The organism is Shewanella sp. M16 (genome assembly GCF_018224605.1).
GTDB classification, from domain to species: Bacteria; Pseudomonadota; Gammaproteobacteria; order Enterobacterales; family Shewanellaceae; genus Shewanella; species Shewanella oncorhynchi.
The window spans coordinates 57,672-115,342 of the sequence record NZ_JAGTUL010000013.1; the positions used below are offsets into that span (position 1 = coordinate 57,672).

General features: G+C 45.7%; 50 protein-coding genes and 1 pseudogene (2 of these 51 cut by a window edge). 25 read left to right on the top strand and 26 right to left on the bottom strand.

Going from position 1 to position 57,671, the window contains the following annotated elements:
* Positions 1 to 1,463: the 5' portion of a TonB-dependent hemoglobin/transferrin/lactoferrin family receptor gene (locus KFE26_RS10715; protein WP_212600387.1), read on the bottom strand. The gene continues 628 nt to the left of window position 1, outside the view; only the first 1,463 of its 2,091 coding nucleotides appear in the window; its start codon is at positions 1,461 to 1,463; its stop codon lies off the left edge, out of view.
* A 334-nt stretch (positions 1,464 to 1,797) separates the two neighbouring features.
* Between KFE26_RS10715 and KFE26_RS10720 the strand changes: the two genes are divergently transcribed.
* From KFE26_RS10720 to KFE26_RS10750, 7 genes are all read left to right on the top strand, one after another.
* Positions 1,798 to 2,670 (top strand): energy transducer TonB, encoded by an 873-nt coding sequence (locus KFE26_RS10720; protein WP_212600388.1) that lies wholly within the window; start codon positions 1,798 to 1,800, stop codon positions 2,668 to 2,670.
* Between the two features lie 136 nt (positions 2,671 to 2,806).
* Positions 2,807 to 3,562 carry a MotA/TolQ/ExbB proton channel family protein gene (locus tag KFE26_RS10725; protein WP_212600389.1) on the top strand — a complete coding sequence of 252 codons (756 nt, stop codon included), beginning with the start codon at positions 2,807 to 2,809 and terminating at the stop codon, positions 3,560 to 3,562.
* Entirely contained in the window at positions 3,559 to 3,996 is a 438-nt protein-coding gene (locus tag KFE26_RS10730; protein WP_168824988.1) for a biopolymer transporter ExbD, read from the top strand. The genes KFE26_RS10725 and KFE26_RS10730 overlap by 4 nt, the downstream gene beginning before the upstream one ends.
* A 96-nt stretch (positions 3,997 to 4,092) precedes the next feature.
* Positions 4,093 to 5,079, top strand: a complete 987-nt coding sequence (locus tag KFE26_RS10735; RefSeq protein WP_212600390.1) for a hemin ABC transporter substrate-binding protein — start codon at positions 4,093 to 4,095, stop codon at positions 5,077 to 5,079.
* 50 nt (positions 5,080 to 5,129) lie between these two features.
* A complete protein-coding gene (locus KFE26_RS10740; RefSeq protein ID WP_028761552.1) occupies positions 5,130 to 6,146 on the top strand; it encodes a FecCD family ABC transporter permease in 1,017 nt (338 codons plus the stop codon).
* 10 nt (positions 6,147 to 6,156) lie between these two features.
* Positions 6,157 to 6,996, top strand: coding sequence for a heme ABC transporter ATP-binding protein (locus KFE26_RS10745; protein ID WP_212600391.1), 840 nt, complete (start codon positions 6,157 to 6,159; stop codon positions 6,994 to 6,996).
* Between the two features lie 114 nt (positions 6,997 to 7,110).
* Positions 7,111 to 7,464, top strand: a complete 354-nt coding sequence (locus tag KFE26_RS10750) for a DUF2956 domain-containing protein (RefSeq protein ID WP_212600392.1) — start codon at positions 7,111 to 7,113, stop codon at positions 7,462 to 7,464.
* 37 nt (positions 7,465 to 7,501) lie between these two features.
* Here the strand turns inward: KFE26_RS10750 and KFE26_RS10755 are convergent, their stop codons facing one another.
* Together KFE26_RS10755 and KFE26_RS10760 are read right to left on the bottom strand one after the other, a co-directional pair.
* The gene (locus KFE26_RS10755) at positions 7,502 to 7,885 is read right to left on the bottom strand and encodes a hypothetical protein (protein WP_249195672.1); all 384 of its coding nucleotides are present in this window, start codon (positions 7,883 to 7,885) and stop codon (positions 7,502 to 7,504) included.
* Positions 7,886 to 8,634: 749 nt separating this feature from the next.
* Positions 8,635 to 10,173, bottom strand: coding sequence for a leucyl aminopeptidase family protein (locus tag KFE26_RS10760; RefSeq protein ID WP_212600393.1), 1,539 nt, complete (start codon positions 10,171 to 10,173; stop codon positions 8,635 to 8,637).
* Between KFE26_RS10760 and KFE26_RS10765 the strand changes: the two genes are divergently transcribed.
* The 4 genes from KFE26_RS10765 (at position 10,165) to KFE26_RS10780 (ending at position 14,394) form a co-directional block, all read left to right on the top strand.
* Positions 10,165 to 10,341, top strand: a complete 177-nt coding sequence (locus KFE26_RS10765) for a hypothetical protein (protein ID WP_158682986.1) — start codon at positions 10,165 to 10,167, stop codon at positions 10,339 to 10,341. The two genes, KFE26_RS10760 and KFE26_RS10765, sit on opposite strands and share 9 nt — an antisense overlap.
* Positions 10,342 to 10,392: 51 nt before the next feature.
* The gene (locus KFE26_RS10770; protein ID WP_131523865.1) at positions 10,393 to 11,853 is read left to right on the top strand and encodes an aminoacyl-histidine dipeptidase; all 1,461 of its coding nucleotides are present in this window, start codon (positions 10,393 to 10,395) and stop codon (positions 11,851 to 11,853) included.
* Between the two features lie 244 nt (positions 11,854 to 12,097).
* Positions 12,098 to 12,652, top strand: coding sequence for a cache domain-containing protein (locus tag KFE26_RS10775; RefSeq protein WP_028761558.1), 555 nt, complete (start codon positions 12,098 to 12,100; stop codon positions 12,650 to 12,652).
* Between the two features lie 95 nt (positions 12,653 to 12,747).
* Complete coding sequence (locus tag KFE26_RS10780; protein ID WP_212600394.1) at positions 12,748 to 14,394, top strand: methyl-accepting chemotaxis protein; 1,647 nt, start codon at positions 12,748 to 12,750, stop codon at positions 14,392 to 14,394.
* Positions 14,395 to 14,547: 153 nt separating this feature from the next.
* Here the strand turns inward: KFE26_RS10780 and KFE26_RS10785 are convergent, their stop codons facing one another.
* Positions 14,548 to 15,480: a DMT family transporter gene (locus KFE26_RS10785; protein ID WP_212600395.1), complete on the bottom strand. Its 933-nt coding sequence runs from the start codon at positions 15,478 to 15,480 to the stop codon at positions 14,548 to 14,550.
* Between the two features lie 92 nt (positions 15,481 to 15,572).
* Between KFE26_RS10785 and KFE26_RS10790 the strand changes: the two are divergent.
* A pseudogene (locus tag KFE26_RS10790) lies at positions 15,573 to 16,429 on the top strand (LysR family transcriptional regulator).
* Between the two features lie 44 nt (positions 16,430 to 16,473).
* Here the strand turns inward: KFE26_RS10790 and dinB are convergent.
* From dinB to KFE26_RS10870, 16 genes are all read right to left on the bottom strand, one after another.
* On the bottom strand, positions 16,474 to 17,550 hold the full coding sequence (gene dinB / locus KFE26_RS10795; protein ID WP_198572969.1) for a DNA polymerase IV: 1,077 nt from the start codon (positions 17,548 to 17,550) through the stop codon (positions 16,474 to 16,476).
* Between the two features lie 202 nt (positions 17,551 to 17,752).
* Entirely contained in the window at positions 17,753 to 18,220 is a 468-nt protein-coding gene (gene bfr / locus KFE26_RS10800; RefSeq protein ID WP_212600396.1) for a bacterioferritin, read from the bottom strand.
* A 9-nt stretch (positions 18,221 to 18,229) separates the two neighbouring features.
* Positions 18,230 to 18,703 carry a bacterioferritin gene (gene bfr / locus KFE26_RS10805; RefSeq protein ID WP_006080475.1) on the bottom strand — a complete coding sequence of 158 codons (474 nt, stop codon included), beginning with the start codon at positions 18,701 to 18,703 and terminating at the stop codon, positions 18,230 to 18,232.
* A gap of 252 nt (positions 18,704 to 18,955) precedes the next feature.
* Positions 18,956 to 19,180 carry a (Na+)-NQR maturation NqrM gene (gene nqrM, locus KFE26_RS10810; RefSeq protein ID WP_105250019.1) on the bottom strand — a complete coding sequence of 75 codons (225 nt, stop codon included), beginning with the start codon at positions 19,178 to 19,180 and terminating at the stop codon, positions 18,956 to 18,958.
* Positions 19,181 to 19,195: 15 nt separating this feature from the next.
* Positions 19,196 to 20,242: an FAD:protein FMN transferase gene (locus tag KFE26_RS10815; protein ID WP_105250020.1), complete on the bottom strand. Its 1,047-nt coding sequence runs from the start codon at positions 20,240 to 20,242 to the stop codon at positions 19,196 to 19,198.
* Between the two features lie 98 nt (positions 20,243 to 20,340).
* On the bottom strand, positions 20,341 to 21,597 hold the full coding sequence (gene nqrF, locus KFE26_RS10820) for an NADH:ubiquinone reductase (Na(+)-transporting) subunit F (RefSeq protein WP_028761565.1): 1,257 nt from the start codon (positions 21,595 to 21,597) through the stop codon (positions 20,341 to 20,343).
* A gap of 46 nt (positions 21,598 to 21,643) precedes the next feature.
* Complete coding sequence (nqrE, locus tag KFE26_RS10825) at positions 21,644 to 22,252, bottom strand: NADH:ubiquinone reductase (Na(+)-transporting) subunit E (RefSeq protein WP_006080469.1); 609 nt, start codon at positions 22,250 to 22,252, stop codon at positions 21,644 to 21,646.
* Positions 22,253 to 22,257: 5 nt separating this feature from the next.
* The gene (locus KFE26_RS10830; RefSeq protein ID WP_006080467.1) at positions 22,258 to 22,890 is read right to left on the bottom strand and encodes an NADH:ubiquinone reductase (Na(+)-transporting) subunit D; all 633 of its coding nucleotides are present in this window, start codon (positions 22,888 to 22,890) and stop codon (positions 22,258 to 22,260) included.
* Entirely contained in the window at positions 22,890 to 23,678 is a 789-nt protein-coding gene (locus tag KFE26_RS10835) for a Na(+)-translocating NADH-quinone reductase subunit C (RefSeq protein ID WP_028761566.1), read from the bottom strand. Before KFE26_RS10835 ends, KFE26_RS10830 begins: the two co-directional genes overlap by 1 nt.
* Positions 23,671 to 24,870 carry an NADH:ubiquinone reductase (Na(+)-transporting) subunit B gene (locus tag KFE26_RS10840; protein WP_105250021.1) on the bottom strand — a complete coding sequence of 400 codons (1,200 nt, stop codon included), beginning with the start codon at positions 24,868 to 24,870 and terminating at the stop codon, positions 23,671 to 23,673. The genes KFE26_RS10835 and KFE26_RS10840 overlap by 8 nt, the downstream gene beginning before the upstream one ends.
* Positions 24,870 to 26,204: a Na(+)-translocating NADH-quinone reductase subunit A gene (locus tag KFE26_RS10845; protein WP_028761568.1), complete on the bottom strand. Its 1,335-nt coding sequence runs from the start codon at positions 26,202 to 26,204 to the stop codon at positions 24,870 to 24,872. Before KFE26_RS10845 ends, KFE26_RS10840 begins: the two co-directional genes overlap by 1 nt.
* A gap of 401 nt (positions 26,205 to 26,605) precedes the next feature.
* Positions 26,606 to 28,660 carry a TonB-dependent receptor domain-containing protein gene (locus KFE26_RS10850; RefSeq protein WP_212600397.1) on the bottom strand — a complete coding sequence of 685 codons (2,055 nt, stop codon included), beginning with the start codon at positions 28,658 to 28,660 and terminating at the stop codon, positions 26,606 to 26,608.
* Between the two features lie 164 nt (positions 28,661 to 28,824).
* On the bottom strand, positions 28,825 to 29,334 hold the full coding sequence (gene luxS, locus KFE26_RS10855) for an S-ribosylhomocysteine lyase (RefSeq protein WP_212600398.1): 510 nt from the start codon (positions 29,332 to 29,334) through the stop codon (positions 28,825 to 28,827).
* A gap of 166 nt (positions 29,335 to 29,500) precedes the next feature.
* Complete coding sequence (locus KFE26_RS10860) at positions 29,501 to 30,619, bottom strand: TRAP transporter substrate-binding protein (RefSeq protein WP_212600399.1); 1,119 nt, start codon at positions 30,617 to 30,619, stop codon at positions 29,501 to 29,503.
* Positions 30,620 to 30,872: 253 nt separating this feature from the next.
* Entirely contained in the window at positions 30,873 to 31,193 is a 321-nt protein-coding gene (locus KFE26_RS10865; RefSeq protein WP_028761572.1) for a BolA family transcriptional regulator, read from the bottom strand.
* Between the two features lie 152 nt (positions 31,194 to 31,345).
* The gene (locus tag KFE26_RS10870; protein ID WP_212600400.1) at positions 31,346 to 31,960 is read right to left on the bottom strand and encodes an alpha-ketoglutarate-dependent dioxygenase AlkB; all 615 of its coding nucleotides are present in this window, start codon (positions 31,958 to 31,960) and stop codon (positions 31,346 to 31,348) included.
* An 83-nt stretch (positions 31,961 to 32,043) separates the two neighbouring features.
* Between KFE26_RS10870 and KFE26_RS10875 the strand changes: the two genes are divergently transcribed.
* The 3 genes from KFE26_RS10875 (at position 32,044) to KFE26_RS10880 (ending at position 36,550) form a co-directional block, all read left to right on the top strand.
* Positions 32,044 to 33,180: a methyltransferase gene (locus KFE26_RS10875; protein WP_173496932.1), complete on the top strand. Its 1,137-nt coding sequence runs from the start codon at positions 32,044 to 32,046 to the stop codon at positions 33,178 to 33,180.
* A 212-nt stretch (positions 33,181 to 33,392) separates the two neighbouring features.
* Complete coding sequence (locus KFE26_RS24395; RefSeq protein ID WP_409437985.1) at positions 33,393 to 33,749, top strand: hypothetical protein; 357 nt, start codon at positions 33,393 to 33,395, stop codon at positions 33,747 to 33,749.
* 14 nt (positions 33,750 to 33,763) lie between these two features.
* Positions 33,764 to 36,550 (top strand): DUF2339 domain-containing protein, encoded by a 2,787-nt coding sequence (locus KFE26_RS10880; RefSeq protein ID WP_409437986.1) that lies wholly within the window; start codon positions 33,764 to 33,766, stop codon positions 36,548 to 36,550.
* Positions 36,551 to 36,683: 133 nt separating this feature from the next.
* Here the strand turns inward: KFE26_RS10880 and KFE26_RS10885 are convergent, their stop codons facing one another.
* A complete protein-coding gene (locus tag KFE26_RS10885; protein WP_131523875.1) occupies positions 36,684 to 37,982 on the bottom strand; it encodes an O-acetylhomoserine aminocarboxypropyltransferase/cysteine synthase family protein in 1,299 nt (432 codons plus the stop codon).
* Positions 37,983 to 38,105: 123 nt separating this feature from the next.
* Complete coding sequence (locus KFE26_RS10890) at positions 38,106 to 39,545, bottom strand: PLP-dependent aminotransferase family protein (protein WP_212600401.1); 1,440 nt, start codon at positions 39,543 to 39,545, stop codon at positions 38,106 to 38,108.
* A 158-nt stretch (positions 39,546 to 39,703) separates the two neighbouring features.
* Here KFE26_RS10890 and KFE26_RS10895 point away from each other — a divergent pair, with 158 nt between their 5' ends.
* From KFE26_RS10895 to KFE26_RS10910, 4 genes are all read left to right on the top strand, one after another.
* Positions 39,704 to 41,038: a cytochrome ubiquinol oxidase subunit I gene (locus tag KFE26_RS10895; RefSeq protein WP_011790509.1), complete on the top strand. Its 1,335-nt coding sequence runs from the start codon at positions 39,704 to 39,706 to the stop codon at positions 41,036 to 41,038.
* Positions 41,039 to 41,098: 60 nt separating this feature from the next.
* Positions 41,099 to 42,106 (top strand): cytochrome d ubiquinol oxidase subunit II, encoded by a 1,008-nt coding sequence (gene cydB, locus KFE26_RS10900; protein ID WP_168824951.1) that lies wholly within the window; start codon positions 41,099 to 41,101, stop codon positions 42,104 to 42,106.
* A 98-nt stretch (positions 42,107 to 42,204) separates the two neighbouring features.
* Positions 42,205 to 42,339: a DUF2474 domain-containing protein gene (locus KFE26_RS10905; protein ID WP_105250029.1), complete on the top strand. Its 135-nt coding sequence runs from the start codon at positions 42,205 to 42,207 to the stop codon at positions 42,337 to 42,339.
* A 605-nt stretch (positions 42,340 to 42,944) separates the two neighbouring features.
* Entirely contained in the window at positions 42,945 to 43,349 is a 405-nt protein-coding gene (locus KFE26_RS10910) for a GreA/GreB family elongation factor (protein WP_212600402.1), read from the top strand.
* Between the two features lie 772 nt (positions 43,350 to 44,121).
* Here the strand turns inward: KFE26_RS10910 and KFE26_RS10915 are convergent.
* On the bottom strand, positions 44,122 to 44,898 hold the full coding sequence (locus KFE26_RS10915; RefSeq protein ID WP_212600403.1) for a helix-turn-helix transcriptional regulator: 777 nt from the start codon (positions 44,896 to 44,898) through the stop codon (positions 44,122 to 44,124).
* A 213-nt stretch (positions 44,899 to 45,111) separates the two neighbouring features.
* Here KFE26_RS10915 and KFE26_RS10920 point away from each other — a divergent pair, with 213 nt between their 5' ends.
* The gene (locus KFE26_RS10920) at positions 45,112 to 46,002 is read left to right on the top strand and encodes a DMT family transporter (protein WP_212600404.1); all 891 of its coding nucleotides are present in this window, start codon (positions 45,112 to 45,114) and stop codon (positions 46,000 to 46,002) included.
* 153 nt (positions 46,003 to 46,155) lie between these two features.
* Complete coding sequence (locus KFE26_RS10925) at positions 46,156 to 47,787, top strand: methyl-accepting chemotaxis protein (RefSeq protein WP_212600405.1); 1,632 nt, start codon at positions 46,156 to 46,158, stop codon at positions 47,785 to 47,787.
* A 281-nt stretch (positions 47,788 to 48,068) separates the two neighbouring features.
* On the opposite strand, the gene KFE26_RS10930 is transcribed toward KFE26_RS10925, so the two are convergent.
* Positions 48,069 to 48,914 (bottom strand): FAD:protein FMN transferase, encoded by an 846-nt coding sequence (locus KFE26_RS10930; protein ID WP_212600406.1) that lies wholly within the window; start codon positions 48,912 to 48,914, stop codon positions 48,069 to 48,071.
* A gap of 724 nt (positions 48,915 to 49,638) precedes the next feature.
* Here KFE26_RS10930 and KFE26_RS10935 point away from each other — a divergent pair.
* From KFE26_RS10935 to KFE26_RS10950, 4 genes are all read left to right on the top strand, one after another.
* Positions 49,639 to 50,970 (top strand): Na+/H+ antiporter NhaC family protein, encoded by a 1,332-nt coding sequence (locus KFE26_RS10935; protein WP_105250033.1) that lies wholly within the window; start codon positions 49,639 to 49,641, stop codon positions 50,968 to 50,970.
* Positions 50,971 to 51,858: 888 nt separating this feature from the next.
* Positions 51,859 to 52,587: a 23S rRNA pseudouridine(2604) synthase RluF gene (locus KFE26_RS10940; protein ID WP_212600407.1), complete on the top strand. Its 729-nt coding sequence runs from the start codon at positions 51,859 to 51,861 to the stop codon at positions 52,585 to 52,587.
* Between the two features lie 548 nt (positions 52,588 to 53,135).
* Positions 53,136 to 53,528 carry a hypothetical protein gene (locus KFE26_RS10945; RefSeq protein WP_212600408.1) on the top strand — a complete coding sequence of 131 codons (393 nt, stop codon included), beginning with the start codon at positions 53,136 to 53,138 and terminating at the stop codon, positions 53,526 to 53,528.
* 84 nt (positions 53,529 to 53,612) lie between these two features.
* Positions 53,613 to 54,320, top strand: coding sequence for a hypothetical protein (locus KFE26_RS10950; RefSeq protein ID WP_212600409.1), 708 nt, complete (start codon positions 53,613 to 53,615; stop codon positions 54,318 to 54,320).
* 507 nt (positions 54,321 to 54,827) lie between these two features.
* On the opposite strand, the gene KFE26_RS10960 is transcribed toward KFE26_RS10950, so the two are convergent.
* Both KFE26_RS10960 and KFE26_RS10965 read right to left on the bottom strand, forming a co-directional pair.
* Positions 54,828 to 56,984 (bottom strand): S46 family peptidase, encoded by a 2,157-nt coding sequence (locus tag KFE26_RS10960; protein WP_212600410.1) that lies wholly within the window; start codon positions 56,982 to 56,984, stop codon positions 54,828 to 54,830.
* Between the two features lie 268 nt (positions 56,985 to 57,252).
* Positions 57,253 to 57,671: the 3' end of an aromatic amino acid transport family protein gene (locus KFE26_RS10965; RefSeq protein WP_173248682.1), read on the bottom strand. It continues 757 nt past the right edge of the window; only the last 419 of its 1,176 coding nucleotides appear in the window; its start codon lies off the right edge, out of view — the gene reads right to left on this strand; it ends in the stop codon at positions 57,253 to 57,255.

Genomic DNA, 57,671 nt, shown 5'->3' on the forward strand with positions numbered 1-57,671 from the left:
TTCACCGCGAAGGTGTTACATAAACCTTGGGGTAAAAATCCGGGGATTGGCGGGATACAATAATGGGTGCCGCTGGAGAACATTTCCTCTACCGTAGGTGCGCGGAAGGCTTGATCGTAACGTGCGCTTAAGGTCAGCCAAGGCTGAGTCTGCCACACCAAGCCAAGCGATGGTGATAACTCATTGTCATCTGAGGATAAGTTGAGATTATGGCTGTCATTTTTAAAGCTGTCATAACGCAGACCCGCATCAAGATTTAACGTCTGAGTCAGCTCGATATCCGCACGTGTAAAAGCGCCCCATACTGTGGTTTCGCCATCGATATTCTCTGGACGCTGGCCCACTTGGCCCGAATCATCACGCGTCGTTTCTATAGTATCGCGAAAACCATCGACCCCGTAGGTCAACAGAGTATTGCCTAAACGCGAACTGTTATTAAGGTTAATCCCCACAGTGCGGAACTCAGTACTGTCTTGCTGACCTTTCGTAATACGGTCTTCATCGTAGTCGGTACTGTTCCAATACACTTGCATCTTAGTATCCAGATACGGGTTATTAGCAGGATTGAGACTGTAGTTTAGGGTGAGGTTTTGATCGTCACTCTTGCGGCGCACCAAAGGCACTGAACTACTCACAGCAGCAGAAGGATTGCTCGGTACTAATTCATTGTTTTTGCTGGCTCTTGCAGATAACTCTAACCGTGATGCCTCGTCGGCTTGCCAACCGAATTTAGCTAAACCACTGCTGCCTTGGGATGCACTGTTGTTTAGAGTTTCGTCATTACCAGTTTTTATATTGTTTGAATCGTAATAGGAACCATTGAGTAACCAATCGATGCTGTCTTGTTGCCCATAAATAGCGCCACTGGTTTTAGTGCGGGAGCCATTGGTCTCATAACCTTGTTTGAAATAGCCACCAAAGGTCTCGTCTGGTGCTAAAAAATCTTGTGCCGACTTAGTATTCTGCGCTACGACGCCACCGAGGGCACCACTGCCCCACAAGCTACTTGCAGGGCCGCGCAGCACTTCGATGGATTTGAGCAACTCTGGGTCCATAAAGTAGGTACCTCTGTGACCAGAGCTGGTATTTTGTCTTGCACCGTCAATTGTTTGCAACACACGATCGCCACTTAAACCACGGATTTCAACCCCTTGAGATGAAGCTCTTGGGCCATTAGTCAACGTAATATTCGCCTCATTTTTAAGGGCATTGGCAACTGATGATGCTTGGGCGACCGTAAGTTGCTCTTCATCCACCACTGCCACGCTACGGCTGGTTTCGGAGGCTTTTTCACTGATGCGTGTTGCACTCACCAATACTTCATCAAATTCAGTCGTGACCAGTTTTTTATTCGCATCCTGTTGAACAACGGGCTTAACACTTTCCTCTGCCGCTAACGTAAAACTTAGGGCCGTACCACTCAGTGCTATCGCCATGGCGATCACTAACGGCTTTTTTTTCATCTCTTCATCCTCAAGTGATATTCAGCTGTTTCCGTACAATTTATTACTGAGCCTAGACTCTCTTCCAGACGCCAATCCTTTCGAGATTGAGTCTGTTCCAGATTTGGCTCTTTCGAGATTGAACCCCTTCCAGATCGAGCCCAAGGCAATCAGTACCCATAAAGTAGGATAAATTGTCGGTTTAGCTGCTTTTTTAAGCGCTCATTCGAGCTATTGCAGGCACTCTACCTGAGATAATAAAATAGATCAAATGCAAATCATTATCATTTGCGATCTTGTTTATATTGAGATATCTTAATTAGGAAAATGGCTTTCATTGGAAAAAGAGGTTGCTGTGACACCAAAACGATATCTTGCCTTTGGCGCGTTAACGGTTGCCATCCAGACGGGTGTTATCGCCTCCCAACCCGCTATGACTATGCAGCCAAGCGCCCAATCATCGAGCGTAAACCAAGCATCACTCACTCCCAGCGCGAATACTGTCACCCTTAATTTTTCTACCGCGACTAGCGCTACAAGCAACACGAGTGCAGAGCCCATCAAGCAAACAGACGCCAAAGTAGCAACAGTGAACAGTACAGTGCAAAAAAACAGTACAGCGCAAAAAGTATCAACAGCAGAATCTGTCGATAAGGCGGTTATCCCGAAAACTAAAGCTGATCAACGAATTGATAGCCAACTCGCCAAAAAATCTTCAGCAACAAAACCCACGGCTAACAATCATCCGAATAAGGACCCTTTAGTGACGAACGCTTTAGAACCAAGTGCTTTAAATCCAAGCGTTTTAGCACATAAGCGACTCGAACAAGTTGAACAACAAACAGAACCCCAAACTGCACAAATGGATTTAATCGCTAACGCAGCCGAAGTTGATGCAAAAGCGACCCCAAATGTGGCAAGTGTAACAACTGACAGTGCCCAAACTAACATAGTGGAATTAGCCAAACCGCTGTTCGCTGCAGCACCACCGCAACCGACTTATCCAAAGATAGCGCGTAAAAAAGGGCTAGAAGGCACCGCAACCATAGAAGTGATGTTTAACGAACTTGGTGAGCAACTGGCACTGACGTTAGTAAAAAGCTCAGGGTTCAGTCTGTTAGATCAAGCCGCGTTAGATGCAGTTGAAAACTGGCAATTTGCGGCGCCAGCGCAAAGGCTAGCGAGTCATTATAAGGTCAGAGTGCCTATTCGCTTCGCGCTCAACTAACAGGCCCAATGTTGCCACTGAAAAGTTAGCTCGTGGAGAGTTAGCTCGTAGGGAATTAGCCACCGCACAACTAGCCTGATTTTTGTTTTACTAACTTACATATAAAACTACTTTTTCAATAGATTGGAGAGGCTTAATGCCCGTAACTGATTTTTCAACCCTACAGACTCAGCTTGGCGTGCTGACTTGGCCCTTGTTGTTATGTGCTTTTTTAGCTTTGATGATCTGCCTTGAACGTAGCGCCTTGTTTTTGCATCAAACTTTGCTATCAATCTGGCCCAAAAAACAGGCCTGGGTAAAAGCATTGCGTCAATCAAGCTCAGCGGCGACCACTGAAAACGTCAGCGCGCTGCTAGCGCAAACCAGCGCACAGCAAGATTTACTCGCCCGTGGCGCGACCTTGTTACTCAAACAAGTCCACCAGCCAAAAGTGCTAAGGGAAGAATTACTCAGTCTGTGGCTGAATAAGCAACAACGCGACTTGCAAGCCGGACTCAAGGTTTTACAAGTGATTGGCATCATTAGTCCACTACTCGGTTTGCTCGGCACAGTATTAGGACTTATCGAAATGTTTGCCCAACTCGGGCAATCACAAGGCCCTGTCACGCCAGCACAACTCAGTGCTGGACTGGGCCTTGCGATGAACACCACAGCTGCCGGACTCATGATCGCCGTGCCCGCCATTACCGCCGCCCATCTTTTTGGGATCTGGGCTCAAGGCCAATGCCTGCGCGCTGGGCATGTGCTCAATCAACTCAATCTCTGGTTAGCGGGTATCGAAGATATTTCAATTGATGCCAATCATTACCAAGCATTCACCCGAGTCAGTAAAACCAGCGTCGAGCAAAAATTGGCATCCAAGCCCCATTCTCAAATTGAGCCACAGACATGATAAGTGCAGATAAATCATTCTTATCGCAGGCTGGCATTGCTTCGCCTGAGCAACTTCCGAGCCTAGATTTAACCGCGTTAATCGACATTATTTTTATCGTGCTGGTGTTTTTACTGCTGACGGCAAATAGCCAATTATTGAGTTTGCCGGTAGATGTGCCACAAAGCCCAAGCTCAGCCATCACGGCAATTGACAACAAACAAACAATTGCCATCAATATCATGGCAACAGCGCCTTATTGGGCTATTGATGGCAAAGAGTTTGATGACTTAGCCACTTTTACCACTGAATTTACTGCACATTTTCAGACTATGCCGAAGGCGACGGTTGTCATTGCCGCCGACAAAGCCGCGCCAGTGGAACCTTTGATGCAACTGCTGGCACTGTTGCAGACGCAGTCCATCAGTCAGACACAAATTTTGATGGAGCATTAGCGTATCCGACCAGCCATTTAAACGAGAAAGCAAAAGTCTGACATCAAAAAACGGCATCTAAGCCTGTCGCGAACAAGTTGTATTAGGAGTTTAACCATGTTGTTTCAAGCAACTAAAATACCAGTAAACAAAGGTTCCAGTGCTCAACGTTATCAACATAAGCGCACATATAAAGCATTGAAAAAATTTATTTTTTTCACATCAGCACTTACGGCCTTACTATCCTCAAGCGTTTTTAGCGCTGAACTGAGCGCCGAGCCAGAGATAAGGCTCGTGAGTGCGGGTACAGGGGTCACAGAACTCGTGCTCGCCCTCGACGCAGGCAATGAGCTAGTCGCCATCGATTCCACCAGCTATGTGCCTGAAAGTTTGAGCCATGTGGCTAAGCTTGGTTATCACAGAATGCTCTCCGCCGAAGGCATTATTGCCCTCTCCCCAACGCTGGTTGTCGGTTCAGATGTGATGGGACCAGAAACCACACTTAAGGTTTTAAAACAGGCGAATATCCAAGTCGTGCAATTACCCGCAACAAATGATGAACCACAACTGATGAACAATGTGGATACCTTAGGTCACTTACTCAATCGCCAAGAACATGCGGTTAAATTAAAACAAGATTTACATCAACAACTGCAAAGCTTAGCGGGTAAAAAACAACAAGTGCGCGATGCGGGCTCTCAGCCAAAAATTCTCTTCATGCTGTTACAAGAAGGCCGCGGTGCACGGGTTGGCGGTAAAGGCACAGCCGCAGATACTATTATCGAGCTGTCTGGGGCACAAAATATCGCCGAGTTTGATGGCTACAAAAGCATGTCTCAAGAAGGGATTCTGTCCTTGCAGCCCGACATTATTTTGCTGTCAAAGCGTAGCGATAAACCCACAGATCAAACTAATGCACAAATTGCTCAAGAACTGTTGAAAGAGATGCCACTACTCGCCCATACCCCAGCAGGTGAAAACGGCCATATTCAAACACTAGCACCGCAAGCCCTTCTCGGTGGTTTAGGCATCAGTGCCATAAGCGCCGCGGATACGCTCGCCAGCACATTGCTCAAGCAAAACCATTCACAAACGCAGCGATGAGTACAGTTAGCACTAATTAACCCCAGATAAAAATAGAAAGGATATTTGAGATGTTTCTCAACCGCTGGCTCTGGCCGAGTCTAGTCACACTGTTAGCCCTCAGCGGCTTACTCTCGGTCAGCACTGGCCCCGTTAGCATCAGCTTTGTCGACGCCCTAAATGCAGTGTTCAATTGGGCTACCCAGCAAAATATCGGCAATATTGCGCCCCACGAGCAACTGGTAATCAACAATGTGCGCTTACCACGGACATTACTGGCGTTAGCAGTAGGCGCTACGCTCGCACAGTGCGGCGCGGTAATGCAGGGGCTTTTTCGCAATCCCTTAGCGGATCCCGGTATTATCGGAGTGTCATCCGGCGCTGCACTTGGCGCAGCCATCTGTATCGTGCTGCTACCCAACGCGAATCCGTTGATGATCCCCATCAGTGCGTTTGCATCGGGATTAGTGACCACCCTTATCGTCTACCGACTCGCCAGCAGCCCAACAGGTACATCGGTCGTATTATTACTTTTGTCGGGTGTTGCCATAGCTGCGCTGGCAGGCGCAGGAATAGGTGTTCTCACGTATCTTGCCAACGACATGGCGCTACGTGACTTAACCCTATGGCAAATGGGATCGATTGCAGGTGCGCAGTGGCTATATGTCAGTCTGTGTCTTGTGACCTTAGCGCTACTGAGTTGGCGATTTCACCAAGATGCGGCGGCACTCAATGCCTTGCTGCTTGGCGAATCCGAAGCACGCCACTTAGGGATAGATGTCGATAGGCTCAAACTTAGGCTTATTTTGCTTTGCGCCTTAGGGGTTGGCGTAAGTGTAGCTGCAACAGGAATTATCGGCTTTATCGGCCTCGTCGTGCCGCATTTAGTGCGCATGATGTTAGGCCCAGATCATCGCCAACTGCTGCCCATCAGCGCACTTTTAGGTGCAGCCCTATTGGCATTGGCCGATATCGGCGCGCGCGCTTTTTTACCGCCTGCCGAGTTACCCGTTGGACTCGTCACCGCGCTCATCGGTGCGCCTTTCTTCATCTTTTTACTACTGCAACAACGCAGTAAGCTAATCTAAGCGAGTTTTTATGGCTGCAACATCCTTTGCAAATCAACCATCACAATCGACAACTTATTCAGCCAAGGCGCAATTTGATCGCACCGAGCTCAGCATTTGTCAGCTCGATGTCAGCATCGGCCCAAAAACCGTGCTCAGTGATATTAATGTACAGTTTCAATCGGGTGCGGTAACCGCCCTACTCGGCCCAAATGGTGCGGGTAAATCCACCCTGCTTAAAGCCCTTTGCCAAGAAATCAGCACACCAAGGCAAAGTATACGGCTAGGCCATAGCCAACTGGCGGATTGGCCTAGGAGAGAGCTTGCAAAATCCTTAGCTGTACTGCCGCAACACGCCAGCCTCACCTTTCCTTTCACTGTGTCAGAAGTCGTAGCAATGGGCTTATATCCCTTAATCATCAGTAAGATAGAAGGAGATGCGTTAGTTACCGAGCAACTGGCGCAAGTGGGCTTAACCCATCTGGCTAAGCGCAGCTATCCAACCCTCTCTGGTGGCGAGAAACAGCGAGTCCAACTCGCCAGAGTCTTGACTCAACTCAGGCAATCGCCGTTTCCGCCCGTACTATTACTGGATGAACCAACATCGGCGTTAGATCTTGCCCAGCAGCACAGAGTACTTGAATTAGCCCAAAACTTAGCTCACCAACAAGGCTACACTGTAATAGTGGTACTGCATGACTTAAACCAAGCCGCGCGCTATAGCGATCAATTAATTGTGTTAAAACAAGGGCGAATCGTCAGTGAAGGCACGCCATCCGATGCACTGTCGGTTGATACCATTAGGGAAGTATGGGACTACGAGCCCGTATATATCCCCGCCCCACAGGGTGGACATCCACTGATTTTTTAATGGAAAGAAGGTATTCATCTTACATTTTTGAGGTCTAATGTGGGTATAATCGCTGCGTTTACACTTTAGCTATCACCTTTTAGCCACAGCCGCATTAATTTAGGCAGAGCCCAGATGAAACCCACTATCTCGACAGAAACTCAACAAGAAGCACTGGTCGCAGCCAAAGCCACCCAAAAACCGGGACAAACCAAAGAGCAAACTAAACTCATTGCCCAAGGGATTGAAAAAGGTATTGCTGAATATAAAAAGCTGCAAAAAGCCAAAGCTCGCGAACGGGATAAAGCACGTAAACAACAATTGAGAGCAAAATCTCGCACAGTTAATGACACTGATGAACTAGAGGATTCAGACGAATTATTCGAATCTCAACGTCAGTTCACCACCGCGACTTGGATTGCCATAACGCTTTTACTATTAAGTTGGGTAGGGTTTGCCGCATATATCCTTGCAGATTTAAAGCTATGATTTATAAATAAAAATCAAGATTCCCATATATCACTTGTTAGGCAATATCCTCTAATACCTTACACACATCATTAATTGAAAAAATATTACCGTTAAGGCTTGCTCGGTCTTTTGATATATTCAGAACGAGCCTAAATACGTTGTTCGCATCAGGATAACGGGCAAGCTTTAAAATGATGTCATCACCATTTTCTTCTGCTGACCGAAAATCCCAGCCCTTCCCTGATAAATCAAAAAGCACTTCCGCCGTTTCAGTATTGATTAACACAGGCGCATAAACCCAATGCGACATTCGCATCTCACTGGGGTTGATATCCAGTGTTAACTTACCATTTTGAAAAAACAGCTTAGTGTCCATAAACAGTCCCTGAGTAACAAGTTTCACAAGCGATAGGCCGATAGCTTGTATATTGAACCCCATATCCATTTATTGTCCATACCGCATCACTTCTAACACGAACCGTTTACGCTCATTACATCAGGCAAAACCGTTAAATACTTAAGCGAAAAAAAGACAAAAAAAAGCCTGCTCAATGAGCAGGCAAAGACATATTTCAAGCGTCCCTTTCGGGGAAGTACATTACCGCGCTAGCGGGAAAAACCTGGCATATTCATGCAAAAACATCAATATGCTACTTGAGTCTAAACACGCCAAAAAAGGCGATACAAAGGTTGATGGATGATGGAAACTCAAACTTTAAGGAGGGTTAGGCCTTAAAGCTCATGGCGAATAAACCGCCACGCAAAACATCAGTGTTAAACCAAGTGTTTTGCCAATAAATATGGTTGTTGCCTGTATAAGACATAGTCAATACTCCTAAATTAGTTGTGATTAAGTACTCTAGTGAAGCTTGGCTCGGTTCCTTGGAACTAGAGATTCTCATATCCGTTGAGACGACTTGTCACTCAGGTCCTTGGAGAAAAATATCCATCCTGGATAGACTAGAGAGGAAAGGCGTAGTGCCTAATCCACGAAAGCAATTATATGGATTTGTAGTTTTATTACAACCTTTATTTGTATTTTTTTTGATTAAGGCTTTTTAATGTAATTAAATTACACAATTATAGTGAGGTTAATGGCGATCTGCTTCACAGAAAAACAGAAATAACCCTGTAAATATCTAATAAATAAGATATTACAGAATTATTTCTATTTGTTACCACAAATCGTTAGCGATTGATCAGATATTGATACAAACCCACCAGCGGACTCGCTGTAGGTTTGCCGTAGAGCGGATCACCTTCTGTTGCACTGCCTGCGATATCTAAGTGCGTGTAAGCCAAGGGAATAGGGGCATTAACACCATGATCAAATAGTCCAGAGGCTTTCAGTAAAAACGCCGCGGGATACTGATGTCCACGGGCGGTAATCGATGATGGCGCATTATTGGAAGATAATATTTCAGCAGCGCCTGACACATCGCGGATCTTAGCGAAGTCTTCAGGGCGTAATGTAGACACTTCAAAGGGTTCACCCCATTGAGTCGCTTGCTGCTGTAAAGTGACAGCGCATTGCTGTGAACTCGCCACTGAGTTTTCAACCGCCGCAGGATAACTGCCATAACAACGTACGACATGACCTGTGAGTGTTGCTACCGAAAACATCTCAGGCTTCACCGCCGACACGGCTTTGATGCGTAAATGGCTCAGTAAATCCGCCAGCACTAAGCGCCCTTCGGCATCCGTATTACCAATCCGCACTCGCACACCCGCATGGCTCGTAATAATTTCATCGGTCACGAAGGCTTCGCTGCCTATGCTGTTACGCACTAAACCTAACTCGGCAATCACTCGAATACCTTTAGGCTTGAGCATTGACAGAGTTTTAAATAAACCCGCCACGGCAGAAGCGCCGCCTTTATCACGGCTCATGCCCGCCATAGAACCACCGACTTTCAGATCGGCGCCGCCGGTATCGTAAATCACGCCCTTACCCGCGAACAGGAAAGTGCGAGTCACTTCACCCTCTGGCAGATATTCTAATTTCACCACCCGAGGTTGATGACGACCGACGGCAAAAGAGGAACGCGCTACTGCACTGAGCAGCGGATAGTCACGCTCTAAAATATCTCTGTCTTCTACCACTGCGGTTTTGATCACGCTGCCCGCTAAGGATTGCAGACAATAGTCCGCAAAGGCTTTAGCCGACATGCGCTCAGGTTCAGTACCACACAAATCCCGCGCTAATACGCGGCCCGCTTCTAAGGCATTGAGCAAATTGCTGTTATGGGTTGATGAAGATAATAACCCTATGGCCTCAAATGCAGGCGTTAAGCCAGTCGCTTCACGCAGCTCTAAGGTTTGCCACAGTTCTTGACCGCAAGCTAATGCTGCGACTTCAGAGGCAAAACTAAAACGTGAGTCCTTCGATGGCACTACATATAACAACGGACGTTTTGCGCCTGCGTCTTTTGCAATGGCAATCGCCGCCCTTGCAGCATTGGCATAGACTCGCACGTCCACATACTCGTCATTCACTTGGGTGACAGGGGCAATGATCAAACGCCCTCCCGCAAGCCCTGGGGCAAACAGTAATGTTGGGCTCTTACCCACGCGCTTATCCACGTGGGCACCGTGCTGAGCCAATAAACCTATCTCATCAAAACCGATAGAATCCAGATCGGGCGTCACCACCACAACCGCATCCCAGCCTTCACCATCAAAAATGGCATTTTCTGCTTTTACATCAACGAAGTTAACTTGAAACATGACCCATCCTTTTTCATTATTGTGCCTGCATTATTCCCGCTCTATCGCTTAATTACCAATCTAAAAGTGGTACCGACACTCCCAGAAAAAATCGAACTGGAAACTTTGGCTGCCAGCTCACCAAAAGCCTGTGACGCTGAGATTATTTGGCTGCACAGAATGTGGTAGAATGGCCGCAAATTTGCCCTATACCCACAAGACCTTATGAGGGACACTCAAGTGACAGCCTTAAGTCAGTTATACCCGCAGCCATTATGGCAATGGTTCGAACAAATTTGCGCGATTCCCCATCCATCTAAGCATGAGCAAGCATTAAGCCAGCACATTCAAGCGTGGGCTAAAAGCAAACAACTTGCCGTCGTTGAGGATGCCGTTGGCAACGTGATCATCCGTAAACCTGCGACGCCGGGTATGGAAGATCGTAAAATCGTGGTTATTCAAGCCCATATCGATATGGTGCCACAAAAAAATGCCGATAAAGTGCATGATTTTACTAAAGATCCTATCGAAGCTTATGTCGATGGCGATTGGGTTAAAGCCAAGGGCACAACCTTAGGTTCAGATAACGGTATTGGCATGGCATCGGCTTTAGCCATTTTAGGCTCTGATGATATCAAGCACGGCCCATTAGAAGTGCTGCTGACGATAGATGAAGAAGCAGGCATGACAGGCGCCTTCGGTTTACAGGCGGGCATGTTAGACGCTGACATTCTGATCAATACCGACTCAGAGCAAGAAGGTGAAATCTACATGGGCTGCGCCGGCGGTGTCGATGCTCAAATCACCCTGCCTATGGTGTGGCAAGCCTCTGAGCAAAGTTACTCAGCCTTTAGCCTGCACTTATCTGGCTTAAAAGGGGGTCACTCTGGGGTGAACATTCACTTAGGTCGTGGCAATGCCAACAAGCTATTGGCGCGTTTCCTCTTTGAAAACGCAGATGATTTAGCGTTGGAGTTGACCCAATTTAGCGGCGGTTCACTGCGTAATGCGATTCCACGGGAAGCCAACATCAGCTTTATGTTGCCAGAAGAAAACGTCAGCGCCTTAAACGAAAAAGTCGCTGAGTTTGAAGCGCTTATCCGCACCGAACTCGCCATTGCCGATCCCGATATGCGTTTAGTGTTAAACACTATCCCAACGCCAAAACGTGTGATGAGCGAAAACAGCCAAAATACCCTGATCGATTTGCTGCATGTGTGCCCGAACGGCGTGATCCGCATGAGTGATGAAGTCGAAGGTGTGACTGAAACCTCGCTCAACGTTGGCGTTATCAGCACTAACGATGAAGAAGTCACTATCCTGTGCCTTATCCGCTCGCTGATCGATTCTGGCCGTACTCAAGTCGAAGGCATGTTAACTGCGCTGACCAACTTAGCCGGAGCCGATATCGATTTAAGCGGTGCTTACCCAGGCTGGAAGCCAGATAACAGCTCACCTGTAATGGCGATAGTGCGCGAAACCTATCAAGACATTTACCACAAAGAGCCAGTGATCATGGTGATCCATGCGGGTCTTGAGTGCGGCCTATTCAAGAAACCCTATCCAGACATGGACATGGTCTCGATTGGCCCCACCATTCGCTATCCACACGGTCCAGACGAAATGGTAAACATCACCACAGTCGGCCAATATTGGACATTATTATTAGCCGTACTCGAGCGCATTCCAGTCAAGGCTTAATGTTCTAACCTTACCCAAGCTCACTCAATTCAAGGCCACATCTGCTCAAGTCAGATGTGGCCTTATTTTTTACCGCGGATTCTATTTGTGTAGAAATGCCATCGATAAAATTTTTATGAAAGAACTGAATAACTTGAATTTTCTACTATAGTTGTTCTGTCTGACCCTAACGTATTTTTGCTTATCGCGCTTTTAGAGATAACCGCTTTCCCCTTCAATACTGTGACCTTAAGGAATAGAGATCATGAAATTTGGTAAAATCTTGTCAGCCGCTGCACTACTGCTCAGCAGTAACCTCAGTTTCGCCGAAGAAGTCCCCAAAGCCGTTATAGACCTAGCCGATTCACTGATGCCATTAGGCAGAGAAGTGGTACTGGTGAATGCCGTTAAAGCGCAAAATGCCCAAGGCAAAAGCTTAGATTCAATCAAAACATTAGATGAAAAATGGATTGCCACCGCAGGTATTGATGACTTTATGTCATCCCTGATGAACAACGAAGCGGCCAAGTTTCTCACGACCTTCGAAGCCAGCAAACCTTACTACCAAGAAATTTTCCTCATGGACAATCAAGGCGCGAACGTCGCCATGATCAGTAAAACTTCAGATTATTGGCAGGGTGATGAGGATAAATGGCAAAAATCATTCGCCAATGGCAAAGGCGATAAACACATAGGTCCGGTCAAATTTGACGAGAGCTCCCAAGCCTATCTAGTACAAATTTCTATTCCAGTGATGGATGGCGATGCTGCAATTGGTGCTATCACGATTGGGATCAACCTAGATCAATTTGGACTCTAATTACCAGAGAACGCCAGTGATGGGCTGCATCCTCTTACCACAGAGGTTATTGCGGCTCTCACCTTTTCAGTGCATCAATCAAGGAGGGCGTGACTATGGAATGGTATAAAGATCTATCCGTTAATCAGAAACTGACTTATCCGAGTCTGCTACTCGCTGGCGTAGTCATCTTCGCCTCTTCAACTGGTATTTTAGGACTCAAAGCCTTAAATCACAGCGCGAATACACTCGCGCTTGAATACTTACCTAGCCAATCTGAACTCCTACAGGCCGATAAAGAGCTTTATCAAGCTCAAGTGGCCGAGCGCAGCCTGATGTTTGTTAACGTGGGCACAGACTCTTACAACGACCTTTTAAAGCAGCACACTAATAGTATCTCTCTCGTTAAAGAACATATTGATAAGTTTGCCGATGTGACCACAAGTCCCCTCGCTAAAGATAAGCTCAATGAATTGAATCACAGTTTCGATATTTGGCGAGCGACAACCACAGAAATCAGTAATCAACGCACCCAAAATGGCCGTAACGGTAGAACAACGGCGATTGATCTTAGTTTCGGTCAAGCAGCAACGCAATTCGAGCAACTACACCAGAACATTAATCATTTAATCAATGATTTAAATAGTAATACTACCGCAGCGATAGCCCAAGTAGATGATGATGCCAATCATGGACAACAGATGCAGTTAATTGCCTTAGCCATCAGTCTCTTGATCTGTATACTCTTTATCGTTGCACTGCCTAAACTCATCAGCAAACCGCTGGCGGTATTACTCGCAAAAATCCACGACATTACCGATGGTGATGGCGATTTGACCGAACGAGTCCACTTAACCTCTAAAGACGAGCTTGGTGATCTCGCCAAGGCATTCAATCATTTTCTCGATAACTTACACGGTATTATCTCGCAATTTAAACAGTCTACATCAGAGCTCAACACCGCTGCCGAAGGTCTAGCCAAAACCAGCGCATCAGCAAAACATACCTTGATGGATCAACAAGCTGCAACCCACAGAATCGCCGATGCCAGCGATCATATTGCCGCATCAGTGCAAGAAGTATCAGTCAGTGCCAGTCATGCCGCCGATGCCGCTAAACAAGCCGACGTATTTACCGCCGACGGTCAGGCAAGAGTGAAAAAAACCATCAATGTGATTCGTGAACTTGCGGGAGATGTAGGCACGGCAGAAATGCAGATCAATAAACTCGAACAGGAAGGCCAACATATCGGCCGCGTGCTTGAGGTGATTCAAGCCATTGCCGAACAGACGAATCTATTAGCCCTTAACGCCGCAATTGAAGCGGCGCGCGCGGGCGAACAAGGACGCGGGTTTGCAGTGGTTGCCGATGAAGTGCGATCCCTTGCCTCTAAGACTCACCAATCAACCGAAGAAATTAAATTGATGATCGCCAATGTGCAAAATGGCACTCAAAGCGCTGTGGCAGCGATTAATATCGGTAATGAAAAGGCTATCTCAAGCGTAGAAGCCGCCAGTAATGCCGGTGAAGCCTTAGCGCATATTGCAGAAATGGTCAGCCAAATTAGTGAGATGAACAATCAAATCGCCCTCGCGGCTAAAGCGCAAACCACTATGGCCAACGAGAGTCATCAAAATATTCAACACATTGCCGAACAGTCGGAGGAAAGTCTACGAACCACTGATGAAATCTACGCAGCAAGCGTACAACTCTCGTCAATGGCGAGTAATCTCACTGCGCTGGTCAGCCGCTTTAAACTGTAATTTGTTGAGGGTGAAAGCTTTTATATAAGTTACCTTTTGTAAATCAGTGATGCTTGAAAGGTCCCCTCAAACAAATAAGGGAGCATAAACCTGTCGCAGTGATTATCTGAATTCAGGTGCTCCCTTATATTTAAACAGCAAAGCTAGCACTGATTAGCAGCGCTTAACCACTAAGCCTCTTGCCGCGCGTAGGTTGACTAACATAGGTAACATCAACGCAAGGATCACTATCAGCATCCCTACCAATTGAATTTCCGTCACCGCCTGCCCCATGGCTAACGCCGTTAATGCTGCAAAAACGGGCACGAGATTAAAAAAAATCGATGCCTTAGCGGGGCCAAGCGCCTTAACACCGTTAATCCAAAACAGATAACCGAGCACAGTGGCGAACAAACCTATGTAGAGCACGCTAGAAAAAGCCGTTGCCGACAGTTCCATCAACTCCAGCCAAGGGTGAAACTCACCTCGGCCAAGCCCAACCACGGACATAGACACACTGGCAGCTATCATACTCAGCAAGGTAAAGGGCAACACAGGCAACCAATGGCCGACCCGTTGCGAACAAATGGTATAACCACTCCACGCCAACATGCCGGCGGCAATCATCACATCACCTTGGTTAAAACTAAAGTTGAGCAACTGCTGCACACTACCGTTGGTGATCACTAGCAGTACGCCCGCCAATCCACCCACTAAGCTAAACACTTGTTGTCTGCTGAGCCATTCACGCTGTAATAGCGCATTGACGATTGAAGTCACCAGCGGGCTGAGCGCCATAATCAAGGCACCATTGGCAGCAGAGGTATGCTGCAGGCCATTAAATAACGCCAGATTTAAGCCGCCCACACCAATCACACCCACTAACGCTATGACAATATATTGCACCAAACTCAATTTGGGCCAAGCCTGACGAGTAAAAACGATATATAACGCTAAAGTCACAGCCGCAATGGTAAAACGCCAGAAGACGAGGGACTCTCCTGACATCTCCTCCAGCACTCGCTTAGCAATCGGAAACACACTGCCCCAGCTAAAAACGCAAATCAGTAGACAAACGAATGTCATGTAAGGTGTATGGGATTTCATATCGGCCTCTAGGGAGGTAATTGGGATTGAGCTTAGTTTATAAGTTTCATATATTATTAAAACCAACAAGATTGAGAGCTTAAATTCCAAATATGAAACTTAATTATTCCTTAGACGATATGCGCTTATTTTGGGTGGTGGCACAGCAAGGGAGTTTTAAGCTCGCGGCGCAGCATTTAGGCATTCCACCTTCAACCTTAAGCCGTCGAATCAATCTGTTAGAACAATCCTTAGGTCTGCGTTTACTGCACAGAGACGCCCATAGAGTCAACCTTACCGCCACAGGTCAGCGGTATCTGGTGAGTTGCATGCGGATAAACATCAAGCGGTTGGCAAATTGCGGATCTCGGCGCCCATCAATACAACCTATCGCTGGCTAGGTGAATCACTCAACGCCTTCCAACGGCATTATCCCAATATTGATATCGATTTAAGTCTGTCGAACATGAATATCGATGTCAGTGAAAACGCCATCGATATCGCCTTTCGAGTGGGCGAACCTAAAGATCCCGATTGGATTGCAAGGCCACTTACCACGATTAGCTTTGTACTTTGCACCAGCACATCGGCAACGCAGTGGCATGCGCTGCAATCCATTGAAGAGCTGGATCAGCATCCGGTTATCATCGCCAAGCCCACAAAAACGTGGCGTTTACAGCACAATAGCACAGGGCAAAATGTCGAGTTTGAACCAAGGGGGAATATCAAATTAGCCGTCGATGATATGGCGATTGCCTGTCAGGCCGTGGTGGCGGGGCTTGGGATTGGACTCATACCCATCAGCATGGCGAGTGAACAGATACGAAGTGGCAAACTCATTCAAATACTGCCCGAGTGGCAAGGTATTCCGCGCACCGCCTACTTGATGTATCGCGATCGGGACAACCTGCCCTTACGGGTCAGACTGTTAATTGATTTTATGTTGGCGAATCCACCCGAGGCTTATTGAGCCAATGCAGGCATGAGTCTGCGGCTTATCAACTCAATAAACGGCTAGAGTGCTAAATCCAGCTGAGTCTGGCCGTTTAAGCTTGTGGCGACAACAAGAGTAGAATCGGTAAGGCCAACTGAAATCCCCAATAGACGAATGCCGCGGCCTTCTTGCCTTTCCATAGCCTGTGCGAGTAGCTCATAGAACATTACAATCGAGACTTCATCGCTGCGGTGCTCAATTGTAGTCTGCTTGAAATCGTTAAACTTAAGTTTGACCACCTGTTTATGTATTTTGCGTTCCTTAGCACTGCGACTTAAACGCAACGACAGTTCTTGGATCAAACTCGGCATCACCTGCTGGCACTGCTCTAAACTATAAATATCCTTTGCTAACGTGGTTTCAACACCCACTGATTTGCGCTCTCTGTCGGCAGAAATCCCCCGCTCATCTATGCCTTGGGAACGCTCAATCAACACACCACCAAACTTACCGAATCGCGCTAAGAGCTCAGGTTTAGAATAAGCTTGCACATCACCACAGGTATTGAGCCCGAGCGAAGAGAGCTTTTCGGCGGTGACTTTACCAACACCGGGAATTTTACGCAGCGATAAGGTCTTAACAAACTCAGAAAGCGTCTCTGGCGTAATGACATATTGGCCGTTTGGCTTGTTCAGATCCGAGGCGACCTTAGCTAAAAATTTTACTGGCGCGATACCCGCCGATGCGGTTAAACCCGTTTCGGTTAAGATATCGCGACGAATCGCTTGGGCAATCAAGGTCGCAGAGCCCTTATATTGTTGGCACTCACTCACATCCAAATAAGCTTCATCTAAGGAAAGCGGCTCAATTAATTGGGTATAGCGGGAAAATATTTCACGAATTTGTAGCGACACTTCTTTGTAAACCTGCATCCGACCCGGAACTAAAATCAGCTCAGGGCACAACTTAAAGGCATAAGCCGTTGCCATTGCTGAACGTACACCGAATTTACGTGCCTCATAACTGCAAGTACTGATAACACCGCGACGGTCGCTACTGCCGCCTACGGCTAAAGGCTTGCCACGGTACTCAGGAAAGTCGCGCATTTCCACTGCAGCAAAATAGCAGTCCATATCGATATGAATAATTTTTCGCACGTTGAATTCCTCCAACGCCAAAATACTGTATATAAAAACAGTAATCAAGTATTCCTGATAGATTTGGGCCAATAAGATGTGGCCTAGCGCTGGAAAAGAGAACAAGACAAGTGTGAGGAACAACAGACATGCTTAATAACTGAGTTTCCTAGGCCATTACACTCAGTGGCCTAGGTATTTACTCAACCTAACAATCTAAGGCTCACATCTTAGTTTGCAGGTAGTTTTGCAATCCAACACGGTCAATAAGCCCAAGTTGTTTTTCGAGCCAATACATATGGTCAGACTCTGTATCGTCGAGTAATACTTCGAGGATTTCGCGGGTCTGGTAATCTTGCTTCTGCTCACACAGTGAAATCACTTTGCGCAAATCGTCCGCGACCTTGTATTCATAGGCAAGATCATTACGTAGCATCTCTTCTACATCTTTACCTATGTTCAATGCCTCACGGGCGGCAACATTGGGTGTACCTTCGAGGAATAAAATGCGCTGCACTAATTTGGCTGCATGGGCTTTCTCATCATCTGACTCATGGGCGATACGCTCATAGAGTTCATTCAGGCCCCAATCTTTATACATATGGGCATGGACAAAATACTGATCCATTGCCGAGAGTTCTCCCGTTAGGAGTCGATTTAACGCATCGATGACGTCTTTATCGCCTTTCATATCTTGCTCCTATTGGTCGCTAATTTGCGATTGTAGATAATTTTGAATACCGGTTAGCGTAATGAGCTCTTGCTGCGACTCGAGCCAATCTAAGTGCTCTTCTTCGTCTTCGAGAATATCTTCCAGCAGATCGCGGCTCACATAGTCCTGTTCGGCTTCACACAAGCTAATCGCATCACGCAGCAATGTAAGCTGCTCTTGCACCATGGCCAGATCGCAGTCGAGCATCTCTTGGCTATGTTCACCAATGCGAAGTTTTTCGAGTTGTTGCAGATTAGGCAGACCTTCCAAAAACAGCACCCGCTCGATGAGCTTATCGGCGTGCTTCATATCTTGGATGGATTTTTTGTATTCGACGTGGTTTAACTTCTCTAAGCCCCAATGTTTAAACATGCGGGCATGGAGGAAATATTGATTGATGGCGGTCAACTCACAGGTAAGCACCCGATTCAGTTGCCCAACCACTTTAGGATGACCTTTCATAAGTTACTATCCTTGGTAAGCGTGAAAAGATTGATCTAAATCAAGCTTCTAGCCTAGTACAATTTATCTACCAACTCAAATTATCTTTATATTTCACTCACTTAATGATGAAAAGCATTCTCATTCCTGCTTAGGTTAACTTGCTATCCCACTCTAATCCCAAGGATAAATCTCAAATGATTAACCCGTGTAAGAAAATACGAGGCAAAAAATAGCCCCCTAAATTGGAGGCTATGATCGAATCAAGACTATTTAGATAATGCGGTCTTTCGTTAACTTCTCACGACGCGCTTCTTCAGCGGCCATACGACGTTTACGTTTGTCACAAGGGTCATCACAATCACACGCTTTCTCAATCCCTAGAACACCTAAACCGCCACAACTTCCTTCAACGGCTTTGCGCTTGATGAGATAACCAATCGACATGAGCAAAAAGAAGACTAACAAGATCACAAATGCCGCAATAAAAGAGGTCATGGTTTACTCCAAAAACTAAATAAGGAAAGGCTTGAAGGCGTCGCTGTAATAGACCTTAAATCCGTCGCCTTGCTTTTCGATTAGCATTATCGCCAAGTGTTCCTTCTTGGCAAGCTCCAATGATGCTTCTGTGCCCAAAACCATCATGGCCGTCGCAAAACCGTCGGCCGTCATACAATTTTGATGCAATACAGTCACGGATGCTAACTTATGATTTATCGGCAAACCAGTACGCGGATCGATTATATGCGTAAAACGTTGGCCGTCTTCTTCATAATAATTACGATAGTCACCAGAGGTCGCCATCGCCATAGTACCAGGTGCAATAACCTGCTGTACGGCTTCAGAGCCATCATTGGTCGGTTGCTCTATCGCAACACGCCAAGAGCTTCCATCACCTTTGGCACCTTTGATACTCAGTTCGCCACCGATTTCAACTAAATACCCTGTCGCGTGGTATTTATCAAGAATGGAAGCGATCTTATCAACCCCAAATCCCTTCGCGATTGATGATAAATCTACATATAAATGGGTGTTGTGCTTACTTAGACGGTTGCCTTCAATGGAAAGTTCACTAATCCCTGTTTTGGCTTTAGCCGCATCAATATCAGCCTGTGTCGGAACTTTCGTTGGACGCTTATCAGGTCCAAAACCCCACAGATTAACTAAAGGACCTAAGGTAATATCAAGTGCCTTATCCGTCACTTGATATAAACGTATTCCCTCTTGCACCACTTTTATGGTATCCGGTGAGACTTCAACGCTTTGCTCCAATGGCAATTGGTTGAAACGGGATAATTCTGAATTAGGCCGATAGGTCGACATCTGGTCATTGACTAGCTCAAGGGCTAAATCAATTTCCGCTTGAAGTAACTGCGCCGTCGGCATCTGCTCATTCGGGACGACTTTAATGTGATAAGTCGTGCCCATAGTGCTGCCGGCCAACGAAATGACTTCGTTTTGCTTTGAACAGGCTGAAACAAAAAAGGCCAGTCCCACGAGGACTAGCCAGTTAAATGAATACTTTAACGCTGAGGTATTGATCTTTAAGGTCTGAAACATAGTGACCTACTACTCTTATTTGGGCCCTTAAATGCAAAAGTTGCAGATGAGAGATTATCCTCAACATCTGCAACTTTTCTATCTAGGACTAATGAACATTAGCCGCCGAAGTCATCCAACAGGATGTTTTCGTCTTCGACACCAAGATTTTTCAACATACCAATTACGGCAGCGTTCATCATTGGAGGTCCACACATGTAGAACTCACAATCTTCTGGAGCATCATGGTTTTTCAGATAGTTTTCATACAATACGTTATGAATAAAACCTGTGTAACCATCCCAGTTATCCTCTGGTTGAGGATCTGAAAGTGCCACATGCCATACGAAGTTATCATTCTCAGCCGCTAGGCCGTCGAAATCTTCTACGTAGAACATTTCACGCTTAGAACGTGCACCGTACCAGAAGCTCATCTTACGTTTAGACTGAAGACGCTTCAGCTGGTCGAAGATATGTGAACGCATTGGCGCCATACCCGCACCACCGCCGATAAACACCATTTCTGCATCGGTATCTTTCGCGAAGAATTCACCGAATGGACCAGATATAGTGACTTTATCACCCGCTTTTAAGCTCCAAATGTAAGATGACATCTTACCGCAAGGCAGTGTCAAGTTACGTGGTGGAGGCGTAGCAATACGCACGTTCAGCATAATAATGCCGAACTCTTCTGGGTAGTTAGCCATTGAGTATGCACGGATAGTTTCTTCATCAACCTTAGATTCAAGATTGAAGAAACCGAAGTGTTCCCAGTCGCCACGGTATTGTGCAGGTACATCAAAATCTGCATATTTAATATGATGAGCTGGTGCTTCGATTTGAATATAACCGCCAGCACGGAATGGTACAGACTCGCCATCAGGAATTTGCAGCTTCAGTTCTTTAATGAAAGTGGCTTTGTTATCGTTAGAGATAACTTCACATTCCCATTTCTTGATACCGAAGATTTCTTCGTCAAGCTCGATTTCCATATCGTTCTTAACGTTAACCTGACAAGAAAGACGACAACCTTTACGGGCATCACCTTTGCTGATGTGGTCAAGTTCCGTTGGCAGAATATCGCCGCCGCCAGACTTAATCACCACGCGACATTGGCCACATGAGCCACCGCCACCACACGCACTCGATACGAAGATACCGCTGTTAGCCAAAACGCCTAACAACTTACCGCCCGCACCGGTTGTAATCGCTTTTTCAGGATCGTCATTAATGCCGATCGTGATGTCACCACTAGCCACTAACTTAGACTTAGCGAATAAAATCACTAATACCAAGATGAGGACGATAGCAGTAAACATACTCACACCGAGGTAAACCTCGAGCGGAGTAGATTTAAAAATACCAAGAATATCCATTAACTTATCCTTAGAAGGTCCAATTCAAGAAGCCGTTATGTGTCTCTTACAGAGACACACCTGAAAACGACATGAAACCTAAGGCCATCAAACCAGCGGTGATAAAGGTAATCCCTAAACCACGTAGGCCGTTAGGCACGTCGGCATACTTCAGCTTCTCACGGATACCGGCCATCAATACGATAGCTAATGCCCAACCCACTCCTGAGCCGAAACCAAACACCACACTCTCGCCTAGCTTGTAGTCACGCTCAACCATGAATGATACCGCACCGAAAATCGCGCAGTTCACTGTGATCAAAGGTAAGAAAATACCTAATGCGTTGTACAAAGGTGGAAAGTACTTGTCCAGTGCCATTTCCAGAATTTGAACCAAAGCCGCAATCACACCGATAAAGGTAATGAATTTCAAGAAGCTTAAGTCAGCTTCAGGTGCGCCAGCCCAAGCAAGTGCACCAGGAGCTAGCAGCCCTTGATAGATAACTTGGTTTGCTGGGACGGAGATAGTTAACACTACAACTACCGCAATCCCTAGGCCCATGGCTGTAGTGACTTTCTTAGACACAGCCAAGAAAGTACACATACCTAGGAAGAAGGCCAGTGCCATGTTTTCAATGAAAACAGAGCGAATTAACAGGCTAATATAATGTTCCATCGCACTTACCCTTTTGCTTCAACTTGCTCTGGCTTATAGGTACGAATAATCCAAATCAAAACACCGATCAGGAAGAACGCACTCGGAGGCAGTAGTAGCAGACCGTTTGGTTGGTACCAGCCGCCATCAGAGATCTTGTGCAGGATTTCAACACCGAACAGAGAACCGTTACCAAACAGTTCACGTACGAAGCCAACAGCTAACAGAATAGCACCGTAACCTAAACCGTTACCGATACCATCCATAAAGCTCATCATTGGCGGTGTTTTCATCGCGTAAGCTTCGGCACGACCCATTACGATACAATTCGTAATAATCAGACCGACGAATACCGACAGCTGCTTAGAGATCTGATAAGCATAAGCCTGCAACAATTGGTCAACCACGATTACCAAAGAGGCAATAATGGTCATCTGTACGATAATACGCACACTGCTTGGAATATGATTACGGATCATTGAGATAAACAGGTTCGAAAACGCAGTTACCGCAGTTAACGCCAACGCCATTACCAGTGCAGTTTCGAGCTTACTCGTTACCGCTAATGCACTACATACACCAAGTACTTGTAAAGCAATCGGGTTGTTGTTGACTATAGGTCCGGTCAGAACCTGTTTCAGTTCTTTAGCGTCAGACATTAGTTGAGACCTCCATTGCGTGCTTTTTCAATGAAACTCGCAAAACCTTCTTTACCCAACCAGAATGTCAGTGAATGTTGTACACCGTTACTCGTTAAGGTTGCGCCAGATAATGCATCTACACCGTACTCAGTGCTAGCAACAGTTGGGTTTTTCGTTACGCTGATAGCGAGTTTACCTTGCTCATCAAATAACTTTTTGCCATGCCATTTCGCTTTCCACTGAGCATTTTGCACTTCGCCACCTAAGCCCGGCGTTTCGCCGTGCTCGTAGTAGACTAAACTTTGCACTGTGTTTAGGTCAGCATCCATAGCAAGGAAGGCATACATAGTAGACCATAGGCCATAACCATGGATTGGCAGAATGACACTGGTTAATTTACCTTGGCCGTCACGAACAAGATAAACCACAGCCTTATCAGCGACACGTTTCACTGAAGCGATGTCATTCTCAGGTACAAATGAGGTTTTCACATCACGAGAAGCTTTACGTTGATCATAAGTGTCAGCATCAACACCCTCAACCCAAGCACCCGTTTTCAAATCGACCAGTTTAGCTTCGATGTGTTTGCCGTATGTATCCAGAATTTGCGCTTTGGTCACTTTGCCAGCTTTAGTATCGATAAGACCAGCGGCTTCCAGAATGTACTTTTGCTTATCAAGCAGTTTATTTTCTGCTTGAGTCGGTCTCAGTAACACTGCTGCAGTAGACACAAATATCGCACAAATTAGACACAGGCCAACGACGATAAATAAGGTTCTGCCGAACGAATCTTTATTACTAGCCACGGGCAATCCTCCGCTTGATATTTGCCTGAACCACGAAGTGGTCGAACAATGGCGCGAACAAGTTAGCAAACAAAATTGCCAACATCATGCCTTCAGGGAATGCAGGGTTAATCACGCGGATAAACACAGCCATTGCACCGATCAAGATACCGTATGCCCATTTAGCTTGGTTAGTAAATGACGCTGACACTGGGTCTGTCGCCATAAACATCATGCCAAACGCAAAACCACCTAACACTAAGTGCCAGTACCAAGGCATTGCAAACATTGGATTAGTGTCACTACCGACAACGTTAAGCAGCGTAGAAATGGCAATCATGCCCACCATTACACCGCCAACGATACGCCATGAAGCGATACGCGTGTAGATGATGACCAAACCACCTAACAGAATCGCTAATGTAGACACTTCACCCACTGAACCTGGAATGAAACCGAAGAACGCATCCCACCAGTTTTGGTTAATTGCGTAATCTAAAGTGCCAGACGCCGCTTGGCTCAGTGCAGTTGCACCTGAGTAACCGTCAGCCACAACCCATGAGGTATCACCTGACATATTCAACGGATAAGCGAAGAACAAGAAGGCACGACCCGCTAGTGCTGGGTTTAAGAAGTTACGCCCTGTACCACCGAACACTTCTTTCGCCACGACCACACCGAAGGTGATACCCAGCGCCACCATCCATAATGGGATAGTTGCTGGCAGCGTTAAAGCAAACAGGATAGAGGTAACGAAGAAACCTTCGTTGACTTCATGACCACGTATAGAGGCAAACAGCACTTCCCAGATACCACCGACGGCAAAGGTCACCGCGTAGATAGGTAGGAAGAAACAGGCGCCATACCACATCAGCGCAGGCCAGCCAGAGTTTGCCGTCAGTTCGGTACCGAACATGCTGAACAAGCTCACTTGCCATACGTCAGGGGTAGCAAAACCAGCCACTAAAGCTAATTGAGCTTGTAAACCTACGTTGTACATACCCACGAACATCGCGGGGAAAGCACAAGCCCAAACCGTAATCATCATACGTTTTAGGTCGAGGTTATCGCGAACATGGGTTTTGCCCTTGTTCACTTTACCTGGGGTATAAAAAATCGTGTATGCCGCTTCGAATAGGGCATAAAACTTTTCGTATTTACCGCCTTTTTCAAAGTCGGGTTCAATACGTTCGAAAAAATCTTTCAAGCTCATTAGCCTTCCCTCTCGATCGTATCTAGACAGTCACGCAGATATGAACCGTAGTCATACTTGCCTGGACATACGAACGTACACAGTGCGAGATCTTCTTCATCTAACTCTAACGCGCCTAACGTAGCAGCACCGTCAAAGTCACCTGAAATCAAGTCACGCAACAACATAGTAGGAAGAATGTCCAATGGCATTACACGCTCATAGTTACCAATTGGCACCATAGCGCGGTCTGAACCACCTGTACTGGTCGTCATGCTGAACAGACGAGAAGGAGCAAGATGTCCTAAGAATGCACGAGTGATAGAATATTTGTCTGAGCCTGGTAATACCCAGCCTAAAAATTCTTTCTCTGTACCTTCTTCTAACAGACTTACTTGAACATGGTAACGACCTAAATACCCTTGTGGGCCAACGGCTGTACGACCATTCAGAACAGAGCCTGAAATCAGACGAACATTGCCATCTAAGGCTTCACCTGCGGTTAATTCAGTCATGCTCGCGCCCACAACAGTGCGTACGAGTCTTGGCTTAGCCGCTTTAGGGCCTGCGATCGCAATAACACGTTCGGTATTAAGTTCACCCGTCGTAAATAGCTGACCAATTGCTATTACATCTTGGTAACCAATATGCCAAACGGTACGTTTTGCAGAGGCAGACAATAAGAAGTGAATGTGAGTACCGACTAATCCTGCAGGGTGCACACCGGCAAATTCTTCAACTTGGGCATTTGCGGCAGGAATATCAGCGCCAGGCGCTTTACAAAGGTAAACTTTACCGTCAGTAAGTCTTGCTAAGACCTTAAGACCATTAGCAAAATCTTCTTTATGCTCACGGATCACCACAACGGGATCAGCGGCAAGAGGTTGAGTATCTATTGCGGTTACAAAAATACCAGCAGCAGAAGAGTCTACAGCAGGAACTTTGCTAAAAGGACGAGTACGCAAAGCAGTCCATAAACCTGATTCAATCAGATTGTCACGGACTAACTGCGAGTCGAGCGTATCGAGTGCAGTGGCATCATATTTAGCAAAGGCAACGCTGTCGTTTCCTTCCACTTCAATGACAACAGACTGCAGAACACGCTGGGCGCCCCGGTTAATGTCTAATATAGTACCACTGGCTAAAGCCGTATATTTAACGCCTAAATTCTTCTTATCTTCAAAAAGAACTTGGCCTTTTTGTACTTTATCGCCCACTTTGATCTTCATCGTTGGACGTAAGCCAATATACTCTTCACCCAAAGTAGCTACATGTTTAATGGCTGGGCCATTATGGATAACTTGCTCTGGTCCGCCTGCTATAGGCAGTTCCAATCCTTTCTTAATTGTAATCATATCCACAAGCACTACGTTTGAAGGAAAGACAATGCGCCGCGTTCCTGCTAAATACTTAGGTTTTAAACAAAACCTACTGCATTGAGCTAGCGCAGATTTATCACAGAAATGCGATCGCAATCACGCTGGTCGCGCGCATTTTACCCCAATTGACTTGGCATCGCCACGAAAATTATAGGTGATTTCAAACCTAAAATACGGATTGAAAAGAATCATGCGCTACGGCGTTCACCTTCCGACCTAGTGACTGATCAGAAAGAGAGAATATTACGGCCACTGGGTACTATAGCATTAATAATTAAAGATTTAATTTAGCAAAAAGTCGAAACGTCCACTAAAGGCAGCCGAAATCGATCTTATTTGTTTCAATTGATTTAAATTCAAACAAAATAAAACTCAATTTAAAAGCGCCATTGATAACCTAAATAGCTAATACGTCCATTTTCCGATCGAATTCCGCTATTTGATGCTGTTGTGACTAATGTCTCATCTAAGAGGTTTTCTACCCTAAAATAAATCTCATGGTGACGGTTAAAATGATAATTCGCCGCCAAATCTACTCGCCATTGTACTGCGATAGGCTGTAATTCAGCGCCAAATTGGCCCATTTCCCGTTCCGATTGATAAAAGATATTTGCATTCAATTCATATTCGGCATATTTCATTCCAGCACTAAAATGCAATTGCTGCTCAGGTAACCAAGCCACTCTATCACCAGCCACAACGCAACCTTGGATTTCGTTACAGCTATTGGTTTGATACTCCGAATTCGAATATTGATAATTTAAGACTAATGGTAACTGTACACTACCGATATCCCACTGGTAGCCAAGACTCAGCTCAACTCCTTTGGTCAGTACATCCACGACATTGCCTTGAACCCACAAACGACTGTCGGCACATTGCGTATACGCATCACAATTCACATGAAGATTATCAAAATCTTGGACATAAGTTTTGATGCCTCCAGTAAAACGCTCGCTGGCATATTGGGCGCTGACTTGATATTGCAATGACACTTGAGCCTCTTGCTCAAGATTACCTGCACTCGCGGCGGTCCATGAGCGGCGAATATCCGTACTAAAGCGCCAATCTCCAGCATCATATAAAACACCGAGTTGTGGCATCCAATCGCTGTCGGAGAAATCAGCCGCATCCAGTCCTACATAAGCCAAATCGACCTTGCGATTGACGCTCACTTGTTCATAGGCAAGCGCGAGCTTTATCTGTAATTCGTCCCAATTAAACAAAGAATCGATTGCCGAAGTAAATGCTGTTGCATCGTCGGTATAGGCCAATAATGCATTTTGTGCATCACTAACTAAACTCAAGTCCTGCTGCCATAGACTCTGTTGATCGCCAAGGTGCATCTCGGCTTTATCCGTATGATAACGGGCGCTATAGATAATTTGATGGGCACCATACTGATTCACTGATTCAGTTTGTGCCCCAAAGGAGCTGAAATCATTGTCTTGTTGTAAAGAAGCCAGTGAGACGCCATCGACTGTCGGCTGACGTTCAAATGCGGCCAACGCAGCAAGACTCTGGGCATTGAGCATTTGCCCATCAAATTGATTGAGTTGGTTTAATTGCTGCGAATAGGACTGGTAGTAAAAGTCTGTGGTGACCTTATGCCCACTATTGAGCGTAACTTGGTGAGACAGTTGGTACTTATGATGTCGCCCCTGATGTTTATCCGCCGCAGTGGCCGAATACAAACTCATAGGATCTTGTTGCCAATCGGCCTGTGTTAATCCAAGTTGAGAGCGATAGCTATCATCATCGAGAAACTGGTAAGTAAACTCAGTCACCTGTGGACTTCTGGCACCGAGTAAACTCGCAGCATTGATTTTAAATAAGATGTCTGTCGTTTGATGGTCTGTGTCTTGACCATTGAGCAAGTGATCGGCGCCGCTATTATCTGCATAATTAACCGCGAGTATCATGCCATACTCTTTTTGCTTAACTCCCCAATTCATATCGACACTGTAGTCTGAATCGGTATTGCCCTCGAGAGTCGCCTTACTATTCTCGGTCTGCTCAGCAACAGGTAAGGTTTGATAACTCACCACCCCAAACGCACCTTGCCCACCGACAGCCATATTTGCCATCGGGGCGGCAGTAACACTCTGTTGTTGCAGTAGATTAGGTAAGAGTTGTAATTGCGGTGCCGAATACGGCGCAGGGGAGAAATACACTCTATCTTGCAATACGGCCACGCCTTGAGTCGCGCTGCGCATGCTGATGCTCGCGGGATTTCCACTAAGATCCGCAGGCAAAACCGTCAAAGCCGTCAATTGACCTAATGCTAAACGATTAGACGTTGAATGAAATGTGTCATTGAGCTTGTTCAATTCAAGCATTTGACTGTGAAGATCATCGGCGAACGTTGTGCTAGAACAGGCAAGAGATACAGAAATTGCACAAAGTGATACAGTGAAGTAACGACTAGGCATACCAAGCTCCCAAAAACTTTGTTAGCGTACGGTGTTTTTGTTATTAACTTGTAAAATAGCTGAGTTTACTTGAAAAAAAAAGCGACTCTCGTCGCTTTCTCTTATTTACTTCAGGAAACTGAATTTACTAAAGAAGCACTCTCATACTATAAGAGTGCGAACAATTACAGATTACCTAGAATTTCATCGCTTAATTTTAGATCGTCATTACGATTAACACTTACGCCTGCAGCAATAATATTACGGGCGATATCTTGTGCTTGCTCTAATGAATGCATCTCATACGTACCACATTGATATTCGTTCAGCTCAGGGATTTCAGACTGCTCAACCACTTTAAGCACATCTTCCATCGCGGCTAACCACGCATCGGCCACTTGGCGCTCTGTGGGTTCACCAATCAAACTCATATAAAAACCGGTACGACATCCCATTGGCGAAATATCAATGATCTCAACATCGCTGCCATTTAAATGGTCACGCATAAAACCCGCGAATAAATGCTCTAGAGTATGAATACCACGCTCACTGAGGATCTCTTTATTCGGTGAGCAAAAACGTAAATCAAATACAGTAATGGCATCGCCCTTTGGCGTGCTCATATGCTTAGCGATACGAACCGCAGGGGCATTCATCCGAGTATGGTCGACGGTAAAGCTATCAAGTAATGGCATAGGGATCTCCAAATTCTCAGGGCGACATCAACGCCACTGTAACTGTCTATTTATGGCTTGCAAGCATAACACCAAATGAATTACGCCGATAACAAGATAATCTAAGATGAAATCATCTCATATAAATCAGATGCTAATGTGACAGTTTGCAGTAAAAAACCATCATTTAGTGTTGACGCTGTTGACTGTAAGCATCCTCAGATATTTTATGGTACTGGCGCACACCTTGCTCATACGCGTGATAAGCATCGTACACCTTTCGCATTAAGGGATCTTGATTCGCTTGGTCTTCAATCACTTGTTTGGAGATTTTCTCAAGCTCCAACAACACGTTCGGTGGAAACGCTTTAAGCTCCACACCTTCGTCCTTCACTAACGTTTCAAGGGCGGTCACGTTACGGGTCGTGTATTCATCGAGCATATCTTGGTTAATGGCTCTCGCAGCAACTTTGACTATGGCCTGTAAATCCTCAGGTAAACTCTCGAATGCAGCGGTATTAATCAAGAATTCCATATTTGAACCTGGCTCATGCCAACCAGGGTAATAGTAGTACTTAGCCACTTTATGTAAACCGAAGGCAAGATCATTCACTGGCCCTACCCACTCTGCGGCATCAATCGCCCCCGTTTGCAGTGCACCATAAAGTTCACGCCCCGCCATGTTTACAGGTACAGCACCAACACGTTTCAACACTTCACCACCTAAGCCCGGCATGCGGACCTTCAATCCCTTAAAATCAGCAATGGTATTGATGGGTTTATTAAACCAGCCGCCCATCTGCATCCCAGTATTGCCTCCCGCGAGGGGAATAATACCAAAAGGTTGATACACTTCAGTCCACAGCTCCATACCACCGCCATAGTGAAGCCAGCCATTTATTTCCTGCGCGGTCATACCAAATGGGATCGATGAAAAAAACTGCGCTGCGGGCGCTTTTCCTCTCCAGTAGAAAGAAGCGGAGTGGGCCATTTGAATTTTACCCTGACTCACACCATCAAATACGGCAAAAGCAGGCATCAACTCACCCGCACCATAAACGCTAATCTTTAACCGACCGTTAGACATTTCATCGACTAAATGCGCAAAACGCTCAGGAGCCATGCCTAAACCGGGGAAGTTTTTCGGCCAAGAGGTCGCAAGACGCCATTCAATGGCAGGTAAAGCATGGGGAACATCAGTTGCGGCATGGGAAGCGGCTACGCTTTGCGCATCACTGGAGACGGGGTTACAACCGCTCAGTCCCATCAGCAGCACTGAGATAAACAAGCTCCCTAACTTACGCATTTTTAATACTCTCTCTGATGTCAAACGAGCACATGGATCCAACTAACATGGAAATGCACTCAGGATGGGTATCGACAATCACATCGCCCAACCTCTTAAAATAAAACATATTTTTAACACAGAAACTAAGGTAGGGAAACTAGAAACTAAGGTCGGCAAACTCAAAAATAGTCTTAAGTTGGTCTAAAACAAAAAGCCACTCTATGAAGAGTGGCCTTGAAATCTAAGCTAAACAGTATTGCTGAGCGATTAATTAACCACGACAATTTGGCGTATTAGGTACTTGTGCATTCGCATCCCACTCATTTTGAGTGAAAGTGTGAATAGACAAAGCATGCACGCCATTGGCTAACTCATGGGCTAAGTGAGTGTTGACCAATCGATGACGGGCTAATAAACGTAAGCCATCAAACTGCTCGCTCACCAGCACAACTTTAAAGTGGGTTTCTGAATTCGGTGGTACATGGTGACGATTACTTTCGTTAATCACTTCTAAATGGGTCGGCGAGAAGCATTCGGTTAATTTCTGCGAAATAGTGTTAGCCACAGTGCCCTGCACATGAGTATTAGACATATTCGAGTCTCAGAATGGGAAAATCCAGTTGCCGCAGAGTACTGCTTCAAATTGAAAAGATCAAATTCACGCTTTCAATTTGTTGATGCCCTACCACTTTATATCCAGCCATATTTCGCAGTGCTTCACCATAGGCAGTTAGCGGGAGGCAATTAACCATGGAAATTAACGATGAGTTGTCTAAAGGTATAGTTCCAACGCGGCTCTTTTACTTTCAACCGTTTAGGGAGGCTATGCAGCCAAGCACTTTGCATGGGCCAATGCATGATCAGTAGATCGCCACTGTTCAAACTTATGCTGTACTTGGTTTGGCTGTGCTTATGCTTAAGCACAAAATCCCGCGTGGCGCCTAAGGTAATAGAAGCAATATGACTCCCCTGAGCAATTTCAGGTTCATCATCACTGTGGGCGCCCATACAATCTTTACCATCGGCGTAGCGATTCACTAATACCCCATTGCTCTCCAAACCATAATCCCGCGCTAACTTATTCCTCAACTTGTGAGCATATTTAGGCCAAGGTAAGGCGCGGATAAACAGTCCTGAATATAAATAGTCGCAGCCCAAATCGCCAAACCACACTTGCTGGCGAGGAATAGCGTGAAACTGACCAAAGACTTGGATTTCAGGGCGATTTAAGGGATAGGTCAGCGCTTCTTTCATTAGCGCCGCTTGCTGCTCAGCATTAAGATAACCCCGCACTAAGGTGATGGGCGGTTTAATTTGAGCCTCACCCTCTGTATCAAACCCTAACTTACCTTGCTGCATTGACGTCCTCCATGTGAGCCGTCGCACTGCGCCATGAAATCTGCGATAATCTGCGCCTTAAATTTATTGGCGCAGTGTGGCACATGACAACACAATTTTCAGTAGCGGGTGTTGAACTCGAACTCTTACGGTATCCAGCTCAGCAGGAATCTAATCTTCAAGCTTGGGATGCCGCCGATGAACACTTACTCAAAAGCCTTATTGAGTCAGAGCAAGCCGCCGTGCCAACCGCCATTATCAACGACAGTTTCGGCGCTTTAAGCTGCGGTTTATCTAAATTGAATCCAAGTTGGCCACTGTGTGTTGAAACCGATGCCAGAACCAGCTTTTTAGGCACCGAACAAAACCATGGCCGCAATCAGTTGCCAATGGATAATCTGCAATGGTTTACCAGCCGCGATACCTTGCCAGAAAACTTAGCCTTAGTATTGATGAAGTTGCCTAAGAACTTAAGCTACTTTGCTCACCAGCTAACGCGCTTGTCGCAAGTGTTACCCGCAGGCACTCGTGTATTAGTGGCCGCCAAAGCCAAATCGATTAATGGCGCCTTACTCGACATTTTTGCTAAGCATTTAGGCCCCGCAAGCGCCAGTTTAGCGTGGAAAAACACCCGAGTGATCACCTGTGTCAGTGATGGCAAACCAAGACCATTAGCCAAAGAAGTGACTTGGGCCATACCCGAATATCAACTTGAGATCAGCAATTTAAGTAATGTGTTTGCCGCCAACAAACTCGATATTGGCGCACGCATCATGCTAGAGAATCTGCCCAAAGGGGATTTTAAGTCGATTGTTGATCTCGGCTGTGGCAATGGCGTGCTGGGGTTACGCACCGCCCAGTTATTCCCAGAGGCTGACATTCACTTTATCGACGATTCTGAAATGGCAGTCGCATCAGCCAAGGCAAACTGGGCACGCAACCAATTGCCCGCAGACAAAGGCCACTTCTATTGGGACGATTGCATGACGCATCTGCCAGAAGAAGTGCAACCGGATCTGGTGCTGTGTAATCCGCCGTTTCATCAAGGTGAAGCCATAACCGATCATATCGCTTGGCAGATGTTTTTAGATGCTCGCCGCCGCTTGAAAGAGGGGGGGATCTTACATATCGTCGGTAACCGTCATCTGGCTTACCATGTAAAATTACAGCGCTTATTTAAGAACTGCACCACAGTCGCCTCCAACGGTAAATTTGTGATCCTGCAGGCACAGAAAAAATAACCTCATCGAAATTGACACGTTAAATGAGAGCCAGCAATGTTTGGCTCTTTTTTATACAGGGCTCTTTTTATGCTGAGCAATGACATGTTGGAAAAGCAGCAGTCGGAGATTTCCTAAAAATCAACAACAACTAGCCGAAAAATACACATACAAGTACACTTCTTGCCGACAAAGGTTTATGAGTTAAGCACTTAAACACTTAGGAATGAGATATGCCGTTAAAGGATGACGTTGCCCAACTAAAAGCTGAGCTGGCACAATTACAATCGCTGCATTTATCGCAGCAATCTTCGCTCGGTCGTCAATTAGCAGAATTCTCCACTAAGCTCGAGACCTTAAGTCAGCAAATTGCGACTGAAGACACGCTCCCATTAACCTATGCGGCACAAACACCAACCCTTGAGCCAGCTTCCGTAGAACCAGCCTCAGCAGAACCCAACCCATGGCAGCAAGGCCCTATACCAAGTGAAACTTGGCAAGAAGACCCTTGGCAAAGAAAAACGAAAAATACCTCGACGGAACAAGCCGCTAAACCGAACACCTTTCTCAAGCGCAAAATCAACAGCTGAGTGATGAAGTCAAATTGCAGGCAAGCGTGCAAGCGGCGAGTCAATTTGATGAGTTGCTATCCCAAGGACTCGCGGCCGTCATGGCACCCTTTGCGGCAGTCAACGAGCAAGTCAAATCTTTCTACCATCATTATCAGGCTAAGGGATTAGGACCTGTCTTTTTAATGACTGTCGTAGGCATTATCACCCTGACCTTAGGCTTTGGTTATTTACTGCAATATTCAATCAACCATTGGTTTTCAGAACTTGGCAAAGCGCTACTCGGGTTTGCCAGCGCGAACGCTATCATAGTGGGCGGGATTTTTATTCGCCAAAAACGCGCGGGTATGGCGGATTTTGGCTCAGGTATTGTCGGACTCGGACTCATACTTAATTATCTCTGCGCGTACTTTATTGGGCCGTATTTTGAGTTAATTCCCAATAGCGCGAGTTTTATCTTACTGTTATTGATCACTTTGGCAGGTTATGGCCTGTCGATGCGCTTAGATGCCAAAGTGATCGCCGTGATCGCCTTAGTCGGTGGTTCGACCGCGCCTATGATGCTGTTATCCCAAAGCTATGCGCCGCTATTGTATCTGCCTTATTTACTGCTTATTGGTGCCGGCGCCCTTGCCCAGAGTCGCAAACTTAAGTGGCCGCTGCTACTGGAAATCACCGCCCTGTTGCACATAGGCTGCATCGAAGCTTTTAGCCATTTCATTGAATTGCCACTCAGCGACGTTGGCGGCGTCAGTCTGCTCGCGCTTATCAGTATTAATGTGTTCTTTTATCTCTACGGCATCACAGGCCTACTATTTACCAAGCAGTTTACCCATCAGGATGAAAAACATAATGCACTAAGCCATCGCATACTCGCCCTACCGATAGCATTGCTCGCCTTTGTGTTATTAGAGTTGACGCAATTTACTGAGTTCGCAGGGGAAATCTTTGCGGCCAACGCACTGATTTGCGCAGCCCTCTATTGGAAGCGCACAGGCAACCTAGAAAAAGCCTGCAACGGCTTATTGTTAGTCTTTGCAGGGAGTTTTGCGGGATTTGCCGCACTGTATTTACTCAGCCACGATTTCCTTGGATTAGTATTACTGCTCGAAGCCTTATTACTGTTGTGGATTGGTACCAAAGAAGAACTAATTTCCGTTCGCGCCGAAGCCTATGTATTGCTGCTGATGGGATTAGGGCTCAATGCGTCTAGTGTACTGACGGGCATGAGCCTTTTAGAATCAAGCTTTATCGATGGGGCGCCAATTTCTCCCTTGTCAGCTTTTGGCTTTCCACTGTTAGCACAGGCCTTAAGTTGCGCCGCCTTAGTCTTAGTGATTCGGCTATTAACACTCCATCATGCATTGCTTTCGACCCTAGAAAGTCAGCTAAACAGAGTGTTAAAAGAGCTATTAAGCGGTTTTTATGTGGCGACAATTATCCTCGCGGCTTACCTTTTGAGCAGCGATTACTACCTCGCCATCTTGCCACTCGTCAGCCTATTACTGCTGTATTTGAGCGCAAAGGACAGACTCGTTATCAGCGAGTTTGCTGCTTGGCTCTTACTATTGCCGCTGCTGTTTAAGGTTGTTGAAGGCATAACGCTCGCGGACAGTTTTAGCTTTAGTGCCCAGCCGCTTATGGCAAAACTGGCACGGTTTGAGTTATTTATCGCCCTACTCTTGGCCCATTATTGGTATCGTCACCACTATAAAGATGCCTTATTTGCCAAAGCCGCTTATACGATGCAAATCTTCTGCTATTTGCTGCTGCCGCTTATTCTGCTGCCCAAAGTCATCCGCAACCATTGGGAATATACCGCTATTGCACTCTGGCTGAGCACCTTTATGAGCCTAGGTTTAGCCTACTTTGTTAAACATAAGAGTTTGAACATAGAAGCCAAAATCCTCACTTGGCTAGCGGTTCTGATGACAGCCTCGCTATGCCTTATTCACGCTTGGCAAGGACTCGCGGCGCTGGCCGTTGGCGCCCTGTTTATGGGCTTCACCCTGCTCCGCTACCGCCAATTACCCGAGCATTGGCGCCCCTTGCTGCAACGACAATGGCAATTGAGCCCTTATTACTTTGCACTGGTAACGGCCGTGATCGTTTATGGTTTTAATCATTCTGAGCTAGTAGGAATAGCCATGACAGCATTAGCCTTAAGTGGTTATTTTGCATTGCTAATCCAAAGAGGTTTAAGCCTGAGAGGTGTAAGTCAGAGATCTGTAGGCCAAGCCTCATATAGCGCAAAATTCCCCCTCGCCGCCGAAATCCAAGCCGCAATAAAGGAAAGCTACCATCTCGCCTATGGCCTCACTTTAGGCTTAGCCCTGTTGCCCATCATGTTGCATTTTGAGCTAACACTCGGGCTTAATCGTGATAATGCCTCGTTTATGTTAATCGAGTTTTTATCACTGGCGCTCCTAGCAAGGCTTATCTTGCAGCACGGTGCAGCAATACGCTTGCATAGACGCATCTTACCTTTACAAGGACTTAAGTGGGGTTGGCATCTGTTACTCGCCTTGAGTTACTTCATGTGGAGTTATAGCTTCGATAACATGATTGCCGCCCCACTCAGCGCGATTTTATTGGTTATCCATGGCAGTGTGTTGATGTTTATCAGCTTAAAACCACAAAATGCCGATATGATCCGCCTCGCTGCTGGGCTATTTACCTTATCGACGCTTAAAGTGCTATTACTGGATATGGCGTCCTTCGAGCTAGTACAAAAGGTGATTGCCTTTATGCTGATCGGAGTCATTTTGCTGACTGTTTCTTACTTCTATCAAAAGGCGAGAAATCGACTGCAGCAAGATTAACATCGTTTTTAAAGCACTAAAAAAGCCGCTATCGAATTGAATCGATGGCGGCTTTTTACTGTTAACGATTTAATAAAGCGATGAGGTATCGGCTATATTAATATGGACTATTCGATACGAGCTTCGATACGAGCTATTTGCTCGCCAGTGCCTTATCGAGTGCCTGTGCAACATCGTTAATGATGTCGTCGATATGCTCAATCCCAACCGAGATACGGATAAGATCCTCAGACACGCCCGCCCTTGCCAGTTCATCGGCATCGAGCTGTCTGTGCGTAGTGCTCGCAGGGTGGCAGGCCAAGGATTTCGCATCCCCAATGTTCACTAAACGCAGGATCATCTGCAGTGCATCGATAAAACGTCCGCCAGCAAGCTTACCTTCTTCTGCTGTGGCCGCTTTAATCCCAAAGCTGATGATCCCAGAAGCTTTTCCGCCAGTGATCTTGTGGCAATTATCCTGATAAGGGCTGCTCGGCAAGGCGCCGTAGTTCACCCAACTGACCGCCGGATGCAGCACCAGATATTCAGCTAATGCCAAGGCATTTGAGCAATGGCGCTCCATTCTAAGGCTTAAGGTTTCAAGGCCTTGCAACAGTAAAAATGCACTGTGCGGTGACAGTGCGGCGCCGGTATTACGCAGCGGTACTACACGGCAACGACCAATAAATGCAGCAGGACCAAAGGCTTCTGTGTAGACCACGCCGTGATAAGAAGGATCGGCTTGGTTGAGTAAGGCAAATCTTTCCTTATTTGCCACCCAATCGAACTTGCCTGAATCAATAATCACTCCACCGATTGTCGTGCCATGGCCACCAATGTATTTAGTTAAAGAATGAATAACGATATCGGCGCCATGCTCAAAGGGGCGACATAACACTGGAGTCGCGACCGTATTATCAACAATTAAAGGCACGCCATGCTTATGGGCAATCTCGGCTAAACGTTGTAAATCGACAATATTGCCGGCTGGATTACCAATCGATTCGCAGAATAAGGCCTTAGTTTTGTCATCGATCAGCTCATCGAGGCCTTCAAAATCATCGAAGGCCGCCATGCGCACTTCAACGCCTTGGCGCGGCAGCGTATGGGCAAACAGATTATAGGTGCCGCCATAGAGCTGACTGGTACTGACGATGTTATCGCCAACTTGAGTCAAGGCTTGAATCGCATAGGTAATCGCCGCCATACCCGATGCCACGGCCAGCGCACCTATGCCGCCTTCAATGGCCGCCAGACGTTGCTCTAGCACGCTAGTAGTAGGATTCATTATCCGAGTATAAATATTGCCAGCGACTTTTAAGTCAAATAAATCAGCACCATGCTGGGTATCATCGAAAGTATAAGAGGTCGTTTGATAGATAGGTACTGCGGCCGCCTTCGTGGTCGCTTCTGACTCATAACCATGGTGTAATGCCAGTGACTCTAATTTCATTTTCCCTTCCTTATCCGTAGCAGCCCAGTATTCAATCGACATTGAGAATTGCACAAGATTTGTGCATGTTCAACAAGCTAACAGATAGACATCTAGAAGTCTAAAAATTTTTAGCCACAGCCTTTAACTTCGGCGCAAATTGTTGCGGATAAGTTCGGCCAGCACCACGACCGCAGAGACTATCTCTGGCGAGCACTCGTATGAGGCATTCAAACGCATAAAATGGCGGAATTCGACCTGATTACTAAAGAGATTTCCGGGTGCAATACTGATCCCACGCTCAATCGCCTGATAATAAATTTGTGTAGCGTCCATGTGTGATGGCAGCGCTAACCAGAGAAAATAGCCGCCCTGCGCGAAGTTGACCCCCACAGATTCGGGCAGATGCGCGCACAATAATTGATACATGGCCAATTTACGGCTGGCTAACTTTTTGCGTAACTGTTTCAAATGCCGTTCATATTGCGCCGACTGAATAAAATCGGCGATGGCGAGCTGCATCGGCGCACTAGTCGATAACGTCGACATGACTTGTAAGCGTTGTAACTGCGGTGCATGGCATCCTGCCGCAACCCAGCCGACACGATAACCAGCAATCAAAGACTTAGAAAATGAGCCGCAGTGCAACACCCGTCCTTCTGTATCGAAGGCTTTTACTGGCCTTGGCGCGCTGGAATCAACATAGAGTTCTTGATAAACATCATCCTCAATCAGACTGACCTTATGCTCGTTTAGTAACTGATAAAGCGCCTGTTTTTTAGCATCCGATAAGCTGCAACCTAAGGGATTTTGATGTTGGCTCATCAACCAGCAGGCTTTCACTGGATAGGTATTTAACACTTCAGCCAGCGCCTCAAGATCAATCCCCTGTTGTGGATCGGTAGCAACCGCAATCGCTCTGAGTTTAAGCCGTTCAATGGCTTGCATCGCGCCATAAAAGGTCGGTGATTCAATGACAACCCAATCACCCGCTTGAGTCAGCGTCGCTAAGCTCAAGTTGAGCGCCTCCATGGCACCCGAGGTAATGATGATTTCGTCGGGCGAAATGCTAATGCCCAATTTGGCATAACGTTGGGAGATAGCCTTACGCAATCCCGCATTTCCTGGCGGTAAATTATCGGCGGCAAAAGAAGGTGACATGTGCCGAGTCACCTTAACCAAAGATCGCGCCAGTGCTTGTTGCGGGAATAAACTAGGATCGGGAAATCCTGAGCCAAAGGGCACTATGTCCGCCTGCTTTGAAGCCTGCAGCACATTGAATACAAACTCATTAATATCCACGCTATCGGAAAGATAAATCGGCTTTTGTCGCTCGGGATAACGAAAGGCTTCTCCCTGCCGCGCGATTAATTCCGGCTTTGGCGCCACTAAATAGCCAGACTTAGCCTGCGCCGAGATCACGCCTTGGCTTTCCAATAACTGATAGGCATTGAGCACTGTCATCAGACTCAAACCCGAATCGGCCACAGTTTGGCGCAGCGACGGCAACTTGTCCCCCGCCTGCCAGACACCTTGGGCTATTCGTGTCTTTAATTCCTGCGCTAACTGCTCGTACTTCGTCATCTGTTATAGCCAAGTCAAGATATTCTGTGTCTGTTATAGCCAGCATATCCCATGGTCTAATAGCACACAAGCTTTCACCGTCAAGCCAATTTAGGGTTCAGTGAACGCGACTAGAACAATGCCTTTGTAACGAGAAATGCCTATCGCTCGAGGAAATTATGTTTGATTTTGATGCCACAGTACTCGCTAGGATCCAATTTGCTTTTACCATCTCTTTTCACATTATTTTCCCTGCCATCACTATCGGCCTCGCCACCTATCTAGCAGTATTAGAAGGCTTATGGCTGAAAACAGCGAATGAGGTTTACCAACAACTCTATCAATTTTGGTCGAAGATTTTTGCCATAAACTTTGGCATGGGCGTGGTCTCAGGCATAGTGATGGCCTATCAATTTGGTACCCATTGGAGTGCTTTTTCCGCCTTCGCGGGCAGCGTAACTGGGCCACTACTCACCTATGAAGTGCTTACCGCTTTCTTCCTCGAAGCGGGGTTTCTGGGAGTCATGCTATTTGGTCAGCAGAAGGTAGGTAAAAACCTGCATTTCTTCGCCACTTGTATGGTCGCCACGGGCACGATTATCTCGACCTTCTGGATCTTAGCTTCAAACAGCTGGATGCAGACGCCCCAAGGTTTTGAAATCGTGAACAATCGCGTTATTCCAGTGGATTGGTTTCAGATAGTGTTTAACCCTTCATTTCCCTATCGTTTAGCCCATATGACAGTGGCGGCCTTTATTTCATCGGCTTTCTTTGTGGGCGCATCGGCGGCTTGGCACTTACTCAAAGGTAACGATACACCCGCGATCCGTAAGATGTTGTCTATGGCGATGTGGATGGCGTTAATTGTCGCGCCGCTGCAAGCTGTAATTGGTGATTTTCACGGCTTAAATACCCTTGAATATCAACCTGTAAAAGTCGCGGCGATGGAAGGCCATTGGCGTAATGAGGGTGACAAACCCACACCGCTTATCTTGTTTGCGATTCCCGATATGGACGCAGAGAAAAACCACTTCAGCCTCGAAATCCCAGGGCTCGCGAGCCTGATCTTAAAGCATGATTTAAGCAAACAAGTGCCAGCCTTGACTGAGTATCCCGCCGAGGACAGACCCAATGTGTTGTTAGTGTTCTGGAGTTTTAGGCTCATGGTCGGCTTAGGCTTATTGATGATTTTTGCTGGACTGTGGAGTGCTTATCTCAGGCGCAAAGGCAGCCTCTACAGCAACAAACACTTTCTGCGATTTGTATTGGTGCTCGGCCCCGCCGGATTACTCGCCACACTAGCGGGCTGGTTCACTACCGAACTTGGCCGTCAACCTTGGGTGATCCAAGGATTGATGCGCACGCAGGATGCCGTGTCTTCCCACAGCGTTACCCACCTGAGTATCAGCCTAGGGATTTTCATCGTCAGTTACTGCGGCATCTTTGGCGTTGGTTATCGCTATATGATGCGACTCATCCGCAAAGGGCCAGATATCGCGGCAACAAGCCATTAATTTTACAGTAAATGAATCTAATTTTACCTATTCAATCTTAAACATATTTAAGGGCTCACCATGGAATTCGATCTACCCTTGATTTGGTTCGGGATCATCATTTTTGCCACCTTAATGTATATCGTGATGGATGGCTTCGATCTCGGCATCGGCATACTGTTTCCCTTCATTCACGACGAGGACGACAGGGATATTATGGTCAATACCGTCGCCCCCGTTTGGGATGGAAACGAAACTTGGTTAGTGCTCGGCGGCGCTAGTCTGCTCGGTGCATTTCCCCTCGCCTATGCCATAGTGCTCGAAGCGCTAACCATACCGCTGCTCATCATGCTGCTGGCATTGATTTTTCGCGGCGTGGCATTTGAGTTTAGATTTAAGTCGGGCGCAGAAGCTAAACCATTCTGGGATAAAGCGTTTATGTTTGGCTCTATCACGGCCACCTTTTCACAGGGTGTAGTGCTGGGGGCGTTTATCTCCGGCATTTCGGTGAGTAACCAACAATTTAGCGGCGGTAGTTTCGATTGGTTAACGCCCTTCTCACTTTTCTGTGGATTTGGCCTTATGCTGGCCTATGCTCTGCTCGGCGCGACTTGGTTGGTGAAAAAATGCCAAGGCGAGCTTAAAACGACCATGCAACAACTCGGCAGAGCACTGACCTTATGCCTGTTGATGACCATAGGTTTAGTCAGTTTATGGACCCCCTTCGTGCAACCCAATATTGCCCTGCGCTGGTTTAGCTTGCCGAATTTGTTTTACTTTGCCCCAGTGCCAATACTGGTATTAGCCTGCAGTTGGGCCTTGATAAAATCCCTAAATCGTGATGATAACTATCAGCCATTCCTACTCACTCTAGGGCTGATTTTCTTAGGATTTAGTGGCTTAGGGATCAGCATCTGGCCGCACATTATTCCACCCAACATCAGCCTTTGGCAGGCAGCAGCCCCCGACAGCAGCCTGAGCTTTATGCTCGTCGGCGCCCTGATGATCATCCCGCTGATTTTGGTTTATACCTTTTGGAGCTACTACGTGTTCCGCGGCAAAGTAACCAAGGATGCCGGCTATCACTAGCCATGACTTTAGATGAGAGTTCCCAAAACGCGACTGAAGCTAACTTGGCTTAGGTCGCTGATTCACTTTAGATGACTTTACATATGCAGGAGATCAACATGACGACCCAAACGAAATCCCTCGCCTATCGACTCGGCTGGTTAGTGCTGATTTGGTGTACAAGCGTAAGCTGTCTGTTCCTCGTCTCTATGTGTATCAAAATACTTTTAAAAGGTGCGGGCTTAACAACCTAAGTAAATATTGACTTTAGAAGCTTATATTAAGGCTTAATTCAGTTAGTACCCATAGCATCTAGCGACATTGCACTAGAACATTCAATGGTTGAATTAATTTGGCTTTCAGTTAAGCCAAATTAACAAGTGCTCAGTTTACTTTACGAGTGCTAGCATTAAATTGACGAAGACTAGCCCCAATATGACAAAGTTAAAACAATGTTAAATCCAGTTTTACTGTTATCAGTATATTCAGCAAGATTAGCTTAGTTAGGCTTGCTTTATATTTTTACTTGACCTATGGTATCAGCCAAGCAATTACTTATTTAGTTAATGGCAAGACCGATATACTAAATCGATATACAAAAATAAATAATCAATTGAATATCAACTTTTGACTGGAGATGTAACACTATGTTTAGCACTGCATTTTCATCACTATTCTCCCATGTGTTAGCTAACACATCTAGTTCAGTAAGCTCAATCCGCCTCTCGCTCAAATTCCCAGTCTAAGCCGAGCGTCACTCGCGCTCGGCAGAATTATAACTTCTTGTGAAATAAGCACAGAGTAATACACATTTTAATTTCTATGCTTATATTTTAACTTTGTTATTTCAGAGGCGGCAATGGCATATTCTTTTTTTAGTAGTCTTTTCCAGAATTTTATTCTAAAAACTGAAACCTATTATTTACAAAACAGTTTTAATGCCTCTCTACGCCCAACGGCTTTGGCAGGCGTGATTAGTAAGCTTGAGCAGCTAAAGCATGATACGACGAGTGATAAAGTGACTGTGGGACGGGAAATTCACTTAGTTAATCTGCAGGATCAGCAAGAGTACCAAATTGAACTCGTGTATCCACCAAGGCATAAACCCAGTGCAGGACGTTTCTCTGTCATATCAGATTTAGGCGTCAGCTTACTTGGGTTGTCAAAGGGCGAACTGGCAGAGGTGAGCATTTTAGGCAAACCAGTTCTGTTTATGATTAAAGATGTCAGTTTAACGAAAAAACAACCTAAAAAGTCTGTATAGAAAAATCATTTGGGCATACTTTTTGTAAATGGCTATTGAATATTGCTACTTGACAACATTTCATAAAATTTTAAAGATATGATTATTAGGCTGTAAGCATTTTAAAATAAAGCATGTTCAATTCAGTGGCAACATGCTTTGAACTCGCTATTAGCGGCGGCTTATAGCGGCATTTTCAACATAATATCATAAGAGGGAATGTTATTTTGAAGTCATTAACTGGCCGCGATATTTATTAAAGAGACACTTTAGATAAGTTTAACACTGCAATTAACGACTCTTTGCAACTATTTACGTATAAGTCATGGCAGCGCTTTAGAGTAAACAGCAAAGGGGTTAAGAGGTTTAGCACGGCGCCTCAATCGTTAAATTTATTTTTATACTCTTTATAAATAAACCGTCTCAATTAAAGCCTGAAATAAAAATTGAGCCCAACTATCGAAACCGATTTGCGGCGCGGGTTCGGATAGTAACCTTCACTTTGGAGTTTATATCTATGAGTAAAGAAAAAAACAAAAAACCGCCAATGAAAACCTTAAAAGAGAAGCGTCAAGATAAACGGAACCGCCAAAAGGCTTCCGACTAACTTATCTAACTCTGTAAAAAACCTTAAATCCTCTCTTTAAATAGGCCGAAAATAGGGTGTTAACACTTTAGCACCCTATCTTATTTCACAGTTTCCCCCAATATTTTTAGTGCATCATCTAACGCGACTTTCGCATAAGATCTCATCATCTCGCCTTTATTAAGCCTTGCTCCATCAGCCACTCAATCACAATCGGCGGCGATACTGCTCAGGTGAGCACTGAGCATATTTTTTAAACATCACGATATAAGGCGAAGTTTGGTTATAGCCGAGCGTCAATGCCACTTCTTTGATCGCAAGTCCCTGACGTAATAGATGTAATGAATAGATAAACTTATGCCTTTGTCTTAGCTCAGTAAAACTCATCCCCAGAACCTCTTGGCAGCGACGAGCTAAGGTACGCTCTGTGGTATGTAATTCACTGGCCCAAGATTTAAAGGTTTTCGAACTCGCAGGGTCGGCTTCAAGTGCCAGCAACAACGGCTGTAACAGTTTATCTGAAACGGTGGGCAGAAATTGCGGTAGAGCTTTACCCAAGGTCAGCTGATCGAGCAAAACCTCAACCAGTCGCTTATCCGCCGCAGTTTCTGCCACAGTGACTTGCCGTTCCCGCAGATCGTTAACGATCGATTGGGCAATGGATGTCACGGCTAAAAGACAGGTCTCTATGGGAAAAGCCGCAGCCCGCTCGGCAACTATATTCATCGAGCAATAATGAATACTGCGCCGAGTGTAACTTTCATGTTCTATCCCCGCAGGAACCCAAATCGCATATTGTGACGGCGATAAAAACCGTTGCCCTGCAGCATGTAACTCCATAATTCCACCGCTGATTAACTGCAGTTGCCCCCAAACATGTTGATGTTTTGGCGTTACCGTATTTGGCAGGAAAGCTTCATAGTTGAAGAAGATATCTGCAGCAGGCTCTTGTTCTGCCGTGAGCGGATGGTAAACCGTGCGCATTTTGATGCCCTCGAAGCTATGGTGGTCCAAAAAACTCAAACGAAATCGCTAACCCAGATTACGCTTGTCCGTAGAGGAATTGACCTTGTCTGATAAGCGATATTTATATCATAACCGACCATGGATAATAGCCACTAATCTATTATCTGGATGCTTAAGTGATAAGCCATAAGCTATGGCCAGTCACTTTAGCCAGTACCTAAAGGCAAGACCATGCTGTATTTGTTTCCCCTGTTGGCCGTATTAATTTGGGCAGGCAATTCGATAGTCAACAAGCTCTCATTTGGGATTATCGATCCTGAAGCCATAGCATTTTACCGTTGGTTTTTCGCTATGTTATTGTTAACACCCTTTGTCGCAAGTCGCGTCTGGCAAAAACGCCAAGTGATACTACCTTTGTTACCTAAGTTCGCTACTTTGGCTTTCTTAGGTATGGTGCTAAACCAAAGTCTGGCCTATTTTGCGGCGGCAACCACCACGGCAACAAATATGGCATTAATCACCTCTCTCGTGCCTATGATCAGTCTGTTTTTAGCCGTGCCATTACTCAAGCAAAAATTATCACCGTTAGCCTTTGGTGGCACCTTAATCTCGCTATTTGGATTGATTTTTATGCTCAGTCACGGCGATATGATGAACCTTGCCATCGGCGTGACCCAAGGTGATTTACTGTTGCTCTTTAGCGCCTTTGTGTATGCGCTCTATGGCGTATTACTGAAACGCTGGCAACTGCCACTACCGACTTGGGAATCGGTTTATATTCAAGGACTCATAGCCGTATTCATGCTAACGCCACTGCTGTTTACGAGTCCCAGCATAGCGATCAGTGCCCAATCAGCACCACTGATACTTTACGCTGCTATCGCTGCCTCACTTTTAGCGCCGTGGGCTTGGATCAATGGCATAAGCAAACTCGGCGCCGATCGCACCAGCGTATTCTTTAATTTAATGCCTATTATTGCGGCGATACTGGCGGCCATCATCCTAGATGAAACCTTAGCCATTTATCATTATATTGGCGGTTCTATGGTGATTATTGGTGTCATGCTAGTGCAGATAAAACCTAAGCCTAAAGTCATCCCTACCCTAGCTTGTCCTGAATAATCCAAAGTAATGCGTCAACGCCTTGGTAATAGTGACCAAGGCGGTTTCGCTTATTTCAATGCGTACAAAATCCCATCGCAATCTGCTGCACGCAAAGGCAATTCTATAAATAACGGCTAAGCTATTTATTAAGTTATTAATGGAGATCGTCCTATGTTTAACAGTATTCGCGTTAAGTTTTCACTGATGTTTGCCATTATGGCGACAGCCCTCATTGTCATGGCGGTCACCGATGCTATGCAAAGCCGTGCTACTGTGAAACAGATGCAGGAATTTAGTCAGTTATTTAATCCCGCAATTTCGGCAATTCTCAATGCAGATCGCGACCTTTATCAAGCGCAGCTAAGTGAAGAAGTGTTACTCAGGGAAGAATTATCTGCCGATAATCGCAAAAATGAGATTGATAACTGGCAAGAGAATGTCGATCAAGCCCGTGACAGAATGGGAGAATTTAAAAAAATCCTTACAGATCACCTGCAAGTACTGCAATCAACCAATGGCTTTGAGGCGCAGTTTTCGCTCTGGTATCAAGCCTCATCAGAGGTCATTAATGCCGTTAAAAGTAATGATTTTGAACGCGCGAAACAACTCCACGAAACCAAATCCAAGCAAGAATTTAAGGCATTAAGAGATATCTACAATGCCGCGGGCGAAGCCGCCGATAACAGAGTAAAAGAGCTAGATTTACAAGCAACGGAACAGGCAACCACCCAAACCCAAATATCCTTAACGATAGCGAGCTTAGTCGCCATTGTGGCGCTGTTGATTGCCTACTTCGGCCCTAAAATCATAGTCAATGCAATTGAAGATATCACTAGCAGGATCAACGACATTGTCGATGGTGACGGTAACTTAACCCAAAGGATCCCTATCACACGTCAGGATGAAATCGGCGAGCTCGCCCATGCATTTAACTTATTTGTAGAGCAGCTACAGCAAATGGTCATCTCGATTATTGGTCAAACTAAGGATGTGAGCCAAACCGTTGAAAGTCTTGCAACTAAGTCAGCCACCACAATCAACATCAGCCATGAGCAAGAGCAGTTTGTCGATACCATTGTCACAGCAGTAAATGAAATGAGTGCCGCCGTAAGGGAAGTCGCCAGCAATGCCCTGCACACGGCAACCGAAATCACTAAGGTGAACGACCAAACGGTGGAAGGTAAAAATATCCTCGCCCAGTCCGTTAATCATATTCAGCAACTGTCTGAATCAGTTAAAAATGCCGTAACGGTTATCGAAAAACTCTCAGTTAATTCAGCCAATATTGCCTCAGTGCTCGATGTAATCCGCTCTATTGCAGAGCAAACTAACCTGCTCGCCCTTAACGCAGCGATTGAAGCGGCGCGCGCTGGCGAACAGGGCCGCGGCTTTGCCGTGGTCGCCGACGAAGTGCGTACACTGGCGAGTCGCACCGAAACCTCGACCCAAGATATTCAACGTATGATTGAAGAATTACAACGCGGCGTAAATGATGCGGTTAAGAGTATTGAATCAGGCGCCAGCCTGACTACATCAACCGTCACCCTCGCCAGCCAGACCCAAGATGCATTAGATGAAATTCTAAACTCTACCTCTAAGGTCAGTGAGATGTCCACTCAAACGGCGACTGCGACCGAAGAGCAAACCCATGTGACCGAAGAAATTAATCGTAACTTGACCGAATTATCCGATAAAACAAGATACTGCAACTTAGTGATCCAAGAAACGCAGCAAATAGTCGTCAACACTAAAGCCATTTGCAGCAACCTACAAAAAGAAGTTGCGCGATTTAAAGTCGCTTAAGATAAATGACTAACGACACATGGTTAGCGATAAGCTATTGAAACGAAAAGAGTGCCCAATGTAGGCACTCTTTTTAATGGAAATAATACCAAGAAAAGCTTGAAGACAATAAAAGCCCACAACCGTATGCAAGTTGCAAATAACGGTAACGAAACCCAAGTTGTATCGATTCACCCGTTAAAGTGCGAATAACAGTACTAACTGCTTAATGTTAACTCACAGTAATGATTGAATTTCTAATTCCATCATCTGCAAAAGCTGTAAAACAGGCAAAAGATACATCAATCAAAACTGACTAATTGACCACCCAAGTGAGCAATTTTTTCAGCGGCCAAGTCGGGATTAAGATAGCCTGCGACTTTCGTTAACGCATCGGCGCGCCAAGCAAAAGAGGCTCTCACACTAACAATACGCTCGCTTTCAGCATCGACGTTCGTATCGGCAACATTGCCAGTTGGCAGTAATAGTGCAGGGTAATCATGACTTAAGGTTTGTGAGACCCTTGAGCTGGCGAGCGCCATATTGCTAACGCAGAGCTTTTGGCTCGCTCCTAATGGACCGCGGCACACTACATTTAAAGATGCACTGCCAAAAACTTTTAAATCGCCACCCGCATTGACCCAACCTCCGCTCACGCCAGCGCGACGCAGCTCACTCACTGCCATATCAACCGCATAACCTTTAGCTATACCATCTAAGGTTAAAATTAGCGGTCTAGCTAATCGCGCTTGATTACCTTTTATTTCAATATCTTGCCACTCGCCTTGCAACAGTAAAGGCATACCAAGATAGGCAGGCAATGCACCGCGAGACATCATTTCGCCGCCAACGGTACAATTGAATAAGTTGTTGCTCGCCTTACCCAGTCCCTTAGCCAACTTGAGCACTCGTAAACTATCTTGGCTTAACGTTACCCAAATTCCCGGCTGCCGATTTAACTGATTTAACTCGCTGTCCTGTTGATGGAAGCTCAGCAACCGCCCAATATGGGTCACACGCGAAAAAGCCGCGCTAATAGCCGCTTCCAATGCTTTATCTTTAAGTTGTACCTCACCGCTTTGATTTGGCAGTGACTCGGCAGCGATTTCCACCAGCGTTCCGAGTAATGGCTTAGCGCGACGTATCATGATAATACCCACTGTGGTAGGAAGATCTGAGGGATCAGCAATAAACGCTTCATCCAGTTAAATTTAAACAAAGCACTAAGAGTAATTAACATAATTTGTGCGGATTCTATTAAAGTCTCTACTTCAATACAAATTGTTGCCATTAGTTTTTATGGGGATTTTAGATGCTTGAAACTGTTTTACATTTAAAAACAATAGATTGCTTATTAAGGTTTTATTAAAGTTATTTGACTTATCATTGCTATCACAACGCTGCACAAGCGAACTAAGTCAATACGTCCCCAAATGAGCCCTATTGATTAATGCCACTCATCATTTACGCTATTTATGGCTGTCTTACCCACCAACAACTCAAACTAAATGGAGCAATAAATAGCCGGCTTACTCCATCACACCAGTCATCCGCTTAAATTTTACGCTATTCCATTCAGTTGAAATACACGCTAAATCAGATATAAACCCTCTAACTCAATCTAAATGAAAACAGGTAAATTATTGATTAGTAATTAAAATAAAGACTAATTTTCATCTTATACAACCTATTAATAACCTAGCGATCACAACGGAAGTAAAAACATCTAGACGTCTAAATTGACAGGTTATCAGGGATCAAATATGCTTTGCCTCAAGTTGCTAGGATACGATGCCGAGGCAACACTGAATTTAAGCGAGTTTGACTGCCAAGGATCCTGCGGAAAAACCCTAAGCGAAAGAGAGATAACATTTGAGCAATCCAACAGCAGCACAGCACAGCCCGGCATCTTTTATTGCCCTGTTGCCATTATTTGTTTTCCTTGGTCTTTTCATTGGCGCGGGTGTGTATTTCCAAAGCCAAGGTGTCGACTTTGCCTTCTATCAATTACCCAGCGTTATCGCTATTTTACCTGCAATCATTCTGGCGTTGATTTTATCAAAACAGAAATTAAATCAATCGATTGATACCTTTATTGGCGGTATTGGTCACAGCAATATTATTGCTATGTGTTTAATTTACTTACTTGCAGGCGCCTTCGCTGCAGTCGCTAAAGCCACTGGCGGCGTCGATGCTACTGTTGCTCTTGGTTTATCGTTAATACCATCGAACCTGTTACTACCTGGTTTCTTCGTGATTGCCGCTTTTATCGCAACGGCCATGGGAACCTCTATGGGGACAATCGCGGCTGTCGCTCCCATCGCCCTAGGCGTAGCCGACCAAGCGCAAATCGACTATGCACTGATGGCGGGAGCCGTGATGTCTGGCGCCCTATTTGGTGACAACTTGTCGATTATTTCCGATACCACAATTGCAGCTACGCGCACCCAAGGCTGTGATATGAAAGATAAATTTCGTGAAAATTTGATTTTCGCTATCCCCGCATCACTGCTAACCTTAATCGCCTTTGTATTTGCCGGACAAGGCCAAGCAGAGTTAGCAACGCAGAATATCGATCTTATTAAGGTCATTCCTTATCTGACCATTTTGATCTTAGCCGTGGCGGGTTTGAACGTATTTGTGGTCTTGACCTTAGGTATCTTATTAGCGGGCGCAACCGGCCTGTTTACTATGGATTACGGCGTGATCCAATTCGGTAAAGATATTTATGCTGGCTTTAGCAATATGCAGGAGATTTTCATTCTGTCTATGCTAGTGGGTGGTTTAGCCGCACTCATGCAGCAGCAAGGTGGTCTTGCCTTTGTGAGTAAACAGATTGAAAAGCTGATCACTCGTTTCTCTAAGGCGCAAGGTGAAGCTTCATGCCGTGCAGCTGAGCTAGGTATGGCAGGTATAGTCGCAGTGACTAACTCTTGTGTGGCTAACAACACGGTTTCTATCGTGGTGACGGGTGATATTGCAAAAGACTTAGCAGAGAAGCATGGCGTGAGTCCAAAACGTGCCGCCAGCATACTCGATATTTTCGCCTGTATTATCCAAGGTTTGATCCCGTATGGTGCACAGGCACTCTTGATTGCTTCGACCTTTAGCATCACGCCATTAGCAGCGGTATCACACGCTTGGTACTGTATGATTTTAGCCGTAGTGGCTGTTGCGATTGTAATTTTCCGCAAACGACACTAAATGATATTTGAGTCGCATGAGTAAAATCTAACGTTTATGACAAGGAACGCACTAGGCGTTCCTTGTCATTTTAAAGTCCTCTTTTGGCCAAAAAGCATCAACTCGCTTGCCTTCATTAAACAATTCAGGCAAGTTACCGCATTCAATGTGGTCATATCCCGTCAGTATATTTTTAGTCTCCATGAATCCTCTTTATCACCAAGAACCAAGTTATTACGATCTACATCGTCTTATTACATGGTTGATTGTAGGCGCAGCCTTTATTAGCGCTTCTGGAGTTTTAATTGCTATTTATGCTGAATATCAAAACGTTGGAGTTCAAGTCTTACAAATACGAGCTGATTTTTTAGGTAACTATATCAACTCACCCCTCGCTTATGTGTTTAATTTAAGCTTATTAGCTGCGGGGCTCTGCATACTCATTTCAATGACCGGGCTCTACTTACTAAAACTAGATACGTTCAGCCAATGCATAGCACTTACAGGTGCTTGGGTAGGAGTCTCTGTGATTTTGATGGGAATATTCCCCATTAATTTTTTGAGCATACACAGAATAGTTTCAACGAGTTATCTATTAAGCACCCTCATCTTACACAGCCTTGTGATTATAGCGGGGATAGTGCCTCGGTTTATTTGCCCAAAGCCACTGTTCTATTTGAGCCTGATCAGCTTTTGTAGTGCAGTGAGTTTAACCCTGCAATTAGATTGGACAATATTGGATTTCCCTCCCTGTGTGCCCCAAACACACTTTTGTACTGTTTCAGCCAATATGTGGCTGCAAACTAACTTGAGTATTATTTGGTGTTTAAGCCTAGCCTTTGCAATGCGGCGCCTATCAAAAATACTGTATCATCGCGCCCAAGAACGCCAAATACTTTAGGGTAATCCATGCGCTTAGCAAAATACCTCGCCCAGTGTGGCATAGGCTCACGCCGTGAAGCCTGCCGTTTGATTGAGGCTGGGCGCATCACACTCAATGGCGGTATCGCCCGCCACACAGATCCCATCTGTTTGGACGAGTCATTAAACTGCCTCGACTGTATTGAGTTTGATGGCAAACCTATCACTAAAGCCGAAACGCTCGCCTATTGGGTATTTAACAAAGCTGTGGGCACGGATTGCCGTCTGCTTGAGCAAGATGAAACGAGCCTCATACACCTACTTCCCAAAGCACCAAGACTCTACCCCGTCGGCAGACTCGATAAAGACTCCCGCGGCCTGTTGCTGTTAACTAACGATGGTGAGCTGACTCATAAACTGATGCACCCCAGTTTTGCCCACAGCAAAACCTACCATGTGCGCCTCGATAGGCCATTCGCAGATGATTTTGTTGAGCAAATGGCCAATGGAGTGCGTTATAAAGACCTGCAAACCCTGCCCTGCCAAGTCCACCGCCTCAGTTCGGACAGCTTTGAAATCGTGCTGACTCAGGGATTAAATCGACAAATTCGTAGGATGTCCAAGGCACTCGGATATCGCGTTATCGATCTTGAGCGCGTCGCCATAATGACACTGAATTTACGCAAATTAGCATTGGGTGAGTTACAAGAAGGGCAAATGCGGCCACTAACAGAATCGGAAATTGCAGAGCTAAAAGCAGTACTGGCGATAAAATAAATTGATGGTTGGAATATTACATTAAGCCAATAGCTGATAATCGTCAGCCCCAAAGCAAGACCTTAGAGTTTTCCAAGTTTAGTTTGAATGCTTTAATCAAAATCAAAGTCGTGGGGCTTCACCCCACACCCGACCAAGGAGGACTGCTCGTCCTATCCTCCTTGGATGCTCCAAGACGCCCCCAACAGAGTTGAAAGCCCCTTGTGCTCATTGACAAATTTGCTATCGCTTCCGAAGGATGCGTCCCTGCACCTGCGAAAGCTAGTCGGTCATCCATGACCGAACTCACGCAATTTGTCTATTCGCCCTGCGGCAACTCTGAGGGGAGGTATATTCCTTGGAGTTTTGAGTCGTTAGATAGCGATTCATCAACAAAAAATAAGCGCGAAAAATGATAAAGCTAAAACGATATCAAGTGATTAGCGTCAAAGCTGTATAAAAAATAGCTACCGCAAAAAAGTAAATTCCTATAGCATCATTTATACCCATTTACACGGATGTGGCAGCGGCTAAGTCCAACAAACGATTTATGCAATAGGAGTCACATCATGGCCATGGAAGTATCTGACTGGATCGCAATAGCCGCTTTGGCAACTTCATTTATTGCTTATCTAGAATCTAAAAAGGCAAATCGAACCAACGAGGCTATTAGTGCATTGACAGAGGTTATAAATGCCTCCGAAAAGACACAGACCTATCTACAGGCTCGCACGGAAGGGATGGAGCGAAATCGAGAAACCGAGTGGGATCTTGCGGAACGTTGGTCGCGTTCAGCTTTTCTCATTTCGCGCATAAACAAAGAATTATCTGTTCGATTGGATGCTAAAAGTAGATTTTGGCGTGATCCAGAAACATGGAACGTAGATTTGCGTGCTCACAAAGATATATCACTTGAGAAGGTAGCGATAGATGCTCGCCAATTAATGGCGTCTTATGCATAAAATTGGTTCAAACCGTTCGCTCCGCTCACTAGAACGGGCTAAAGCCCGCCCCTTAAACAAACGTTAGCCCTCCAGAGGAATAAAGTGATATTTCGAACGTTAAGTATATTAGCGATAATTGGCAGCATTTTGTGGTTAATAAGTGAGCCTAGCCCAGAGCCCGCAGTCGTGTTTATTGCTAGTCTCGCTGTATTCTTCAGAGACGAAGTCCATGGCATCATTGGTGCTAAATTTATATCTCTCTCATCACGAGCGGCTCCAATCCGTGATTTTCAGAACTACAAATATTCATTTGTTTCCGATAACTATATATCACCTGCGATATTAGATGATCTTAATGGTTGGATTTCTGATGTTGGCGACCAAATTGTATCTATCAATATCTCTGACGCCAATAAGAGTAATCGCTATTTTGGTGAAGTTGATGCGAGGCATGTTCCTGACGCTTTTCCCGTAGTCGACTATAAAAGTGATGATAAATATTTGAGTTACCAGTATGTTGGTTGTTCGTTTAGTGGCGTTCATATCCTGAAGTTAGTTTCTAACTACGGAGGTACAGGCTACTTCCATTCGCTATTACTTGTAACTGTAGCGGTGGATAGCTGCATTGAGTTTGAAGCAACTTCTGAAGCCATTAAAAAGGAACGCTTTGTTATCAAAAAAGTAGGCTCAATACCTTTAGGTGACCGTTACGAGGGTGCGGTTACGTATAAGCTGGGCTTCCTGACAATATCCGCTTGTGAAGGTTTAAAAGCCCGACGTACCAAGCGTGAGCGGGTATTCATACTTTAAACCGAGGACTAATAAACTGTTTAAGAGGAATTCGCAACGCCTAGTATTTTCACTATGCGTTGGTTTTAGTGTTTAAGGTGGTATGCGGGAGCTTCGGTATTGCATTTCTCGCACCTTAACAGGGCGTTACCCCATAAAAATTTTAATTTGAAACTTACTAATTTGAGCTAATGGTCTAACTCGTAATTGTCCAAAAGCGTGCAGCGTAAGGCTTTTAAATCTACAGATTACACTAACGCTAAAAAGGTGAGCCATGGTGATTTGCGAGACGACCGTCCGCCCCATGGACGGGTTTCCACGGATGGACTTGCTGCGAGTCGGTGAGCTAATACCATAGCGCAGCTATCTCAACAGCCATCAGCAAGCCATTACACCCACAAAAAAATAGCGATAAACCCAGTGAGTTTATCGCTATTTTATTGTCTTGTTATCGCTGCATTCAAAGAGCGCTTGAATGCCAGTAATCCGAATAACGCTAGGCCGGACCATTGCTGGTGCGGCAATGGATTACTTAACGATTTCCATCTCGGCTAATAAATTGTCGGCATGATCTAAATACTTCATTACCCACAGCATATAACGGCTGTCGACATGAATAGAACGGTTAATCTCGTTATCAAATGCCCAACCGCCGATAATGCTTTCATACACACCGTCGAACAATAGGCCCACTAATTCAGCACGGCCGTTTAAGGTCGGTGAGCCAGAATTTCCGCCAGTAGTATCTAAAGTTGATAAAAAGTTTACTGGTACAGAATCTATTGATTTCATATAGAAATCACCATATTGCTTCTGCTTAATCAGCTCTAACTCTTTCTTCGGTGCATCGAATGGGTCAACACCCGTGTCCTTTTGCACTATGCCTTCAAGGCGAGTGAATGGCACGGCCACTAAACCGTCTTTTGGCGAATAGCCTTTCACATGACCAACCGTGACACGCAGGCTTGAGTTAGCATCGGCATACACTGGCTTACCTTGCTCTAGGTTGTAAGCAATAATGGCATCCATATATTGCGGACGCACCTTCATTAGTTCACCCGCTAATTCTTTTTCTTTCTTTTCTTCGGCCATATCTGTGTCATACATAGCGACAGCGAATTGAATGAAAGGATCTTTAGAGGCTTTAAAATCGGCAACGGATTTGTCCATCCACGCCAGACGAACGTCTTTCTTACCTAACTCAGTTTTGGCGTACATTTTATCTAAGGTTTTCGAAAGCTTAGCTTCACTAAACTTTTTATCGATACCAAAGGCTTTATCCAATGCGGGTAGGCGCTGATCTTCTGGCAGTGCGGCGTAGCGTTTTAGCATGTCGAGCAATACCGCTTTATCAACGCTTGGCGCATAACGACGGTCAATACGCTCCATGCTGGCTTTTAGACGTGTCATATCACGATCTTGGAAGCCCGGTTCACGCTGCATATCTGGCAGTTGTTTCTCGTTCGCGAGGCGATATAAGCTGCGCGCCGTCGGCAACATAGTCGTACTGCCTATGTAGCTTAAGATCATGTCACGCTCTTGATGCGTTTTGCCTTTGGCAATCAAGGCATCTAATTCCGCTAAGGTTTTACCGTATTTCGCTTCACGACTGCTGTCTTTGGCTATCCACGCCGCAAGCTTAGCTTCGAGGGCTTTACGGTCAGCCAACATGGTTGATTTGCCGTAAAACTCGATCATAGAAGTGAAGTTTTTCGCGTAATTTGCAAGGCCAGCAATTTGACTCTCGTACTTAATACGCTCGTCGCTGCCCTCTGGCGCGGTTTCTTTAATGATCTCTATAAAGCGTTCACGCAGCATTTTGCCTTCGGGATAAGCCCACTCAAACTCATTTTGAACTTCAGTAGCTGTGCGATATCTGTTGGTGCGACCTGGGTAGCCTGCAACCATCACAAAATCACCCTCACTCACACCTTTAGCCGAGACTTTTAAGAAACTTTTTGGCTCATAAGGCACGTTGTCAGCACTAAATTCTGCGGGTTTACCCGCTTTAGATACATAAGCACGGTAGAAAGAAAAATCGCCTGTGTGACGTGGCCACATCCAGTTGTCTACATCGCCGCCGTATTTACCCACGCTCGCGGCTGGGTTATAGACTAAACGCACATCACGGATTTCCAGTTGTTTAACCAGATAATATTCGAGACCACCGTGAAAGCTATACACTTGGCAACGGTAATCATCTTCTTTTTCACATTCAGCAACTAAGGCTTTCTCTTGGCTTTCAACGCCTTGATAGAAGGCGCTGCCCACTTTACCTTCAAGCCCATTTTTAACTCGCTCAGTGACATTAGTTACATCTTCAGTCACATAGACACGTGAGCCAGGGGTCGCAGGTAATTCATCGGCGAAGGTCTTAGCTAAAAAACCATCCTGCAGCAGATTTTTCTCAGGAGTGGAGTTGTATTGAATCGCTCCATAGGCACAGTGATGATTAGTCACAACTAGGCCCTTTGGCGATACAAATGATGCAGTGCAACCGCCAAGGCTTATCACGGCATTCATCGGGAATTCGGTGAGTTTAGAAATCGATTTTGCATCAATTTCAAGGCCTTTTGCTTTTAGCTCATCAGCCATAGCAGGCAGTTGATGGGGCTGCCACATACCTTCGTCAGCCTGTGCGCCAAAACTAGCGGCCACGGCAACTGTGAGTAACCATTTTTTCATTGTGTTAAGTCCGTTTGATGTGAATGAAGCCACGCGCAAGCTGGGCCATTTTCTCGTTTTAATAGCGTTGTTTAAATTTTAAATAACTGTGCTAAAAACCAGCATCACTCGCTTTAAAACCTAAAAAGCAAAAAGTCAGGCCGGGGCCTGACTTTATCACATGCAACACTCTCTATAACAGACTCTGAAAAACTCGCTTACAAAGCAAATACATTTAATCAAAGTTACCCAGCAGCGTTCGCTAAAAAGCCACGCCTATTGCAATGAATTAGATCCCAACAAATAGCTGGGCACCCACAATCACGGCACCTAACAAGCCAGCAATGACTAATGCAACAGATCCGCCAGACACTTGATAACCCCCAAGCTGCGACTGACGTTGACGCAGTGCCATAACAATGGGCAAGAAGATAATCATCACGACCAATGGTACGGCCGCAAATCCCAGTACCGCCACAAAGCCTTCGGGCAAATACAAGGCACACAAGACAGGCGGAATAAAGGTCAGTAACCAAGTTTGAATACGACCGGCAAACGTTTCTTTGGCACGAGTTAATTCGGCGATAAAGTCATATAAACTTAAGGTCACACCGAGGAATGAGGTCACTAAGGCTAAGTCAGCGAATAATGAAATACATTTGCTGATCCAAGGCGTATGAGCAATATCCTGTAATGCCGTGACGAGTG

Excerpts from the sequence above, each read along its gene's own strand:
- KFE26_RS10725 (WP_212600389.1), top strand. The coding sequence starts at position 2,807 with ATGCCCGTAACTGATTTTTCAACCCTACAGACTCAGCTTGGCGTGCTG.
- KFE26_RS10730 (WP_168824988.1), top strand. The coding sequence starts at position 3,559 with ATGATAAGTGCAGATAAATCATTCTTATCGCAGGCTGGCATTGCTTCG.
- KFE26_RS10735 (WP_212600390.1), top strand. The coding sequence starts at position 4,093 with ATGTTGTTTCAAGCAACTAAAATACCAGTAAACAAAGGTTCCAGTGCT.
- KFE26_RS10740 (WP_028761552.1), top strand. The coding sequence starts at position 5,130 with ATGTTTCTCAACCGCTGGCTCTGGCCGAGTCTAGTCACACTGTTAGCC.
- KFE26_RS10745 (WP_212600391.1), top strand. The coding sequence starts at position 6,157 with ATGGCTGCAACATCCTTTGCAAATCAACCATCACAATCGACAACTTAT.
- KFE26_RS10750 (WP_212600392.1), top strand. The coding sequence starts at position 7,111 with ATGAAACCCACTATCTCGACAGAAACTCAACAAGAAGCACTGGTCGCA.
- KFE26_RS10755 (WP_249195672.1), bottom strand. The coding sequence starts at position 7,885 with ATGGGGTTCAATATACAAGCTATCGGCCTATCGCTTGTGAAACTTGTT.
- KFE26_RS10760 (WP_212600393.1), bottom strand. The coding sequence starts at position 10,173 with ATGTTTCAAGTTAACTTCGTTGATGTAAAAGCAGAAAATGCCATTTTT.
- KFE26_RS10775 (WP_028761558.1), top strand. The coding sequence starts at position 12,098 with ATGAAATTTGGTAAAATCTTGTCAGCCGCTGCACTACTGCTCAGCAGT.
- KFE26_RS10780 (WP_212600394.1), top strand. The coding sequence starts at position 12,748 with ATGGAATGGTATAAAGATCTATCCGTTAATCAGAAACTGACTTATCCG.
- KFE26_RS10785 (WP_212600395.1), bottom strand. The coding sequence starts at position 15,480 with ATGAAATCCCATACACCTTACATGACATTCGTTTGTCTACTGATTTGC.
- bfr (WP_212600396.1), bottom strand. The coding sequence starts at position 18,220 with ATGAAAGGCGATAAAGACGTCATCGATGCGTTAAATCGACTCCTAACG.
- bfr (WP_006080475.1), bottom strand. The coding sequence starts at position 18,703 with ATGAAAGGTCATCCTAAAGTGGTTGGGCAACTGAATCGGGTGCTTACC.
- nqrM (WP_105250019.1), bottom strand. The coding sequence starts at position 19,180 with ATGACCTCTTTTATTGCGGCATTTGTGATCTTGTTAGTCTTCTTTTTG.
- KFE26_RS10815 (WP_105250020.1), bottom strand. The coding sequence starts at position 20,242 with ATGTTTCAGACCTTAAAGATCAATACCTCAGCGTTAAAGTATTCATTT.
- nqrF (WP_028761565.1), bottom strand. The coding sequence starts at position 21,597 with ATGGATATTCTTGGTATTTTTAAATCTACTCCGCTCGAGGTTTACCTC.
- nqrE (WP_006080469.1), bottom strand. The coding sequence starts at position 22,252 with ATGGAACATTATATTAGCCTGTTAATTCGCTCTGTTTTCATTGAAAAC.
- KFE26_RS10830 (WP_006080467.1), bottom strand. The coding sequence starts at position 22,890 with ATGTCTGACGCTAAAGAACTGAAACAGGTTCTGACCGGACCTATAGTC.
- KFE26_RS10840 (WP_105250021.1), bottom strand. The coding sequence starts at position 24,870 with ATGAGCTTGAAAGATTTTTTCGAACGTATTGAACCCGACTTTGAAAAA.
- KFE26_RS10845 (WP_028761568.1), bottom strand. The coding sequence starts at position 26,204 with ATGATTACAATTAAGAAAGGATTGGAACTGCCTATAGCAGGCGGACCA.
- KFE26_RS10850 (WP_212600397.1), bottom strand. The coding sequence starts at position 28,660 with ATGCCTAGTCGTTACTTCACTGTATCACTTTGTGCAATTTCTGTATCT.
- luxS (WP_212600398.1), bottom strand. The coding sequence starts at position 29,334 with ATGCCATTACTTGATAGCTTTACCGTCGACCATACTCGGATGAATGCC.
- KFE26_RS10860 (WP_212600399.1), bottom strand. The coding sequence starts at position 30,619 with ATGCGTAAGTTAGGGAGCTTGTTTATCTCAGTGCTGCTGATGGGACTG.
- KFE26_RS10865 (WP_028761572.1), bottom strand. The coding sequence starts at position 31,193 with ATGTCTAATACTCATGTGCAGGGCACTGTGGCTAACACTATTTCGCAG.
- KFE26_RS10870 (WP_212600400.1), bottom strand. The coding sequence starts at position 31,960 with ATGCAGCAAGGTAAGTTAGGGTTTGATACAGAGGGTGAGGCTCAAATT.
- KFE26_RS10875 (WP_173496932.1), top strand. The coding sequence starts at position 32,044 with ATGACAACACAATTTTCAGTAGCGGGTGTTGAACTCGAACTCTTACGG.
- KFE26_RS24395 (WP_409437985.1), top strand. The coding sequence starts at position 33,393 with ATGCCGTTAAAGGATGACGTTGCCCAACTAAAAGCTGAGCTGGCACAA.
- KFE26_RS10885 (WP_131523875.1), bottom strand. The coding sequence starts at position 37,982 with ATGAAATTAGAGTCACTGGCATTACACCATGGTTATGAGTCAGAAGCG.
- KFE26_RS10890 (WP_212600401.1), bottom strand. The coding sequence starts at position 39,545 with ATGACGAAGTACGAGCAGTTAGCGCAGGAATTAAAGACACGAATAGCC.
- KFE26_RS10895 (WP_011790509.1), top strand. The coding sequence starts at position 39,704 with ATGTTTGATTTTGATGCCACAGTACTCGCTAGGATCCAATTTGCTTTT.
- cydB (WP_168824951.1), top strand. The coding sequence starts at position 41,099 with ATGGAATTCGATCTACCCTTGATTTGGTTCGGGATCATCATTTTTGCC.
- KFE26_RS10905 (WP_105250029.1), top strand. The coding sequence starts at position 42,205 with ATGACGACCCAAACGAAATCCCTCGCCTATCGACTCGGCTGGTTAGTG.
- KFE26_RS10910 (WP_212600402.1), top strand. The coding sequence starts at position 42,945 with ATGGCATATTCTTTTTTTAGTAGTCTTTTCCAGAATTTTATTCTAAAA.
- KFE26_RS10915 (WP_212600403.1), bottom strand. The coding sequence starts at position 44,898 with ATGCGCACGGTTTACCATCCGCTCACGGCAGAACAAGAGCCTGCTGCA.
- KFE26_RS10920 (WP_212600404.1), top strand. The coding sequence starts at position 45,112 with ATGCTGTATTTGTTTCCCCTGTTGGCCGTATTAATTTGGGCAGGCAAT.
- KFE26_RS10925 (WP_212600405.1), top strand. The coding sequence starts at position 46,156 with ATGTTTAACAGTATTCGCGTTAAGTTTTCACTGATGTTTGCCATTATG.
- KFE26_RS10930 (WP_212600406.1), bottom strand. The coding sequence starts at position 48,914 with ATGATACGTCGCGCTAAGCCATTACTCGGAACGCTGGTGGAAATCGCT.
- KFE26_RS10940 (WP_212600407.1), top strand. The coding sequence starts at position 51,859 with ATGCGCTTAGCAAAATACCTCGCCCAGTGTGGCATAGGCTCACGCCGT.
- KFE26_RS10945 (WP_212600408.1), top strand. The coding sequence starts at position 53,136 with ATGGCCATGGAAGTATCTGACTGGATCGCAATAGCCGCTTTGGCAACT.
- KFE26_RS10960 (WP_212600410.1), bottom strand. The coding sequence starts at position 56,984 with ATGAAAAAATGGTTACTCACAGTTGCCGTGGCCGCTAGTTTTGGCGCA.